Raw genomic sequence first — 57,671 nt, 5'->3', positions numbered from 1 at the left:
CCGGATTTTTGCTTGCCCTAAAGCGAATAAGGATAATAACCAATACAACGAACACAATAATAGATAAAAAAATACGTATATAGCCTAGATTTAATATAGACATATTTTTTACCTCCTCTTCTACCTATACATTCCCACTAAATTAGGATTTCATGCAAACTCCTTGCATCCTCCTTCCCATGATTTTTCCGGACCGTTAATATGAGGAATAAATCACGCAAAGCATGGACTGTACTATAATAGAAAAGCTGAAATTAATAACAAAAAGCATGCCGTCTATGTTAAAATAAGGAATAGTCTGTTACCTTTTAATCGTCTATAAAAGGCAGTTAAAATACATAGGAGGTGGAGCTTATTTTTGAAAAAGAAGAGTGGGGATTTATTGATACAGGGCACCTCGATGCTTCTGTAAATATGGCACTGGATGAATCTTTATTAAATTGGCATAGCAATGGGGAAATCCCTCCTACATTACGTTTTTATGGATGGTCAGCTCCCAGTCTTTCTGTCGGGCACTTTCAAAAAATAGAAAAGACCATTGATTTCTCTGCAATAGAGCGGCACAGCTGCCAATTTGTGCGTCGCTTAACTGGCGGCAGCGCTGTTTTGCATGATGATGAATTAACATATAGCCTAGTTGTTAGCGAAAATCATCCGTCCATTCCTAAATCAGTTCGTGAGGCCTATTATATCTTAACCAAAGGCATTCTAGAAGGTTATAAGAACTTAGGTATTCACGCGGAATATGCATATCCAGATAAGGAGTCCCTAAAAGATAGAACTGCTGTCTGTTTTGAAAAACCGGCATATTATGAAATGATTATTGATGGGAAAAAAATATCCGGCAATGCGCAAACACGGAAAAAAGGTGTATTGCTACAACATGGATCAATCCCGATGAGTATTGATGAAAACATGTTATTTGATTTATTTCTTTTTCCATCTGAAAAAGTCAAAAATCGCAAACGGGCTTCATTTTCCAAAAAGGCGATTGCTATCAATCAGATCACAAATAAAAAGCATACGTATGACATGTTGAAAGAATCCTTCTTTAAAGGGTTTCAAACAGGGCTAGATATTAAACTAAAGCCATTTACATTGTCTGAATCCAAATGGGAAGAAGTTCTTCAATTAGCAAAAGAAAAGTATACAGCTGATATATTAACATAAAATTTTTACTATCTTACTATTAAAGGAGTGTATATATAAAATGTCAAAGCAGGAAGAATACATACGCAAACCGGAATGGCTTAAAATAAAATTAAATACAAACAAATCATATACTGGGTTAAAGAAATTAATGCGCGACAAAAAATTAAACACGGTATGTGAGGAAGCAAGATGCCCAAACATCCATGAATGCTGGAGTGAGCGCAAAACGGCAACTTTCATGATTTTAGGAGATACGTGTACACGTGGCTGCAGATTCTGTGCAGTAAAAACCGGACTTCCGAACGAACTTGATTGGGGAGAACCTGAACGTGTAGCAGACTCTGTAGAAATAATGGGATTGAAGCACGTTGTTGTTACGGCCGTTGCTAGGGATGACTTAAATGATGGTGGAGCAGCTGTTTTCGCAGAAACTGTTCGCGCAATCCGCCGAAAAAATCCTGGATGTACCATTGAAATCTTGCCTTCTGATATGAAAGGCGACTATGAAAGCTTACACACATTAATGGACAGTGAACCAGACATCTTTAATCACAACATTGAAACCGTTAGAAGACTGACAAAACGCGTTCGGGCTCGGGCAATGTATGACAGATCATTAACTCTCCTGCAGCGCGTAAAAGAGATTGCACCAAATACACCAACAAAATCAAGCATCATGGTTGGACTAGGTGAAGAAAAAGAGGAAATTGTTCAAGCAATGGATGATTTATTAGCACATGACGTTGATATCATGACGATTGGCCAATACTTGCAACCTACAAAAAAGCATTTAAATGTAGAGCGTTATTATCATCCTGATGAATTTGCTGAACTGAAAAAGATTGCTTTAGAAAAAGGGTTCCGTCACTGTGAGGCTGGTCCACTAGTAAGATCTTCCTATCACGCTGATGAGCAAGTTAACCAAGCATCTGCTCAACGCAGAATTAAATATATGAAGGGCTACGAAAATCAAGAAAATAAAACAGTAGATTTCACATTTTAAAAATTTCCTAACAAAAAATAGGAGCAGACTTATTATAGGTTTGTTCCTATTTTTGATTTATGCATTAATTACGAGATTCGTTAATCAAACGTATGATCAATAAAACTTCTTCTTTCGTTTAGTTTCCTGAAAGATGGACAAATTATTAACAACAAACTTTTGAGGAGGTTAAAATAACATGAGGAAAAATTCACTACTTATAACAATGCTTATACTCTCTTTAACTTTGATAGCCTGCGGTACACAAGGGGATCCAACTGAAGAAAATGCTAATACGAATCAAAAAAACGAAGGAGCCGTGGATAATGATGATAATGCAGATGATATGAATTATGAGAACAATGGCACTGCCAATAATGAAAATTTGGACGCCACATCCCCTGATGATATGAAACAAAAAATGGATGAATTAGCTTATACACGCTTTGAACTAAGCGTTGAATATGAAGGCGATAAAGAGTACGAAGCAAGTATCGAACAAGAAGCCAATGGAATGGAAGCAGACTTAGAAGACGATGTAAACGGTTTACAATCAAGCGGAGAGGAAGCCTTCAATAAAATCTTCCCTAGATTGAAAAAGCTTATGATTGATCAAAATACAAACAAAAATAATGCTATTAAAGAAGCTCTAAAAGCTTTCGATTTAGACCCTGATTATCAAAAATTTGAACTAGAAATATCCTTTGAAAACGGAAAAAATGTCGAATTTGAAGACAAAGTATAAATACATCTAAAAAAGCATAAAACATGGTGTCGATATTTCCCGGGAAATGACAAAACACGCCGTACCTATTTCATGGTTTATGGCGTGCTTCTTTTCTTCATTATGGAAGCAATGAAAGTAAAGGTGTCTTATTGAAGGGAAACTAGTGATCAGTTAGCTTCCCTAGCAGAGTTATCATGAGTTGTATCAATCTATTACAAGACTTGTTTAGATTTATTATATAAATTATGCGATTATTACAGCTTTGTTTTGGCTTATTGCTCAATACATTCACATCATTTTTATATATGTACATGGATAACTTGCTCATATTTACTAGAATTAGACTATTATACAACCATTAATTAATCCTTCTCATATAGTATTAATGTATCAAATAACAAAAGGGAGGTTTTTTAATGGGATATTATCGTGAAAAGTTTCGTCGTCATCAAGAACCCGTTCATCACCATGAACATGGGCACAGCCATTGTTGCAATAGCCAATGCCAGTGTTCTAAACAAGAAAGCTGTGTATGTGACACCGTTAAAAAGATTATACGCGAACAGGATCGAGTAGCAGAAGAAAATGAAAATTGCTGTTCTACAGGTTGTGAACAATCAATTAAAGATTTGCTTTCACCTAATCGCAATAGAAATAATTTTACAACAGTACCATTCATGCTTTATTGCAAAGGCAATTGTGATGTGTTTAAAGCAAAAGGAGTTACAAAAGACTGGAACTTTATTTGTGTAGAGTCCAGCATTTTCAAAGCTAAAAGGTTTGTCAAAGGCGGATCTGGGTGCTGTGTAGAATTAGAACTACTAGAGTTTCAACAACGAGCACATCATGGACACCACGATCACCATGATCATCATGAACACCATGATTATCACAACCATCCTCACTATGATGATTGTTTTTCTGTGGTACCACCAAATAACAGTGGGAAACTTATAGAAACAGGCATCTGTATAACAGTTGACTTGCATTCCTTTAACGGAATCGCTTGCCTGCCTGCAACAAAACCTCTTGCAAGATAATATCTGTTTAAAACTGACTAGTGCTCCCTTGCCCTAGTCAGTTTATTTTGAGCAAATAAAAGGAAAAAGTTTATTACTGCTTATATAATACATGAAAGAGGTGAGAGCATGAGGGAATTTCAACATATTTCATCATTAGCAAAGATTGAACAATTTATTTCGCAAAATCAGCTTTCTTTTTTATTTATATCACAGACCAATTGCAGTGTATGCAAAGGATTGCTGCCCCAGATGAAACAATTGATGTCTAAGTATCCAAAAATTCAATTAGGTTATATCGATGCGAGTGAAGTAGAAGCCGTTGCGGGTCGCTTTTCCGTATTTACTGCTCCTGTATTACTCCTCTTTGTTGATGGCAAGGAATATATACGTGAGGCTCGCATTGTTCATTTGCAACGCTTAGAAGAAAAGATAGATAAAATATATGAAAACCTAGTAGGCTGAACCCAAAACAACATATTTTCCATAGAAAGGTTAGTAAAATAAACCATCTTCAGCCTTTAATATGCATACGTGTATCATTAACGGCATACGTATAGAGGGTACATATTTGATAAACGAATGTATTAAATAAATAAGAAAAGAGGTAAAAAATGAGAATATTAATAGTTGGTGCCAGTGGCACTATTGGAAAAGAAATTAAAAAGGAATTAGAAAAAGAACATGAAATTATTTGCGCAGGCCGTAATGGTGCAGATGTAACTGTAGATATAACATCGCCCGACAGCATTAAAAAAATGTATGAACAAGTAGGTAAAATTGATGCCGTTGTAAATGCAGCCGGTGGTGCAACTTTCGCTTCCGTTTCTGAATTGACACCAGAACTTAATGAGAAAGGTATCGAGAGTAAATTAAAAGGACAAATCAACCTGGTACTTTTAGGTTTAAATAATGTAAATGATAATGGAAGCTTCACATTAACTACCGGCATCATGATGGATGACCCTATTCCTCAAGGTGCTTCAGCCGCAATGGCGAATGGCGGTGTAAAATCATTTGTAAAAGCATCTTCCATTGAAATGCCAAGAGGAATACGGATAAACAGTGTAAGCCCCAATGCAGTGGAAGAATCTTGGGAGAGGTTGGAGCCTTTTTTTCTCGGATTTGAACCTGTACCTGCCCACCGTGTAGCACTTGCTTTTAAGAAAAGTGTTTGTGGTGCTCAAACTGGACAAAATTATGAAGTGTATTAACAGAGGGACGCCTGTCTCTTTGCTAAAAGCATGGAGGCAGGTGTTTTTTACTTGTGGTTTTCTATAACTTCTTCTTTTTAATACCAACTCCCTTCCTACCTATAACAAATCGTTCTTTCTTCCTTCAAAGAATATGCTAAACTAATAGACAAGCTTAAAATCAGAAAAGGGAGAACGAAAACATGAAATTGGTTTCTTGGAATGTGAATGGACTTCGGGCTTGTGTGCGGAAAGGTTTTATGGATTATTTTCATAAAATAAATGCAGATATATTCTGCGTGCAAGAAATTAAATTACAATCCGGTCAAATCACGTTAGATTTAGAAAACTATCATCAGTACTGGAATTATGCGGTAAGAAAAGGGTATTCCGGAACAGCTGTATTTACAAAGCAAAAGCCATTATCTGTTCATTATGGCCTTGGCGAAAATAATTCACAAGACGAAGGACGTATTATTACACTTGAATTTGAACGTTTTTATCTAGTCAATGTGTATACACCAAATTCACAACGGGATTTGGCAAGGCTGGATGTGCGTATGGCTTGGGAAGATGCATTTTTTAATCACATTAAAGCGTTGGATGAAATCAAACCTGTTATTCTATGTGGTGACTTTAATGTAGCACACCAGGAGATTGACTTAAAAAATTTCAAAACAAACCGCGGTAATTCCGGATTCACCGTGGAAGAACGCAGCAAGATGTCCAACTTACTTGCATCCGGCTTTATTGATAGTCTACGCTATTTCTATCCAGATACGGAAGGGCTATATACCTGGTGGTCCTACATGAAAACAGTAAGAGAAAGAAATATTGGATGGCGTATTGATTATTTTATTGTTTCAGAAAGGTTAGCAGAAAGATTAAAAGACTCACAAATCCACGCAGGAGTCATGGGAAGTGACCATTGCCCGATTGCACTGGAAATAAATATTCCTGCCTCCTGTTAATAATGTAACCATTTGTTCATACTCCGTTCATATTTGATATATAAACTATAAATATAATGCGAATAAAACCTATTGATATAAATAAACAAAAAGGAGGAAACATTTTGAATAAATATAGTAAACTATTACTTCGATTTTCAGCCCTATTTGCATTGGTAGGGGCATTTTTAGGATCACATATGGCTGGAGCGGGCAGTCTTGCTTTTAAATCCGTACATGCACATATACTTGTTGTTGGCTGGTTAACATTATTTGCATGGGCAGTTTTCTATAAACTATTCACCCCCGCTAATACAATTATTGCAACGCTACATGTATGGTCAGCCATTATTGGAGCAATTGGTTTAACCGTTGGAATGTGGTTTTATTATGTAAAACCATTTGGAATGGAAGGTGCTATGCCAACCGTTTTCTTTATCGTTGGTGGAACGATTTTATTATTAAGCTTTGTATTTTTTGCAATTCTAACATTTATGAAAACGCAAGAAGAAAATAATTAAGTGATCAAAGATATTGCTACTCTAAAAAGACCAGTCCCACTATCGACTGGTCTATTCCTACATCTTTTTACTATTGCCTTTTCAACTTCTGAAAATAGTCAATCAATCCTAATGCACAAACCTTCATATCCAAATTAAGAATCACATAAACATCATGTTTATCAGACACATGTAATGTTTTTAAGTAGCTCCTGACTCTTTGAAGCATTCGCTCGGAAAGTTCATCATACCCCTTCCCTTCTTCTATTGTCTGTTCACCTAACTCTACATATTCATCTATCCACTTAGAAGCTTGATTTAATGCAAGGTTTACTTTATCTGTCATCCCAAAATGTCCATAGTAAATTTTATCAACATTCATATTCCTTATTCGTTCTATTGATGTATGCATTGCATCTGGATCAAAATGATTAGGGGAAGTACTCGGTAAAAATAAGTCAATTCCCTCACGTGCTAATTGCTTATAATAAACACCGACCGTATCACCTACAAAAATACCATTGCTTACTGAATCAAAAATACTAAAGTGATGTCTTGAGTGACCGGGTGTATCCATAAATTCTAGTGTACAATTTGTCCCAATTTGGAGCGTATCTCCTTCCCCTTTAATAAGTAAACGATCCTCCGGTATCGGAAGAATCGGCTCAAACAATTCTTCAAAACTGTCGCCATAAACTGCTCTTGCTCCTGCTGCTAATTTCTTTGGATCAACAAGATGTCTTGCGCCCCTTGGATGAACAACGACAGTAGCGTTTGGACAATCCTTCAATAGCACCCCAGCACCTCCAGAATGATCCAAATGAATATGAGTAACAATGATATACTTCACATCATTTAATGAAAACCCCAAGGATGTTAACCCTTTCTTTACATATTTTATCGATGGACTGGGTCCGGTTTCCACCAGAGTCAGTGCTTCTTCATCAATAACATATGTACCCGTACGTGCAGGAATACCCATATCAAATCCGTCGATCAAATGAATTCGATTACCTAAGTAAATTGGCTCTTTCTCTCGCATAACAAATCCTCCCATCAAATGACATACTAATTTTATTAATACAACAGATTATCCTACCAAAACAGATACAAGCCATGGCGCTGCATATAATACCATAAATTGGACACCATAATTAACACCCCAGCGATGTAGAATTCCAGCAACTAAACTGATCAATAAAACACCACCAATGTTAATCCATCCTGCATCCATAAAGGAAAGCATTAAAACGAGCCCAAAAAACAGGCCAAGCATTGCTTCGTGTGGTATATATTTAAACACAAATGCACAAATTTGTTGTGAATACTTTATTGTAATATAGAATGTAAAACCAATCGCAATTATCGAGCCGATAACTGTTGCTATGATAAAATCACTCATCGACAATAAGTGATGCAGGTTATTTTCCAGTGTAAATACTGGCGGGGCATTAAACAATGCACTTCCCGGACCAATTGCTGTTGGAGACAAGGGAACACCTAGTGCAATTAAAGGGACTAATGTACCTGAAATATATGCGGCGTTCGTTAACCCATCCATACTTGAAATAGCTCTGGCTGCTCTTTTTATTGGATCTTTCACCCTGCTTGATAATGTTTCTCCCAAAAATATCGTCATCCCTACTGGACTCATGAAAAAGGTAAGTACGCCCATAACAGAGGCAAAGGAAGTGGTCCCGATTTCTTTTTTATCTAAAATTTTAAATGGGTTAGGAAATCCTTTTTCTACTTTATGCTTATTAACCCTTATTTCTTTTTTATTATGACGCGGTAGCTTTTTTCGAATATCCTTATTTAGTAATTCAAATAGTTTTAAAATAACAGGGCCAATCGTAATTCCCAGAAAGAAGGATGTAAACACTGTTGTATCTTCTGGTACCGCCCCTATCCCCCAGTATAAATGACGTAATCCCTGAATAAGTAAAGCGAAAGGAACAATAGATACTAACGCGAGGATGCGGTTTTTTGTCATAAGTGCTAAAAATACTGCTCCACCAAAAAATATTTGATTGGAATAATCTGTTATTACATCGGCTAAGGGGGCGATTAGGCTTGCTAAAACCAAACTCATTGGCACCGCAATAATCGTACCTATTACAGATCCTGATGCCATTTTTCGAATGCTTAAGTCAGGCACTCCATGTTTTTTCAGCACCATCGCATGCTCCACCATCGGAGCTGACATAACGCCACCAGGTATTCCCGCTATCGCCACAGGAATGGAATCGGTTAGTTTTTTAGCAACAATAGCTGAAATAAAAAACGTTAAAATAACAATTGGTTCAAATCCCGCTAGAACTAACACAAGCGTTACTGGTGCAAGTACTGCAGTTTCATCTGTTCCAGGCGCTATTCCAATAACTGTATATAATACTGCACCAGCGATAGCAGCAGCAATCATTTCCATAATTAAAATTGCATCCATAACTACTTCTCCTCATCCATCATTTGAAATGTACGTTTTGGTTTTATAATCACACTGCTGATAATGAAACCAATTATTGCTCCAATTAATCCAAAAATTAATGGTTTCGGCGGAGTATCCGGAGCAATTAAATAACCCCCTAGTGTTGTAATACTACTGATTATTAAACTTATTAATAAATCTTTAATATTTACTACGTCTTCCCAAATTTCAACGTTTTCTTTCACTTCATTTTTTTCACTCGATGGTCCCGAATCGTTCACCATAAAGGTTTACCTCCTTTTATTCCTCAAGCTGTTTAAACCAGTTCCCGGATCTGAAAACAAATATCAAAATAATTATTGTGAATAACACAGTTAGTAATTCAATAATTAGCACATTTGAAAGAAGTCCTGCTTGGTAAAAGGCTGCAGGAAGGTTGAAGACTGCATGAGCTAAAACAGCATAAACTAAATACTGAATCTTTTTGCTTTTTACTCCATACAAAACTAGGATAGATAAAGCAATATGCAAAGCTATTGCACATAATCTTTCTACCGGGCCTAACATCATCATATATGGTGATGCAGCTATTAATTGTTCTTTTATAGGCATGAGAACTTCTTTTATGCTATCATTTGTTAACAGTTGGTCAAATGTACCGGCATTAATTTGAAAGGCAAAAATAATCATACTTAAATTAGATAATCCTAATATAAATATGGACTCGACTCCGCCATGCCCAATTCCAAAAGCTAGGCCATCTTTCCATTTCCGGTATCTCTTCAAAGCGAATCGCATCATTATATACCTTCCGACTTCTTCAAAAATACCCGCCATGAAAACAGTGTATGGAATAAATACCCATGCATTTTCAATAAAAGAGGCCATTGTAGCGCTATTCAAAATATATCCATTAATGATACCTTCTAAAATTTGAACAAAGAGAATAAATGTTAGAGCACCAAATAAAACTACTTTCATGGATATGTCATACTTCTTTTTAAAAAGAAAGAAAAGAAAAATTGGAATGAGAACTGATAAACACATCGTTATAATCAACACTGTTATTGTTATTTGACTAACCACCCGATCACCTTCTCTTCATTATATATAAGCTAAAATCAATATACCATTTTTTAATCTAAGGTTACATCATACATCCATATTATTTTAAAAACCTTTGATTTCCAAAAATTATCGGTTGGTTTTTACTTTTTCCTCATGTAGGCTAAATAAACAAGTTAAAAACACGCAAAATTTCTATGAATTTTTGAAATCTCTTCACATATTCTTAAAGGGAATAACTTTCATAGATAGATATATATTTATTATTTTTATTCTTGCATATTAATTATTTCTGGAGTATAATGTAACATTAGGAAAATTATTTTTTATAGGGAAGATCAAATTTGAGGTGGATACAATGAAAAAAATTCTTTCTTCGAAAATGGGGTTCTTTAGTGTTGCAGTTGTCCTATTATGGTTGAAATCGTATCTAATATATTTAACAGCTTTTAACTTAGACATCGAAAATGAAGTACAACAATTTTTATTATTTTTCAATCCACTTAGCTCGGCACTCATTTTCCTTGGCATTGCATTATTCGCTAAAGGAAAACGTGCAGGAATATGGATCATTATCATTGATACGCTGATGAGCTTTCTTTTATATGCTAACGTTGTGTTCTACCGTGCTAATAATGACTTTATAACAATACCAATGTTAACTCAGACTAGTAATTTCGGAAGCTTGGGTGGAAGTATTGCTAGTTTAGTAGAATGGTATGATCTTTTATATATTGTTGATATCGTTATTTTAATCGCTGCTTTTGTTTGGACTAGAAAGAGCTGGTCATCCGAACGTATGAAAATCAAAAAACCTTTACTGGTTCTTGCAGCTGGTGTTATTACTTTTGCTGTGAACCTTGGACTAGCAGAAGCTGACCGTCCGCAATTATTGAAGCGTACGTTTGACCGTAATTACATTGTCAAATATCTGGGAACTTACAACTTTACAATATATGATGGCATTCAAAGCTTAAAGTCATCCACGCAACGTGTTTTGGCAGACAGCAGTGATATTACAGAGGTTGAAAATTATACAAAAAATAAATATGCTGAACCAAATCCCGACTTATTTGGGGTTGCTGAAGGTAAAAATATCATTAAAATTCATTTAGAATCGTTTCAATCTTTTCTTATTGATTATAAATTACACGGTGAAGAAGTAACACCATTCTTAAATTCTTTGGTTCATGACCAGGGAAAAAACTTCACTTATTTTGATAACTTTTTCCATCAAACAGAACAAGGAAAAACTGCTGATGCTGAACTTATTATGGATACTTCCTTGTATGGATTACCACAAGGAGCTGCTTTTGTAACAAAAGGTAATAATACCTACCAAGCATTACCAGCTATCTTAAAACAACAGCAAGGGTATCAAAGTCAAGTATTTCATGGAGATAACAAGACATTTTGGAACCGTGATGAAGTATATAAAGAATTCGGTATAGATGAATTTTACGATTCAAGTTATTATGATATGAGTGATGAGCAAGTTATTAACTATGGCTTAAAAGATAAACCTTTCTTTGAGGAATCCATGCCAATGCTCAAATCGCTTGAGGAGCCATTTTATTCACATTTGATGACTCTTACACACCATCACCCATATTTAATTGATGAAGAAGATGCAACAATTGACCCTGCAGAAACTGGTGACGGTTCTGTTGACCGTTATTTTCAAACAGCTCGTTATTTAGACGAATCATTAGAACAATTCTTTGATGACCTAAAAGAAGCAGGACTATATGAAGATTCTATTATTATGATATATGGTGACCATTATGGCATTTCAGAAAATCATAATCGTGCAATGGAAGAGTTACTGGGTGAAGAAATTACGAAATTTAAAAATGCACAATTACAACGCGTTCCGTTTATGATTAAAGTTCCCGGAGTAGAAGGAAAAGGCACTGTTCACGAATATTCCGGACAAATGGATGTTATGCCAACATTACTTCATTTACTTGGAATTGATGCCCAAGACTACATTCAATTTGGAACAGATTTATTCTCCAAGGATCATAAAGAATTTGTACCTTTCCGTAATGGTGACTTTATTACACCAGAATACAGTTTTATAAAAGGTAATTACTATGACAATGATACGGGTGAGGTAATCGAAGAACCAACTGATAAAATGAAAGAACAAGAAAAAGGGGTTCAACGCGAATTGAGCCTTTCAGATAAAGTTCTCTTAGGTGACCTGTTACGATTCTATACACCTACAGAAGATTGGGAACCCGTTGATCCTACGCAATATCATTATGGCAACGATGAACCTGTGGAAAAAGAAGATAAAAACAATGATGAGAATATAGAAGAAAATGAAGATGATAAAGAAACGAAAGATACAGATGAAAATTCTTCGACTAAAAAGAATTAATTAGAAAGAAGTAATCATGGACACACATTGTTTCCGTTGATTACTTCTTTTCTATTTGAGTGCGTGAATATGAAATGATCATCGTTTTGTTTTCCCTATAACTATATAACAAAAGGAGCAATCAGTATATAACAATACTTCATTGCTCCTTTTTTGTATGATTTATCTATCTTCTCATGCCGGACAGTGCTGTTTTTCCGCAAGTCGTTGAATCATCGGCATCGTACCGATATCCATATTTCCACCACTTACAATAATACCACAATGCCTTGACTTAATTTGTTCATTATAAGCGAATAAAGCTGCTAATGCTGCAGCTCCAGCACCTTCCATCAGTGCCTTATTACGTTCTAGCATATATACAATGGCCGATGCTATTTCCTCATCTGTTACTGTTACAATATTATCGACGTATTCCCGTATGATTGGCAGTGTATATTTACCTGGCTGCTTTACTGCAATTCCCTCAGCAATTGTGTTTACCGTTTTTAATTTCTTTAGGCGATCTGAATGATAACTTTCATACATTGCTGATGCCTCACGTGCTTGGACGCCAATGACTTTGATATTGCGATTTACATGTTTAGCGGCAACTGCAATCCCGCTAATTAATCCGCCTCCACCGATTGGAACAATAATCGTATCAATGCGATCTTCTTGTTTTAGCATTTCCATAGCCATTGTTCCTTGTCCTGCCATTACATCATAATCGTCAAATGGATGAATATAAACTGCACCACTTTGCAATTGATGTTTTAAAGAAGCTTCATATGCCTCTTGAAATGAATCTCCTGTTAGAACAACATTTGCTCCATACGCTCTTGTTGCATTCACTTTCGCAAGAGGGGTGCGCTCAGCCATAAATATCGTTGCTTTTGCTCCTAGTTTTGCGGCTGCATGTGCGACACCTTGTGCATGATTTCCAGCTGAAGCTGTTATAACGCCACGCTTTAGCTGTTCACCCGATAGCTGCATAAGCTTAAAGCTTGCACCCCTAAATTTAAATGCGCCTGTTTTTTGTTGGTTTTCCATTTTAAAATAAATGTTCTTTCCAACGATTTTATTTGTTGTTTCTGATGTCATTAGTGGTGTTCGGTGAACGATAGGTGCTAATTTCCCCATCGCAGTATAAACTTTTTCACCAGTTAAGAAATCCCCAATGATTTCACACTCCCATTTTCTTAAACGTTATTTTTTTCGTAGGCATCAATCTTTTCCTGATGCTGTAGTGTTAATGCTATTTCATCCCAACCATTAATAAGTTTTTCTTTATGATAGGAAGGAATATCAAAATATACTTTCTGTTGATCTTCATCAATAATATATTGATTCACTAGATCAACAGTTAAAGTTAGCTTCTTTCTTTCCGCCTGGTCCATCCATTGATCTAACTGGGCCATCTTTAATTGTATCGGAATAATACCATTTTTTAAAGCGTTGTTATAAAATATATCTGCAAAACTTGGAGCTATTATAACTCTAAAGCCATAATCCAACAGAGCCCAAGGGGCATGCTCGCGAGAGGATCCACATCCGAAATTTTCCCCTGCCAGTAAGATCGATGCATTGTTATATATTGAATGATTCAGGGAAAAATCAAACTTTTTATTCCCTTGATCATCGAAGCGCCAATGATAAAATAAAAACTGGCCAAACCCTTTACGTTCGATACGCTTTAGAAACTGTTTTGGTATGATTTGGTCCGTATCTATATTTGCCCGATTAATCGGATAAACAAGACCTTGATGTTTTTGAATTGGTTCCATTTATCCTGACCTCCTAGTTTGGCACGCTTGAAAACTCGCGTACATCAACAAATCTTCCTTCTATTGCTGCAGCAGCTGCCATCTCTGGACTAACCAAATGTGTACGTGCTCCATTTCCTTGCCTTCCTTCAAAATTTCGATTTGAAGTAGAAGCACACCTACCTCTGGCGGGACAACATCATCGTTCATAGCTAGGCACATACTGCATCCAGCATCACGCCATTCAAATCCGGCTTCTTTAAAGATTGTGTCAATCCCTTCTTTTTCTGCTTGCATTTTCACACTAAAGGATCCAGGTACAACGATTGCTCTAACATTTTTATTTACTTCTTTTCCTTTTACAATAAAGGCAGCTTTTTGCAAATCGCTAAGCCTAGAATTTGTACATGAACCAATAAATACATGATCAATTTCTATTGATGTAATAGGCTGTTTTTCATTTAACCCCATATAGGCAAGCGCCCTTTCCACATCTTCCTTCTGATCGACCTTACTTAAATCTGGAGTCATCCCACTTACTGGTACACACATTCCCGGATTCGTTCCCCATGTTACTTGTGGTTCAACCTCTTCCGCCTGAATTGTTACGGTTTTATCATAGACAGCACCTTCATCCGTAGCCAGTGCTCTCCATTCTTCGGCTAATGTTTCAAACTCCTCGCCAATTGGTACATATCGCTTACCAATTAAGTAATCAACCGTCGTCTCATCCGGACTTATTAAACCTGCTCTGGCGCCAGCTTCAATGGACATATTACAAATTGTCATGCGCTCTTCCATCGATAAATTTCGAATCGCTTTGCCAGTATATTCGATAACATAACCTGTGCCAAAGCGTACTCCAAATTTAGCAATGATAGCAAGTATCAAATCCTTCGCTGTTACTCCTGATCCAAGTTCACCATCTACCTGAACATTTAATGTTTTCGGGCGTTCTTGCCACAATGTTTGTGATGCAAGTACATGTTCTACTTCACTTGTGCCGATACCAAATGCTAATGCACCAAATGCGCCATGTGTGGATGTATGGCTATCTCCACAAACGATTGTCTTGCCAGGCTGTGTTAGGCCAAGTTGAGGGCCTATCACATGGACAATGCCTTGATCAGGATGATACATATCTGCCAATGTGATTCCATATTCTTCGCAATTCTTTTGCAGTGTTTCCATTTGTTTTTGAGATATTGGATCTTTTATTACTTCACGATTTTTAGTCGGAACATTATGGTCCATTGTTGCGTATGTTAAATCGGGACGTCTAACCTTGCGATTATTCATGCGTAACCCCTCAAACGCTTGAGGAGAGGTCACTTCATGAACAAGGTGAAGGTCAATATATAGTAAATCTGGCTTTCCTTCTTCATGATGCACGATATGTTTATCCCAAATCTTCTGAATAATTGTTTTTGGTTTGTTCAATTGGTGACACCTCCCTTTATTATGCATACGTACTAAGAATGCTGTTCGATACACTTTTATTTGTTAGATTTTCTATAACCACTTCTGTCATTTCCTTGGTACCGATTTGTTTCCCATTTGGAATATCTAAATCCGGTGTGTAATAACCTTGATCAAGTGCTGCATTAACTGCCAGTTCAATGGCATCCGCCTCTTCTATCATTTGGAAGGAATGCCTTAACATCATAGCAGCGGATAAAATCATAGCTAGCGGATTAGCGATTCCCTTTCCGGCAATATCTGGTGCGGATCCATGTACGGGCTCATATAGACCTACTCCATCAGAACGTAAGCTTGCAGATGGAAGCATTCCTAGTGACCCTGTTAAAACAGACGCCTCATCACTTAAAATATCACCAAACAGGTTCTCCGTTACAATAACATCAAAACTATTAGGATTTGTAACTAGCTTCATAGCTGCCGCATCGACCAGTAAGTGGTCTACAGTAACCTCTGGGAATTCTTTGCTCTTTTCGTTCACAATTTCACGCCACATCCGACTTGATTCTAATACATTAGCTTTATCGACAGATGTTAGATATTTATTTCTTAATTGCGCGCTTTGAAATCCGCGCTCTACAATTCGTTCAATCTCGCTTCGGTGATAATACAGTGTATCAATTGCCGCCAGACCATTCTCACGCCGCTCTCTTGGTTTTCCGAAATACAGTCCACCTGTTAATTCTCGAACAATTAGGATATCACTTCCGTTAATTACTGATTCTTTTAATGGAGAAGCATGCATTAAAGGGGTAAATCCTTTAATAGGACGTAAATTTGCATACAATTCGAGAGCCTTTCGAATCCCCAGCAACCCTTTTTCTGGTCTAAGATGTGGTGGAAGGGAGTCATATTTTTTGTCTCCTACCGCACCTAATAAAATAGCATCTGCACTTTGACATGCTTTCACTGTATCTTCCGGCAATGGTGTTCCGCATTGTTCATATGCATCTCCGCCAATTGCATGCTGATGAAAAGTAAAGCGATGGCCATATTCACTGGCTATCGTATTCAAAATAGCTTTTGCAGCTTCCATAATTTCTTTGCCAATCCCATCTCCTGGAAGTAGAATAATTTGTTTATTCATTTCACTCACCACCTTCATTTTTATTTAACTTGTTGTTTCAGTTTTGTTTGTTCCTGAATAACATACCGGTTTACTGCGTTTAAAAATGCATTAGCTGAGGCCTCTACAACGTCTTGAGCAGTTCCCCTTCCGTTAACAGGCTCGCTATTTACAATAAGTTGAACGTGAGATTCTGCAAGTGCATCCTTACCACGTCCCACAGAGTTAAGTTGGTAATCCACAAGCTGGATTTCCTCTTTAATGAGAGTATCTAACGTTTCATATAATGCCTCAACACTTCCCTGCCCAGTACAAGCCGTTTCTACACGTTCATTATCGGGGGTCGTTAATACTACCGTTGCTGTTGGAATATTAGTTGTGCCATACTGCACTTGGAACATTTCCAATTCATATTTATTCATTGCCGACGTGTCCGTTTGAACATCCATTAAAATCGTAAATAAATCATCATCGGTTACTTCTTTCTTTCTATCTGTTAAACGCTTGAAAGCTTCAAACGCTTCTTGCAGTTTTTCACTAGATAGTTCATAACCAAGTTCAACGACTTTATCTCTGAATGCATGACGGCCAGAGTGTTTCCCTAAAAATAATGTATTCGAATTTACGCCAACCATTTCTGGTGTAATTATTTCATAGGTTTCTGCATTTTTTAATACACCATCCTGGTGAATTCCTGATTCATGTGCAAATGCATTGCGACCTGTTATTGCTTTGTTTGCTTGAACATACATTCCAGTCAATTTAGATACTAGGTCACTTGTGCGTTTTATTTCATTTAATTTTAAAGCAATTGTATAAGGATACTGATCAGAACGAATGTTTAATGCTACAGCTACTTCCTCTAAAGCAACATTACCAGCACGTTCACCGATACCGTTAATCGTCCCTTCAACCTGCGTTGCACCGTTCTCAACTGCTGCAATCGAATTGGCAACTGCCATTCCCAGATCATTATGGCAATGACAAGAAAGACTAACTTTGTCGATATTTGGCACATTTTCTTTCATAAAGCGAAACATGTTCCCATATTCTGTTGGTGTTGTATACCCAACTGTATCAGGCAGGTTGATCACTGTAGCCCCAGCATCAATCACTTTTTCAATTATTTGAGCTAAAAATTTCCAATCTGAACGTGATGCATCTTCTGCAGACCATTGAACTTGCGGGAATTTTTGCTTGGCATAAGAAACCATGTTAACCGCAGTTTCAATTACTTGCTCTGGAGATTTTTTCAATTTATATGTCATATGAATAGGTGATGTCGCAAGAAATAAGTGCAATCTTGGTTCAGCTGCACTTTTTAGTGCTTCCCAAGCGGTGTCTATATCTGATTTAACTGTTCTGGCTAAACCTGTAACAGAAGTTTCTTTAATCGTTTCTGCTATGGTTTTCACTGCGTTAAAATCACCTTGGGAGGAAGCAGGAAACCCTGCCTCCATGCGATCTATTCCCAAGCGCTCAAGCTGTTTAGCAATTTCCATCTTTTCCAATTGATTGAGATTCACCCCTGGAGATTGCTCTCCATCTCTCAGCGTTGTATCAAAAATTTTAATGTGAGACATATGTTTTCACACCTTTTTGTTTTTATTTGTTATTTACAGGCTGTTTGACAAAAGGCATTAACTCACGTAACTCTTTTCCAACCGTTTCAATTGGATGTTGATTTTCTTGAGCATTGATTGCATTATATTTAGGACGATTTGCTTGGTTTTCAAGAATCCATCCTTTAGCAAATTCACCAGATTGGACCTCTGCAAGAACTTCTTTCATACGTGCTTTTGTTTCTTCATTGACTACTCGTGGCCCAGATACAAAGTCACCCCATTGCGCTGTATCAGAGATAGAGTAGCGCATGTTTTCCAATCCGCCTTCATAAATCAAGTCAACAATTAACTTTACTTCATGTAAACATTCAAAATAAGCTACTTCCGGCTGATATCCAGCTTCTGTTAATGTTTCAAATCCTGCCTTAATTAAACTTGAAAGACCGCCACATAATACAGCTTGCTCGCCAAATAAGTCTGTTTCTGTTTCTTCTTGGAAACTCGTTTCAAGTACACCTGCTCTTGCAGCTCCAATACCTTGTGCATAAGCAAGCGCAATTTGTTTTGCATTACCAGTAACGTCTTGCTGTACACCATACAAAGCAGGTACCCCTGCGCCCTCTTCATATGTTCTGCGCACAAGATGACCTGGTCCTTTCGGCGCTACAAGAAATACATCTACATCAGCTGGTGGTACAATTTGGCTAAAGTGAATATTAAAACCGTGAGCAAAGGCAATTGCATTGCCTGGTTGTAAATTCGGCTTGATGCTTTCGTTGTACACAGCCGTTTGTAATTCATCCGGTAAAAGAACCATAACTACATCGGCTTCCCTAACTGCATCAGCTACAGATATAACTGTAAAACCATCTTCTTCTGCTTTTTGTTGAGACTTTCCTGGTCTTAAACCGACCACGACATCATATCCACTTTCGCGTAAATTAAGTGCATGAGCATGCCCCTGAGAACCATAACCTACAATCGCGATCTTCTTTTCTCTTAAAACCTCTGTTTGAATATCTTTTTCATAAAGTACTTTTTGCATTTTATTCTTCCTCCCAATTTTATGTTTTTTATTATATTTATAGCTATTTTTTCTACTCATTACATAGAAAAATAAAACCCGTTTATTATACTTACACTGAAAATGAACTTATTTCCGTTACATGTGGTTGTTGTCCACGCAGAAATGCAGTTGTTCCAGTTCTTGCCAATTCCTTAATACCATAAGTTCCTAACAAGTTAATCAAAGCATCAACTTTATCTGGCTTTCCAGTTACCTGGATAGTTAGACTGTCTTTACTAACATCTATTACGGACGCCCGAAATGGTGCGATTACACCTTGGATTTCAGCGCTTAAATGTGCGTTGCTGGCCACTTTAATTAAGGCTAATTCTCTTGCCACCATCGCTTTATCTGTAATATCAGATACCTTTAGTACATCAATTTGCTTATTCAGCTGTTTTGTTAACTGCTCTAACTTTTGATCATCACTTACTTCCACAACAAATGTCATTTTTGAAATACCCTTCACTTCTGAACCACCAACCGAAATGCTTTCAATATTGAATTGCCGCTTATATAGCATCCCTGTAATACGGTTCAAAACCCCTGCCCTGTCTTGAACAGTAGCCGTTATGATACGTTTCATTTTTTCACCCCTATCATTTCGTGAATTCCTTTTCCAGGAGCAATCATCGGGTAAACACATGTCTCTTGAGCAACTCTGCAATCAATAACAACAGGACCGTTATAAGCAAAAGCATCTTTTAAAGTACTGACTACATCATCCTCACGATCAATCTTAATTCCGCGAACCCCATAACTTTCTGCAAGCTTTATAAAGTCTGGGTTAGTTGAAAATACGGACTCGGAATAACGTTTATCATAAAAACTCTCCTGCCATTGCCTTACCATTCCAAGTGCATTGTTATTAACAATGACTACCTTAACAGGCAAATTCCTTTCGTAAATAATAGAGAGCTCATGTGCAGTCATCTGGAACCCGCCATCGCCTACGACAGAAACTACCAAATCATCCGGTGCACCAAGTTGTGCTCCGATTGCCGCCGGAAACCCAAAGCCCATTGTCCCAAGGCCACCAGAAGTAACCCAGCGATTTGGTTTATCAAAATTGTAAAATTGAGCTGCCCACATTTGATGCTGCCCAACATCTGTGGTGACAATCGCTTCACCATTAGATATCTGATATACCTGTTCTAATAGCCATTGTGGAGATAGGAGATCACTTGGACTTTCGTACCATAAAGGATATTCTTTTTTATTTTGTTGAAGTTTTTCCTTCCAGGCCTGGTGTTCAGGCATATCAATCTCACTGTTTAATAATTCCTTTAAAGCTTCTTTGGCATCTGCAACAACTGGAATATCTGTAGAAATATTTTTTCCAATTTCTGCAGGGTCAATATCGATATGAGCTACCCGTGCATTTGGTGCAAAGTGCTCTAAATTTCCTGTTAAACGGTCGTCAAATCTTGCACCAATATTAATTAATAAGTCGCTCTCATAAATCCCCATATTGGCCGCATAAGTACCATGCATTCCAGCCATTCCCAAAAAGAGTGGATTCGTCCCAGGGAAACTCCCTAATCCAAGCAATGTGTTTGTAATAGGAAGTTCATACTTCTCAACAAATTCCTTCAACTCTGCTGAAGCTTCCGAAAACAATACACCTGCTCCTGCAAGAATTAATGGTTTTTTTGCCCTTCCTAATGCTTCAGCTAGTTTTACAATCTGCAGTGGATTAGGTTTTGTTGTAGGTTGATATCCTGGTAAATGGAACTCTGTTTCAAATTTTTCTGCAGAGAGTTCTTGCGATATATTTTTTGGTATATCAACGACAACCGGCCCAGGCCGTCCCGTGGTTGCAATATGGAAGGCTTCTTTTACAATCCTCGGCAAATCAGATAACTTTTTTACTTGGTAGTTATATTTTGTAATAGGGGTAGTAATTCCCATGATGTCAGATTCCTGGAAGGCATCTGTTCCGATCACCTGATTTGCTACTTGACCAGTGAATACAACCAAGGGTAAAGAGTCCATCATTGCATCCGTAATACCAGTAATTAAGTTTGTCGCTCCAGGACCAGACGTTGCTAATACTACTCCTGCTTTACCAGTAACACGTGCATAACCTTCTGCTGCATGAACTGACCCTTGCTCATGTCTGGAAAGTATATGCTTAAATGGAGCGTCGCTTCGGTACATCGCATCATAAATTGGTAATACTGCACCACCCGGATATCCGAATAACGTGTCTACACCGGCTTCAACTAGTGTTTCAATTAATAAATCAGCACCTGTTATTGTTTTATTTGCACTTTCTGCCGCGTGATTCTCTACTTTCACTTTTATTTACCTCCCTAAGTAATAAAGTCATGGTTAATATATTTTCAAATTTTCTAATATCTACTGTTACCTAAACCTATTCGCCATTCCATCCATCATACATCTATAGCATTTTTAAATTGGAATGATTTACAAATTCAAGAAAAAAGACCCTTCTCTCCCTAAAATTCTGATTCTATTTCAGATTTTTTGGGGAGAAAAGAGTCTGCTTTTCACGGTACCACCCAGGTTCATAGTATTCTCGCAAATACTACCTCATTAAGCTAATAAAAATTTAGCCTTTTTTTGATAACAGGTACATAATGATATACCTGGCTAAGCCTAATAGAAAACCGTTCAACCTAGCACTCGGGGATGATGTCGGAACAATATGTATTTCTAGGCTTTCAGCAACCCTAGATCTCTGTGAATACATTACCCATGTTCTTTTATTCCCGTCATCGAGTTCAACTTTTTTATTTTATCTATACTAACCAGCGTCTAATTCATTTCCTTGCTTCGGATAACATTGTATGCCAGCCGTTGTAACTAAATCCCGAAATGTATGAAGTAAGTGTTTTGTTATTTCTCCTGGTTTACCATTTTGAATTGGCCTACCATCGACCTCTATCACTGGAATAACTTCTGCTGCTGTTCCAGTTAAGAATACTTCATCGGCAATATATACATCATGCGTTGTAAATGGGCGTTCTTCTATTTGATAATTTAAGTTTCTAGCTACATCTATAATGACATTACGTGTAATTCCTTCTAAAGCCCCCAAATATACAGGCGGGGTTATAATTACACCATTTTTAACGATAAAAATATTATCTGCTGACCCTTCTGTTACATAACCTTGGTCATTAAGCATTAAAGCTTCATCTGCTCCAGATTGTGTAGATTCTAATTTTACTAATATATTATTTAAATAATTTAATGATTTAATTTGTGGACTTAGTACATCTGGCCGATTTCTTCTGGTTGCTACTGAAACCAGTTTTAGTCCATTCTCATATAAGTCTTGCGAGTAAATAGAGAGTGCTTCCGCAATGACAATGACACTGGGATTCGAACAGTTCCTAGGATCTAACCCTAAGTCTCCTTCGCCTCTGGATATAACAACTCTAATATAGGCACTGGATAGTTCATTTTTGCGAACTGTATTTACAATAATTTGAGTGAGTTCCTCCTTGCTATAAGGAATTGTTAATCTGATCGAATGTGCAGAAGCATATAGTCTGTCTAAATGCTCTTTTAATTGAAAGACATTGCCACTATAAACGCGAATACCTTCAAAAACGCCATCGCCATATAAAAATCCATGATCGTATACAGATATAACAGCTTCATTTTTATTTACAAATTGGCCATTTACATATATCCATTGACTGTTCATACGTAAGCACTCCTTTCTTCTCTATTTTTAATTTTTTGACATTTTTATATAAAAATTTTTAACTTCCCTTATTTTTTAAAATTATATGCCTCATGGGAAGTTTCTGAAAATGATATTGAAATAAATAATACAACTTTTTAAGTGAATGGTCAACATCTATTTGAAGTTTTTCATATGACTGCGAGAAGCGTGCTTTCAATGGTTGCGCTTACATCATTTACATGACAAGAAAGTTACTTTTTTAAACCAAATTGTTACATTTTTGTTACATTCTAAAAAAGCGATTAATCTTTCCACTTTTTAGGTTAATCGCTTTTTTATGGTCTATATAAATTTAATCTAATAACCGATTATTGTTATCCACAGACATTAGCTTCGCCTGTCTAGAAGCAGTTTTATGAACCGTCCCCTCACCATGGCAAACACTGCACATATATTGCCACCCTTCATCATCTGCTAACATGCCTGTACCTTCGCATGCTTTACATACACTCTCTCTGTCAACCATTTTATAACCTCCTGTAAAACCTTTAAATTTAGGCTTGTTTTATATGTATTATATTGTCCATTTATTGCAAATACTACTCATGAATCATGGCAGAAATGAGGTGAAAACTTGGGAAGAGACGAACATAATCAGTCAAAGGGGAAAAATCGCTTAGCACAAGCTCCAAAAAACCAACTATCTGATGGCAGAGATATTGAATTTAATGAGGAGTTTGCGGACTTTGATGATAAACAGGCACAAGCAAGAAGCCGAGCTGCAGATAAGCGTGCGAAAAAAAAGTAAGCAAATCGAGTAGGTGACTAATCATTATTTGATTAGTCACCTCTCATACACCGTACGTCAGACTGTTTAACAAACATATAAATACAACACTATAAAAAACACTTTTCATGATTTCAACCTTAAAAAAGCCTGAAACCTAAAAATTAAAAAGATTTCGATATTATTAAGCTGCTAAAAGCTCCACAATATCCGAAACCTTTCTGATTTTCGTTAACCTTTTGAAATCATAAGCAACACCAATTAGAGCTGCCTCTGCTTTTACAGAATCCAGCCCTCTTCCCAGGTAATAAGTATAACCAAAGTACCGCTTAATTGTCCCGAAAGGGTGTTCCACAATTTGCGACCGTTTTTTATAGATTTCATTATTTGCTATGGTATCCTTTTTTAATTTTTCTAGAACTTCCTCTTGTTCCCAGCGTTGTATGTTCCTTTCGCTTTTGGCTTTTGTGCATAAACCATAGACGGGACAGGATAAACATATCTCTCCTCCGATATATCTTTTATACTTTAATCCATTTTTAGAGGACTTTTCCATGTAAGGAAGCTCCCTCCCTTGAGGACAAAGGTAAGTGTCAGTTTCTTTTTGGTAACAAAAGTTATCTTTTGAATAAGCCGAATTTCCAGATACACTTTTAACTTTTTGTGGTTTTAAATATAAAGTATTCCCATCATCTAGACAATCTTTTATTTCTTTTGCATTATAATATCCTGTGTCTGCTACGATTGCTCTGTTTTTGTTTTTTGATAGAATTTCATTTACTTGGGAAGTCATAGGGGATAGTTGACTTTGGTCATTTACATCATTCACTACATCTAAAGTGACAATTATCTTGTGCTTACTATCTACGGGCAGATTGCATGTTGTAAGCGACATCTACCTTCCCATTATTTTTCATAGCTCTAGATTCAGGATCTGTAATTGTTAATTGCTTCTTTCCCTCTTCATTCATTTTCTTTTTCAATTCTGCTAGATGCTTTCTTTTCTTTTGATATTTGTCAATTTTTATTTCCATTAATGAAACTGTTTCGTTTGTTAGTTCATCCTCTTGTGCCATTTCTTCTAATCGTTGGATATAATGTTCTATTTTTTCATCAAAATAATTAATTTTCTTCGCTAATCCATTTGGAGTAATATAGTTACCCTTACTATTCTGAGCTTGTATCTTTGTTCCATCAATGGCAATAAGTTGGCCATCAATCAGTCCCCATCCTTTGAGTAGGCAAGTAAATGTACGCATTATCTTTTTAAAACCTTTACGGTTTTCCTTCAAAAATAATGAGATAGTCCCATGATCATGGCGTATTCCATTCACTAACCACATTAATTCAATATTTCTCTTACATTCTGTTTCTAAGGAACGTGAAGATCGAATCTTGTTAAAATACCCATAAATAAATAACTTCAATAAATCTTTTCTTTCATACGGAGGATTGTTCCTGTAGGAAATTCCTTCCTTCTTGTCGGGAACCCTTGTAAGAGCTCCCCGGGTAAGAGCTATAACCTCCCCCCCATGTAACTGCTGTATTTACTGTATGGAACTCGGGCAGTATTGGACTTTGTTTTGTAAAGCAAACTCGTCCATTCCAAGTCAGCCTTATATACAGTTCCTGTTCGTCAGTTCGGGGTTTTGCCTTCGGCTAACAGTTCCTACTGCCAAGCCTGTAGTGGACTTTCACCACCAGGCTATAGCCCATGCCGGGCACACTTTTAAGAAGCGATTCATTACAGTGAATCGCTTCGCTGTTTTTACACCTTTTATATTGCATCTATTCGGTAGTATTATGTACAATAATTTGTAATTGTGGGGAAATGAGGAAAAAACATGTCAAAGAAAAATGTTGAAGACTATCTTACAGAAGGAATATACGGTTTAAATCGCCCGAAAGAAGCTGAGCGTCACTATTTTTTAGGTACTCTAAGAGAACGGATCGTCCTAGCATTAACCATAGGACAGGTTATGACTGACTCGGGAATCAACAAGCTAGAAGATGCTATGAAGAATCATCGTGATAGTAAATTATTAATCAATGGCCATATATCTTATCGTTTTTTAAAGGCTGAAAAAAATTTGGCGAATAAATATAACATTCCATATACGGTCATTTCGAATGAAGAATATGAAACCGACATTGGGGCCGTCTTAACCTATGACTATGCTATCGATTATGGAAATATTTTTATAGAGGAAGAAGACATTATGGAAGATAAAAAACAAGAAAGATCCACCTCTATTTTTTCTGTAATTAAAGATTGGTTCACCTCTCCTAAATAACAAAAAAGCAGCCGAGCTACTCAATGAAATGATTAGCTTGGCTGTTTATGTTTTTTTGAATTATAATTTTTGTCCGTAATATTTATCTAGTGAGAATCCTCTGCCCATAATCTCTGACGCATCCAGGAAAATAACAAAGGAACCCGGATCTTCTTGTTGTAATAATTTCTTTAAATAGACTGCTTCATTTCGTTCTGCTACACATAAAATCATTGTCTTATTGTCATTTGTATAACCGCCTAATGAACGGACTTTGGTAAGGCCGCGATCAATTCCCGTTCTTATAAGTGATTCCATCCGCTTTTCTTCTTCTGTTATAATCATGATCAGCTTTGCTGATGAAGTTCTTAACTGAACAATATCGATTACTTTGCTTGATATATAAATACTTATTAATGCAAATAACGTCAGTTCTAAATTAAACACAATCAGCGAAGTGATGACGACAAGACTATCTACGATTAATTGAGAATAACCGCTTGATAAGCCCGTAAATTTTTTTACAATTTGGGCGATTGCTGCTGTCCCGCCGGTCGAACCATTTCCCTTATAAACAATACCTAGGCCCACACCAAGCAAAATCCCCCCGTACAACGCTCCTAGCAACGGGTTCGTAATGGCAAATGGTAGATCTGTAGTAAGCCATATAACAAAAGGAACCCAAAACGTTCCAACTAATGTTTTTCCGCTAAAATCCTTTCCTAGCGTTAACCAGCCAATTAGAAAAATAGGTATATTAATAAGAAATTGTGTGAGCGCAGGGCTAAGTTGATATACTTCAAACAAAATGGTACTGACCCCAGAAAGTCCTCCCGCTGCAAGCTTGGAGGGGAGTAAGAACATGTTATAGCCGAATCCTACAAGCGACGCTCCAATAATGACCTGTATATATTGAATAATAGAACTGTTTTCTTTTAGTTTAAATTCCATCACTTTTTAAATCCTTCCTATAAAAAATAGTGGCTTTTCATTCAGTTAAGACTATCCAATCATTATATTGTAAATACATTTCACAGGCATGTCAATTTGACGTTGTCTATGTCGTGAAAATGGAATTTCCTCATAAAAAATCCTTTGTAAGGAATAATAATAGTGGAGGTGTTAAATATGTCACAACCTTATCTATGCCCGAATTGTAAAACAAATCATTCTCGTTTTAATGTCATCGAACAGGTCGCCAAACCCGTAAAATTAAATGCTGCTACTGGAAAGATTATCAACGATTATTCAAATGAAAGTGTAGAAGTCTATCACATTCTCTACGAAGGTCCGCAATTTAGAATTCAATGTGCTTCTTGTGGGCTTATTGAGTCAGAGGAAACGTTTATTAAATATGCGCAATTCAATAATAAAAATACTTAGACTGAAGCATTTTCTGATAAACTAGCTGCGTCGTAAAAAAAATAGGCAACCTTATACACTGCTTTATTATTTAAAAATCCCTTCACTCAATGAAAAGGAAGGGACTTTTATTTCTTTATAGATAGTCTTTACGCAATTCCTCAGCAGTTTTTGGAGAAATATATCCAGGTGCCACATCATAAACGGTTTTAGCACCCTTTTGTCCTTCTTGGTTTAGACGATATGCAGCGCGAGCATACGCAGTGACTACACTTGCAGTAAACTCCGGGTTACTATCCAAATTCAAGCTATATTCTACAATTTGATTGTTTCCTTCACCAGTTTTTCCACTACGTATGACAAAACCACCATGAGGCATAGCAGCATGATCTCTTTTCAATTCTTCTTCCGTAATAAAGTGAACGGTTGTTTCATAATCCACAAAGTAATTAGGCATAGTCTTAATATCTTTCTCTATCCTTTCTGTATCAGCGCCTTCCTCCGCTACAATATAACATGTACGGACATGTCGGTCATTTTTAGATACATCTGGATTCTCGCCATTTCTTACCTGTTTCATCACTTCTTCCGATGGAATCGTATATTGGACTCCGTTTTTAACACCATCTACTCTTCGCACAGCATCTGAATGCCCCTGACTCAAGCCTTTTCCCCAAAATGTATACGTATTTCCTTCAGGTAGTAGCGCCTCAGACATCACACGATTAATCGAAAACATACCAGGGTCCCAGCCAACGGAAATGATGCTCGTTTTTCCGCTTGCTTGAGCAACTTTATCAACCGATGCAAAGTATTCAGGAATCTTTGCATGGGTATCAAAGCTATCAACCGTGTTAAACATTTCAGCAAATGCCGGAACCTGCTCAGGAAGATCTGTTGCAGAACCACCGCATAGAATCATGACATCTATTTTTTCCGTGTAATTTTTTGCTTCATCAATATGTAGTACTTTTACATCTGGATTAATTACATTGACACTTTCCGGTTTTCTTCTAGAAAAAACAGCGACAAGCTCCATGTCTGATTGTTGAGCAATAGAAGCCTCTGCGCCCCTTCCTAAGTTTCCGTAACCTACAATTCCAACTCTAATTTTATTTCCCATATTTTCCCCTCCGTTTATGAAAAGTTATTACTCTCTACTCTCCGATGTTCTTTTATACTATCGTTTCTTCTTTTTTTCTGCAATAAAGAAGGTTGGATGCAAGCGCTATATTTTTAGAATTCCATTCGTTTAGCTCAAAGGATTAATAATATCCCTTTCTTTTTCTGTACTTAGCTAAGAACAAAAGAAGAAATGGAAGTGGAAAAAGCACAATCGTATACGCATAAAGGGTCAAAAAAAACTCTAAATGCCTTCTCGTGTCCACCATAATGTAAGCGAATATGCCTATTAAAATACTTATAACAGTAAAAACAACCACATTCTTTCCTTTTTTATTCGGCTTTTTTAACACCGTTAGCTGTTCATAAGCAATGAGAAGAAATAAACTGCCACGAATAAACGAACCAAACGTCATTAGTATTAAGGCGTATACATCCAATCGATCAATAAACTTCAAGGTGACGACCCGGACAATTTCTAATGCTGGGTAAACAAAGTTATCTGTCTGTTCTAAACCAAAGGTCATAATTGCTCCAGTCGATGTCGATAACATCATAAATACATTCGCAATGACACTAACTAGCCACAAGGTAAATGTATACTTTTTGCAAGGATGTTCTAGCGGTATTGTTAATAGAAACAATAATTCGATCCATACAGTAGAAAATAGTAAAGCTCCAAGCAATACAGGTTTCCACCCATGTTCTAAAAGCGGCATTAATTCATATATATCTCTTTCACGAAAATTTGTAAAAGTAATCGAGTGTCCTGTTAACATCACTATAAAAAACAATATACCGGCTGTTAAAGCAATCCCTTTTGCTCCTTTTGCGGCCCCATACATCGATAAAAGCAAAAAAACAGCGACTAAAATCCATGAAGGTGTGGCTATAAGAAATGATGCATTTACCATATCGATTAATGCAGCTATTGATAAAGATGCTAAGAAAGTAAAATACAAGAAGAATAAAATAGCTATTCCATTACCTGCAAAATTACCAAATAAGCTTTTTTGCGCTTTATAAATTGGCTCATCCGGATATATCAGTCTCAAACGATACAAAATGAAAGAAAATAAAAAGCCGATCGGGATGGCAATAATTGCAGAAATCCAAACATCTCTTCCAGCAAGATTAATTGCGAGAGGAAGCAACACAACATGACCCATAATCGGGAGGGTTAAAACAATAAGAAAAAACATTTGCCATTTATTGACCACTCTACTCCCTCCCTTTAAAAATCATATGGATTTCGATTTTTCTTCTTTTTGTAACTTTCACATGGACTATCGATTAAACCTTGTTCCGTTATTTCTACGTCAACATTTACATTTATTTCTGCTTCAGAAAAAATATCCTCCCATTTGTCTTTCACTTTATTAAACGCTTTTGGCTGTTTGCGATAAGTGTTCATCCCGATTAAAGTGACATCTGCTTTAAAGTCTTTCTGAAGTTTATTAAGTGCTTTGTGAATTGCCTTTTCAATTTTTCCAGCAACTTTTTTTTCAAAATCAGAGATCTGTATAGGCATTGTTGTCCCTTCAATAATTTGTTCTGTTATCTCTCCAACTGCATCCATATGAATATCAACTTTTAATTGATTCCCTTGCAGTTTCGTTTTCACATCGGTATCCCCTCTTAATAATTCAAAGGATCCTTTCACGTCATCAAAAGTAACCCGGACACTTGCGCCTTGTGTTTTGTTATTAAGCAACATTAATCCAGCTGATTCTAACACATCTAATTTACCTACTTTTCTTCCATTTTTTATAATGGCCGTACCATTAATTTGTGTTAATTGACTACCCGCTTCTTCTTCCTTTCGTTTTATGATAGGAAGGTAACCATTATTCATTGTACTCATCAACATTTTAAAAAGCTCCCTTGCTCTGACGGTAGGGTAGCTAGATACAAATTCACCTGATTCAAGACCTGAAACTAATTCTCTTGAAATGTTATTACTGAAGATAGGGTCTGTAGTAAATATATCTTTTGGATCTTCATCTGTGATAAATAAATAACTATTTAAACGAAGCATTTGCTCTCTTCTCAGCACATCTAAAAAATTTAGCATGTCTTCTTCTGAAGCTAAGTCTTCATGAATGATCCATACAATGGCATGCGTGAAAAATAATCTTCTTTTGGATATTCTGATTACTTCTCTTGCAGCATCAAAAAATGTTTTACTTTTTGTTGTTAAAATAATACTTTTTTCTTTCACTGTTTCCTCGTTTGGGGTTACATCTGAAGGTGCGATGGCTTCAACTGCAATTTCATATTCATCTCCAGCTTTCTTTATTCCTACTCCTACCACCATCATTGATTCGTCCAGTTCAACACTATCCTTACAACCCGCTAAAAATAGCATCAGAACAATAACTACTGCACTAATTATTCTTATCATGCTTTTCATTTCCTTTATTTGGGGAAGGTGGTACCCTTTTGTATCTGATTGGACGGACATTCGGTATACTTTTCGGTCTGTATTTTAATAATCTGTATGGCAGTCGGATGAATGCGTCTTTCCAATCTCTGAAATACAATGGCATAATAGGTGCCATATAATAGACGCCCATTGACTTAAGGTTTGCCATATGCATGATCGTAAATAATACACTGACCATCAGCCCATAAAATCCAAAAGTAGCACTAGGAATGATATAGATAATTCGAAGCAAGGAAACTACTTCGGCAACTGGTGTCACAATAAAGGCAGTAATAGCTGCTGTTGAAACAACAATAATCGTTTGTGCACTGATTAAGCCTGCAGCAACAGATACCTCTCCCAAAATCAATGCTCCAACAATACTCACCGCCTGCCCGATCGCTCGCGGCATCCGTACTCCTGCTTCCCTTACAATTTCAAATAAGACAATCAAAAGTAACGTTTCTTGTACTAATGGTAAAGGTACACCTTCCCTTGATTTTTCCAGCGCCAGAAGAAATCCAGATGGTATGGCCTCTTTATGGAAATTCACAATACAAATGTACAGAGCTGGCAACATGGTACTTATTACAAAAGCAAACAAACGTAACAGCCTTACAACGGAAGAGCTAAACGGCCTGGAACTATAATCTTCTACGTCTTGCATTTTTTCTAAAAATAAACTTGGGTAAAATAAGGTAATAGGCGTTCCATCTACGATGAGAACAACTCTCCCCTCCATTAGCATAGCTGCGGCTACATCTGGTCTTTCCGTATTGCCTGTTACAGGAAAAATCGTGTATGTTTGGTCTTCTAAATATTGCTCTATTTGTCCAGAACTCGCAATATCATCCACCTCAATTTTTCTAATTCTCTTATTGACACGCTCTAACACTTGCGGATCTACAATCCCCTCTACATACGCTAAAACAACTTCCGTTTGGCTGTATTCTCCAAACGTATATAACTGAAATCGTAATTGAGGGGAGGCGATTCTTTGTCTTAATAGCGATATATTTGTATGAACACTCTCGATAAAACTTTCCCTTGATCCACTTACAACTGCTTCTGTTGGAGGCTCTTCAATGCTTCTGGTCTCTTTTCCCTCTGTACTAGCAATGATACCCGTTGTATAACCCTCTATTAAAATGAAGGTATTTCCTCTTAACGTTTTTAAAATGGCATTATATAGATTAGCTTCATATTTGACTTCGTTAATATATATTTTTTCTTTTACACCTTCAATGATATTGTCAGCGACCTTAGATTGTTTACGCAGGGGTTCAAGTATATTTTGGTGAATGGACGCTTCATCAGCTAATCCTCCAATGCTTAAAATCAAAATGTGAATTTTCTCGCTTTTCCTATTATGTAAAGTAACTTCTCCCCAAGAAGTGTCAGGACTATCCCCCAGTATTTTCCTAATATGTGCTTTGTTTTTTTCGAGGTCCCGATCAATCGATATATGTTTTGTTTTCCTTACTTTATTAGCTGATTTTTTTCGTGTCACCAAATAAACCCTCCTTTTTCACGGGAATATGCCCTCCTATTATGAGAAATTGCGTACCGATTTATACCTTCTACAAATAAATTCATCCGCTCCTTTACTTATGATAAGCGTTTTCTTATAATGAAGGTACGCATCGAACCATTTAGGGGGAATAATATGAACACAGTGAAGGAAGGTACTTTATTATGGGAACCGACTCACAACAGGATGCAGCAATCAAATATATACGCCTATATGAAATGGTTAAAACAACATAAGGAACTTGATTTTCAGGATTATCATTCGCTTTGGAAGTGGTCTGTCGATGAACTGGAAGACTTTTGGGCATCCATTTGGGACTATTTTGATATTCAATCCAATAAACCTTACCAAAATGTATTAACAACACATAAAATGCCTGGAGCAAAATGGTTTCCGGAGGCGACTATCAATTATACAGAACATATTTTCAGAAATCGTAATCAAAAAAAGCCAGCGATTATTCATGCTTCCGAAAACAGGAAGACTGCTGAAATAACTTGGGAACAGCTTTATCAGGATACGATAAACCTCCAGCATACACTGAAAAAGTTGGGAGTAAAAAAAGGAGATCGCATTGTTGCTTACGTAGCAAATATCTATGAAACAATTGTAGCTTTTCTAGCTACAGCTAGTTTAGGTGCTATATGGTCCAGTGCTTCTCCGGATTTTGGAACACAAAGTGTTATTGACCGGTTTAAACAAATTGAACCTAAAGTGATGGTTACCGTTGATGGCTACCGGTATAACGGAAAAGACTTTGATCGTAGTCAAATTGCTGAAGAAATCCAGTCGGAACTTCCAACACTAGAAGCAACGATTGCTATTTCTTATTTAGATAACAACCCAGATTTCAGCAGACTGAAAAACGTTATTCATTGGGAAGAAGCAATGCAACCTAGCCCAACAGCAAACCTTACTTATGAATATGTTCCATTTAATGACCCACTATGGGTATTATTTTCTTCCGGTACAACGGGAAAACCAAAACCGATCGTACAAAGCCAGGGTGGTATTTTACTGGAACATTTAAAAGCGTTAACTTTCCATGCGGATCTCAGTGAAGACGACCGTTTCTTTTGGTTTACCACAACCGGCTGGATGATGTGGAACTTTCTTGTTGGCGGATTGCTAACTGGAAGTACCATTATTTTATATGACGGAAGCCCAGGATATCCGAATAAAAAGATGCTTTGGAAATTTGCAGAGCAGACAAAAATGACTATCTTCGGCACAAGTGCCAGTTTCATCACTGGCTGTATGAAGGATGAAATTACACCTAAAGAAGACTTTAATTTACAACACTTGAAAAATATCAGCTCGACTGGCTCTCCCTTGCCACCAGAAGGTTTCCAGTGGTGCTATGAAAATGTGAAAAAGGATTTGTGGATAGCTTCTGCCAGTGGAGGAACTGATATTTGCACAGCATTTATATTAGGCGCACCGATCCTCCCCGTTTATGCAGGGGAATTGCAATGCAGGGGACTTGGGGCAAAAATTGAAAGCTTCGATGACAGTGGTAAACCCCTGATTGACGAAGTAGGAGAACTTGTTTTAACCGAACCGTTTCCATCCATGCCGATTTATTTTTGGAATGACCAAGATGGTGTTCGATTGCATGAAAGCTATTTTGATGTATATCCAGGCATTTGGAGACACGGAGACTATTTAAAAATAACCGACCGGCATACTTGTGTGATTTACGGCCGATCTGACGCAACGATAAACCGCGGTGGTATTCGTATTGGTACAAGTGAAATTTACCGGGCTGTAGATCAAATTAGTCAAGTAGCTGATAGTTTAATAGTGGATATTCCAAAAAATGATGGAGACTCATTCGTACCATTATTTGTTGTGATGAAAGAAGGATATCCATTAACCGACGAAATCAAACAAGCAATCAAAAAGCAAATTAGAACACAATGCTCTCCAAGGCATACACCAACCGAAATCTATGAAGTTAGCGATTTACCTAGAACATTAAACGGCAAGAAATTGGAAATTCCAGTGAAAAAAATATTAATGGGAAAAGACGTTGAAGAGGTTGTTAACAAAGGGTCATTGGCGAATGCAAAGTCTTTGGAAAGTTTTGTTTCATTTGCAAAAAAGTCTACTCAAATTTGAACTGCCCTCTGTCGAGTAGACAGCGGAAATAATAACAGGGTCTAAGCGGCTTTAGCTCTATATTCCATAGGGCTAAGGCCGCTAAAGCGTCCTGCACAATATCCATACGTACTTTCCAAATTGTTTTTCTATCTTTGTTCATAGAGGTCGTCCTTCCCTTTGCCGTATCTATTAATTTTCTATGACCATTATACCGCTTTACACGTTTTTGCCCACGCAAAAACACCTCCGAATTAGTATATTTTGATTATACCATTTCAAAGGTGTTTTTTATTGTTTCTTTTATATAGGTTGGTCTAGTGAAACAGACTTTTATTTTTTGGCCTGTCTACCTTCAGGAGAGCATATCATAATCGAGTAGAATTTTTTATTAAGTTCTAAAAGTTTTTTTTCTGCGTACCGAGACTAACTACTACATATGCCAACAATGCTAACACTGTTGGCAACACTACAGAATGAAATCCAAATGGCTCTGGATAAAATGTATCCGAAAGAATATACAATCCTACTCCAACGATCATAGAAGCAAGTGCACCATATTTATTTCCTTTATTCCAATAAAGCCCTAAAATAATCGGCCAAATGAAGGCCGCTTCCAGTCCGCCAAATGCAAATAAATTCAGCCATATTATTAAATCAGGCGGGTTCAGTGCCATAACAAAAACAATCATTCCTAAAACTGCTGTAACACCTATGCTTAATTGCTTGATCCGTACATGTGAGGCTTTTGGCTGTATATAGTTTAAATATAAGTCCTTTACAATCGATGAACTTACTATTAGCAATAAAGAATCTACAGTAGACATAATTGCTGCCATTGGGGCTGCTAAAACAATTCCTGCCAGCCATGACGGTAAAACTTCTAATGCAATAAGAGGCATCACCTTATCACCTATTTCGATATCCGGCAAGATGGGTCTTGCCAGCACACCGATTAAGTGCATATTCAACATAATAAAGCCGACGACAAATGTCCCAATGATCAGGGCACGGTGCATGGATTTAGCATTTTTATAAGACATGGCTCGTACAGCAATTTGCGGCAGTGCTACAACTCCAACCCCTACAAGAATCCAAAATGAAGATACATAAGCAGGCGTCAAATCCCTTTCTGCTCCATAAGGACTTAATAGATTTGGGTTCTCCGTATAAAGGTCTGCCATAATATTAGAAAGCCCGCCTCCGGCAATAATTGTTGCAATCAGTAATATGAGTGTACCAAGGAACATAATACTGCCTTGTATAGCGTCAGTGAAAGCAACAGCTCGAAATCCGCCAATGATTACATAAAACAAAACAGAGACGGCAAAAATAAATAATGCAGTCGTATATTGCATCCCTGTTAAAGACTCAATTAATCTAGCGCCACCAATCCATTGTGCCGCCATTGCTGAAAATAAGAAAATAATAATACTGATTGCTGAAAACAATACAACCCACTTCGATTGATATCTTTTTTTTAGGAAGTCGATCATAGTTACTGCCTTATACCTACGAGTGATAATGGCAAATTTCTTCCCTAATACCATTAACACAAAATAGCCTGTCGCAACTTGTGACATTGCTAATAATACCCAGCCTAATCCTTTGTCGTAAGCGGCACCCGGTCCCCCAATAAAACTGCTGGCGCTGCCATATGTTGCCGTCATTGTCATTGCTAAAATAAAACCACCCAAACTTCTGTCGCCTAAAAAATATTCCTGTAAAAATGAATGAGATGATTTAACATACCTGCTGGACCACATGCCAACACCAAATATGATGATCAAGAATCCAAGTAAAGGAACCAATGCTTGCCAGTTCATTTTACTTCTCCTTCGTCATCAAATGGAATATCAACAAAGTATTTCTTTACAATTACTGTTACTAACACAGTCATGATTATAAAGCCGAGTATACAACTATAAAAAAACCATGCGGGAAATCCAAATACATACTTATAATTAGCTGGGTCTTTACTACCTAAACCATATGCAAAAGCAAACCACCAGATAAAGTTAAAAACAACTAATCCGACCCCTATTAATGCTTCTCTATTCGCTACTTTAAAACGATAATCATCCTGTTTCAAATCATTTTGCTTCACGCGTATAACTCCTCCTTCACCTACTTCCACTTAATTGCAAAGATTTAAAAAAGAGGGACTATTACTATAATACAACTCTAGTATAACAGATTATAAATATGTCATACTATTTTTTTATATAATTTTTTAAGATTACGAAACGAGTGAAAAGATAATCTGCTTTCATAGCGATATCAAATAATATATACTAATAGAGTAGGTAAAGCTAACTATTCAAGGAGGATTTAGTGTGTTATATATTATAGGGTTTATTGCTTTATTCTTCCTTGTTTACTATCTCATATATAAAAGGCTAATTTTTGTTCAAACGGTTTCCGGTGCAATTGTGATGGCGGTTGGTGTCTTCAGTTTAAATGTTGGACCAAATTTCAGTGAAAATGCTTTATGGTATAAATTACTGGCATTAGTAACAATCATCATCTGGGCTTTCTTTATGACATCTTTTGCAGCTTCTATTTTGACAAGCAAATTTAAAAAAATCCATTATGAACACCCTATTGGACGCTTTCGTATTGGAACATGGGTAGCCAGTACATCAGTAACTGTCATCATTATTAGCAACTATTTTCCTATCTTTAATCGGATCGTAATCCCGTTAATCATTATAAATACATGTTTATGGCTGATCTATTTTATTGTATCTATAAAAACAATAATACAAATATGGACAGGAAAATCAAATGAAAATGTTAACGGAATCTTATTATTAACTACAGTGAGCACACAATCATTAGCACTTATGTATAATAATGTGTGGGACGATTTCAGCTCTTATTTTTATATTAATATGACATTAATTATTTTAGGGTTTATTTTTTACCTATTGAGTGCCTTATTAATGCTTAAGCGCTACGTAAAATTTACATGGAGTCTGATGGATGACTGGATGGCACCCAACTGTATTTTACACGGGGCACTCTCTATCATTGGCTCTGCTGCATTGATCTCACAAACTTTCAGTTACAGAAATCTTCTTGCTTTATGGAGTGTTGTATTCTTTATCTTTATCATTCATGAGATATTGGAAATAAGTCGGGGTGTGTTTCGAATACAGCGGTATGGTTTTATAAAAGGAATTGCTTTTTATCACCCTTCACAATGGTCACGTATCTTTACTTTTTGTATGTTTTATACATTTACTTTGAAATTTAATACAAATTTTAATATCAAACCGGCTTGGATTGCTTCCACTCAAGAGGCAATTTTAATTTATGGAAAATGGATCATTGCAGCTATTTTAATTATTGAAATCGCTCTGCTTGTTCATTCCTTGGTCACTTCACAGAAACAATTTAAGACATCTTTTCGTTAAGCAACAAACGAAGGAACCCGCTTATAAGTTGGGTTCCTTCGTTTGTTGTAATGTAGTTAACATCTTATTATTACGTAATAATTCGATAAAAACTTCCAAAGCCTTTGTTTGAAATGGTGATTTCGTCACAATGGAAAATTGACGGGAAAGCGGTAAACCATTGACTTTTATGATTTCCAGATCACCATGACATAATTCTTTTTGAATTGCCCATTGTGATAGCAGGCTAATTCCTAAACCAGCCTCAACAGACTCTTTAATCGGTTGTGTGCTACTATAATGCATAAAATTATCGGGGGTAATATGAAAGAGCTGAAACATTTTTTCCGTTGCTTCCCTCGTGCCTGAACCATGTTCACGTACAATCCATGTCTCATTTTCTAAATCACTGATTTTTACTCGTTCTTTCCCTCGAATCCATTTATGGTCAGGGGAGGCTACAATTACCATGTGATCCTCCGCAAATGGCTCTGCTATTAACTTCGATTCATTAAAATGCCCTTCAACAATCCCGATATCCAGTTGATGACTTGCTACTAAATCAGCAATTTTAAATGTATTTCCGATCGTTACAGTAGGCACAATATCTGGATAGATATCCTGTAAATTAGCAATGATCCTCGGAAGTACATATTCACCAAATGTATAGCTCGCTCCAATCGACAGCGGGCCACTTGCTTTATGTTCCAAATCATCGACTAAATTTTGCATTTTTGTATAAAGCCCTAGAATTTCCTTTGCATGATGGTAAACAATTTCACCCGCCTTATTTAAACGTACATATTTATTCGTTCGCTCAAGCAGTCTTGTTCCAATCGTATCTTCAAGAGCACGGATATATTGGCTGACGGCTGGTTGTGTCATATGATGCTCATTAGCTGCTCGGGAGAAGTTTTGTTGTTCCGCCACTGTTACAAATACTTGTAAATGTTGATCCATTGTCCTACACCTCCTTATCCTGTTCTTTTGCTATTATACCATTTTACTTATCATTAATATCACGATAAATTATTTTCCTTATAAACAATATTCAACTATGCTGAAGTAAGGAGGTGTTTAAATGGGATCACAATTACAGCAGGAAAAACCACAACGAATTCCAAATGAATCGCTTTTATGGATTACAGGAATTGCATTTACCTTTTTTATTGCACTACTAGGTTATTTATTAGCATTGATACCCGGATTTGATCATATTGGCCAATTAGCATGTGCCATCATAATTGCAGTTCTTTATCGTCAAATCTTTGGATATCCAGAAGTCCTTCGCCAAGGTATTACATTCTCTTCGAAAAAATTACTACGATTAGCGATCATTTTATATGGTCTTAGGCTGAATATGGCTACCGTCTTTAATGAGGGGTTGGGGTTGCTGGCTCGTGATGCTTTGGTCATTGTCTTTGCCATTTCGGTAACAGTCTGGCTTGCTAAAGTGCTAAAAGCAGACAAATCCATTTCCCTATTACTTGGTGTTGGAACCGGGGTTTGCGGAGCAGCAGCAATAGCAGCTGTCGCACCTATTGTAAAAGCAAAAGATGAAGACACCGCGATAGGAGTCGGCATTATTGCTTTAATGGGAACTGTATTTGCGATAGGATATACGTTATTAAGACCTATTTTACCGCTACTCCCTGACGAATATGGTATTTGGTCAGGTATTAGTTTACATGAACTTGCCCACGTCGCAATTGCAGCCGCACCTGCAGGGGAAGATGCACTGGCAATAGGCCTGCTTGCAAAATTAGGACGTGTGTTTTTACTTGTGCCGCTTTGTTTCATCTTTATTTATTTCATGAAAAGAAAAAGCTCTAATCAAGAACAAAATAAGGTAGCATTCCCATGGTTTTTACTTGGTTTTATTTTACTTAGTATTTTAGGAAGCTACGTATTTGGTCATTCCATTCCTGTTTCAGAAAATGTATTAGAAGGTGTATATACAGCATCAACCTGGTTACTAACTGCTGCGATGGTTGGACTCGGACTGAATGTCAGCTTACAGGACTTGCGAAGAAGGGCATTAAAGCCTCTGGCAGCTATGACGATCACATCAGTTTGTCTTTCGTTATTAGCTTATCTAATCATTTAAAATTATCGAAGTTTCATTTAAAATGTCTCTGTTGTAATCTAACAGAAGGCATTTTTTTATTATACAGCTTCTACACACTTTATAAGCAATCTACTTTTTTATTACAAAAGAGTTGTATATGATAGAAGTTATTATTATATTTTTTAAAAAATTCAGGTGATATAATGACTAAAAGTCTACAGAAGCAAAGGTTATTTGTATTAACGATTGGGCTTGGCACATTGCTTAATCCATTAAATTCATCTATGATTTCAGTAGCATTAACTAGACTTCAAAATGAATTCGCATTAACATTTGCTGATGCGTCATGGTTAATATCCATTTTTTACCTTGCAAGTTCAGCCGGGCAGCCTGTTATGGGAAAACTAAGTGATATGTTTGGTCCTAAAAGGCTGTTTTTAACCGGTCTTTTTTTGGTAGCTGTATCTTGTATTTTAGCTCCATTTTCGCCTAATCTTCCCTTTTTATTAGGTTGCCGTGCACTGCAGGCGATTGGCAGTTCTACATTATTTCCTAGTGGAATGAGTATGGTGCGAACCAATATTACAGATGGCCAAGCCAAGGCATTAGCCACGTTGTCGATTTTTTCAACAACGTCCGCAGCTTTTGGACCATCTGTGGGCGGTTTTTTAATTGCTTCCTGGGATTGGCCGTCTATTTTCATCATCAACTTTCCTTTTATTATCTTATCGTTCATTTTAGCGATTTTCGTCTTGCCAAATACCGGAAAGGCGAAGCTTGAAATAGGACGTATTGACTTTATTGGTATCTCTCTGTTTATGGTATCCATCGTTGGACTAATTTTATTTTTACTCTCACTGGAAAATAACATTAACTTTGTAGCCATGTTTATCTTTCTTGCTGGTATGTTCGCTTTTTACTTTTTTGAAAAACGGCAGCAAGAACCTTTTATTGATCTGGCGTCATTAAAAAGCAATTCCAATGTATCCTTTATTTATCTGCAATTTATAAGTATTAATCTTGTTTATTACTGTTATTTCTTTGGATTTCCAACATTTTTACAGAAAGTGCTGCACTACGACGCACAGCATACAGGGCTAATCATGCTTGCTCTGGCAGGATTTGGCGTGTTTATTGCACCATTTGCAGGGCGTCTTATTGATCGGTATGGTTCGAAATTGCCACTCCTTATGGGGGCAGCAACCCTTCTAATAGGAACAGCATTACTGCTCACTTTTAATGAATCTTCACCACTGTTCTGGCTGCTTATCATCATGGCAATCCTTGGTACGAGTAACGGATTTAATAATATCTCAATGCAAACAGCGCTTTTTGAGCATGTTAAGCCAGAAGAGACTGGTTCAGCATCTGGATTATTCCAAACAAGCCGTTATCTTGGTTCTATTTTATCGTCAAGTTTATTAGGTCTTGCATTTAACAATAATATCAGTTTTGAACATTTTCATCGTGTAGCGCTCATCTGTCTCATTTTTTGTGGTTTCGTATTATTCTTAGCAATGAGACTTCCAGGCAACATACGTTTAAAAAGCAGATAAAAAGGAGCAGACATATCATTTCGGTGACTGTATTTCTTGGTTTAGCATGTAATTTAGGATTAAAAATAGCAGGGTCATTTGCCCTGCTATTTTCTATATCTATATTTTATTAGGGAATTATAAAGGATGAGTGACCGATTCCAATCAAATTACAAAGAATAAGGGTTTCATTGATTACTTACAATACCTAAAACAACTGTGCAGTCTGGGGGTATACAATTAAAGTCTCCGTCATTCGTAGTAAATAGCATGTGAAAACCCCTATCATTTTCACGTTGTATCATTTTCATTTACTAATCTGTTGCAACATTGAAATTATCTTGTCTTTGTAAACCTGGTACTTGGTCTTGCGTTGTTCTTCCACGTTGAATAAAGAAAGATAAAATAAGTGCAATCAATGCAAAGATTGTTGATACCATAAATGCATCATTGATCCCTTGAACTTGGGCTAAATTGGCAGCTTCCAGCATATCCAGACTATTAGCCGGATTAAAACCATGAGAAGCGATAATGCCTTCTATGCTATGCTTAGCCTGATTCGTCATGACTGTAACTAAGAATGCCGTACCAATCGCACCAGCAACTGCCCTTACTGTATTAACCATCGCTGTTCCATGTGGGTAAAGACGTTGTGGAAGCTGATTTAGTCCAGCTGTCATAATTGGCATCATAATCATGGACATCCCGAACATACGGATTGTATAAATAATGATTAAATAAAGAAATCCTGTTGTGTCTGTCAACTGGGTAAATAGATAAGTTGTCACCACTGTTATCGATAAACCGACAATTGCTAGCGGCCTTGCCCCGACCCTATCAAAAATCTTACCAGTGATTGGAGACATGATGCCCATCACAATAGCCCCCGGCATAAGCATAAGACCTGAATTCAATGGACTGATATTGAGAATTTGCTGCAGGTAGATTGGTATTAGCAGCATTGGTGCAAACATAGCTACTGTCAGCATGATATTAATAACCGTTGTTAAGGAAAAAATTCCGCTTTTAAAGACTCTAAAATCAAGCATTGGACTTTCAGATTTTAATTCACGCAATACGAATAAAAACAAACTTACAAAGCCAACAAAAAGCCCTGTCAATACAAAAGCACTGGTCCATCCATTTGTACCTGCTGTACTAAAACCGTATAATATACCACCAAACCCAAATGTAGACAAAATAACTGCTATCATATCGATTTTAGGAAAGGTTTGCTTTGTAACATTTTTAAGAAAAATAACTGCCAGGATAATATTTACGAGTGCGATCGGAAAAATAACGTAGAATAGTACTCTCCAAGAATAATTTTGTACGACAAATCCCGAAAGTGTCGGGCCAACTGCGGGTGCAAAGATAATGGCAACACCAATTAGCCCCATTGCTCCGCCACGCTTTTCAACTGGAAATAATGCGAGCACAACCGTTGTTAAAAGTGGCATGATAATTCCTGCGCCAATTGCCTGAATAATTCTTCCAGTCATAAGTATTTCAAATCCTGGAGCTATCCCGCAAATCAACGTTCCAACAGTAAAAAGGCTAATAGCAGTTATAAATAACTGCCTTGTGGAGAACTTTTCCATTAAAAATGCTGTAATCGGAATAAGCACTCCGTTTACTAACATAAATCCAGTCGTTATCCATTGTGCAGTACTTTCTGTTATATCTAAATCTGCCATAATCGAAGGCAGCGCGACATTCATTAATGTTTGGTTTAAAAGGGAGACAAACGCTCCCATAATAATGACAAATAAAATCGGGCCTTTTTTGATATTCACTGTATCCGTCATGACTTTTCAACTCCTTCCTCCTAAAACAATGTCCACTATTATTCTGTCTCGCTTTCAAGATTTGCTACTATTTTGTTTGTGATCGTACTCAACTGATCCAGCTCTTCTAGTGTTAAACCATGAAATAGTGATTCAATAAACGACTTTCTGGCCGCATACATCATCTTTAAGGCATCTTTTCCCTTTTCAGAAATGGTTAAATAAACAACCCTTCGATCTTTTCTATCTCTTTCTCTAAAGATAAAATCCTCCTGAACGAGTTTATCCGTAATACCAGTCAAGCCGCCAGTTGTAACGGATAGGGCATTGGCTAAATGAGAAGAACGCTGCTTTCCATCCTTATTTAATTTATATAAAACCAGAGACTCCGTTCGTGATAGCTCCAATTTACTATGTTTCCGCCATTCATTTGGAATTTTTTTTACAATCTGTCTAAGTACCTTCTCTAATTCAAAAAAATCTTTGTCCACCGTAGAATCCCCTTTGTCCATTCCTTATTAAAACTAGTTAACCTAAAAGTATCTTAGTACTAAACTAATTTTTACGAACAAAGAAGGATTATACGCCTAGATTCATCATCTGTCAAGTACAATCCCCACAAAATATTTGCACGTTATCCTTCTATTTGTTGCGTTTCGATCCGTACTTAATAGAGGCCTGTCCGCCTATTTGCAACGCCTCTTGGAGAGCTTTGATTTCCTTTTCAATATGTGGAAAACCATTAATATTCGGAACAACTTTAGAAACTAGCAATTGTTTGTGCTCCACAGATTTTGCCATTGTTTCAAAAACAAGCAACAATTGTGCAAGATTCGCATCTGAAAGCATCGGACGTCCTGGGTGCTTTGCCGAAGCATCCAGTAAATATCCTAAATGTTCGATAGAAAACATGACTGGCCATAAAAATTCTAATACTTTCCTATTATTTGGAATTTCCCCTAATGCAGTTGTATAAACAACTTTTAAATTAGTCAGGTTTGTATGCATTTTTCTGCTTTCTTTACTTTCACTAAGGTCAATATCTCCTTTTTGCACAGAAAAAAGCAACACAATAAACTGCATCTGACTTCGGATTGATTTAGCAATTAAATGCGGAAGTCGACTCGAAGCAGACCTTCTCCCAATCAAAAAGATTCCCACTAACCCAATGATACAGCCAATAAAAATATCTGTTATTCTAGTCGCAGCAAAAAAACTCAAATCATATATTTGTGTTGTATTTTCCGCCATAAAGATCGCATTCGGTGTAATGAAAAACACTGCAAGTGCATAGTTCCGTACAATAAAAAGCTCTGTAAGCGTAGTTAAACAAAATATTATTATAACGATCACGAGCCCTTCTGGATGCGATGATAAAAGTAACATAGCTATTAAAATACCGATAATGGTTCCAAACGATCTCTGGATAGCACGATGAAAAGTACTCATGATTGTTGAACCGAGCATCACAGCTGCACATGATAGGGTCACCCAGTATGAACGGTCAAAACCAAATGCATGGGCGATTAATGCAGCAATCATTAGGATAAAACCATATCGTAATGCGGACACAAAAACGATGGAGTTTTTATGGATATTACCACCAAAGATAGTTTTGAAAGAAGGTTTTGAAATTCGTATCGATTCTTCACTTAGCTCATCTATTAAAATCGATCCAGCCTTACGTACCTTTTCAATAAGTTCCGTATTCTCTACTTGTATATCGTTAACACCGATCGTATCCAATGATATATTATTATCTTTATTATCAATTGCTTTTACAATGGTCCTGAGAAACTCTCCCAGTTCTGCAGACAGCTTTGTATTGTTCGTTGCATCATTTTCAAGTATCTCTAAAAAGATAGCATTTGCCTGTTCATATAATAGATAGAGACGCTTATAAAGCTGTGGTTTCCCCCAGGGTGCATACCCTGCTTTTAATACTTCTTCTGCAGCTTTTATTTTCAACACTGTTTGATGCCTTGCTTCGCTGAATCTTTCTGTCCCGGTGGCATCTAATAGTGCAGCAAGTTCCTTATAAATATTTCTAACAGCGTTTATTTCAGGTCTACGCGGATTAAAAAACCAACCAACCATCGCAATGAACCATGATAAAACCCCTCCAAGAAATACGAATCCAGTCCGAACAGGTGCAAGAGCAGGGTCAACTGGCATAGCGGACGTCATAGTAAATGCTAAAACAAAAAATATTGCCGCTGGTCCTGGTATTTTCAGTGCCCCAAAAATAAATGTAGCAACCATACCAATAATGCCAACTGTGAAGGCTTGAGCTATTGGAAAAGGAGCAAGAAGTGTTCCTAAGCCAACAGAAAAGCTTATTCCTAATAAAACAAAAAAGAGTTTTTTCGCCCGCTGCACATAAGGCTCATTAAACATATATAGAAAAGTGAAACTCCCAATTACAGCTAACAGCCCGTATTGCAATTGACCAAATAACAATCCAATGAATGCCGGGAGTGCTGCGGCTACCCCAGCACTAATAGCCTTTATCCAAGGAAGTGGATTCTTTTTGATTTCAAAAGCCTGCTTCAAATTTGTATATATTAGACTTGTCATGTAAAGAAACATCCTCCTTCCTTTCTCAATCGTTTTACCCGTTTTTGGCAAATATATATTCAAACAAAAAGATAAGACCGTCCCAAAAGAAATGGGACAGCCTTCTGTCAACCTGTATCTATTTTACAACTTCATGGAAAAGGTTACAACGAATCACTATTATTCTGATACCTTTGCTTACTCTTTTACCATGGTCTGGTATCATTTTTGACCAATAAAACTGTTTTTTTATTCTTCTGCATGCAGCTGCTCCATTTCAGTTGGCTCTGCTCTATAAACAAAAAGGGAGACAATAAATGCAAAAATAGCAAAACAAAATGCAATAAAATAAACTAATTCAACACCAGCAACCATTGCATTATTAATTACTTCCGGGTCAGCTGGGTTCGCTGCTTTTTCTAAAATACTGTTTTGCTTGGCATTCATAATACTGATAAACACAGAAACTCCAATCGCTCCCGCTACAGGCTGCAGGGTCGTCATCACAGCTGTTCCATGTGGATATAAATGCTTGGGCAATTGATTTAATCCATTTGTTTGCGCTGGCATCATAATCGCTGAAACCGAAATCATTAACAATATATAACTAATAATGATCACTACAACCGGGGTGTTTGTATTTAATCTCGTTAAAACAAACATGGTGCCGCATAATAGTACTGTTGCCGGGATCATCAAAAAACGCGGTCCTACTTTGTCAAACAATTTTCCCATCACTGGTGATAATAGTCCATTTAACAAACTACCTGGTAAAAGAACCAATCCTGCAGTCGCTGCAGCTAAAGCCAAGGGACCCTGCATAAAAATCGGCAAAATAATCTCCGAGGCAAACATTGCCATAATGATGATAATAAACATAACCACACCAAGTAAGTACATAGGGAATTTAAACACACGGATATCTATAATCGGTTCATTTAGCTTTAATTGCCTGAATGAAAACAGCGTTAACGAAATAATCGCTATAAGGATTGAAATATAAACAACCGGAGCAAGAAATCCCTCTTCCTGATTTCCGGCAGTACTAAAACCAAATACAACCCCTCCAAATCCGATCGTAGAAAATAAGATGGAGGGTATATCTATTTTTGGCTTGGTTACTTCTGAAACATTTACTAAATATTTATAGGCAAATCCAATTGAAAATAAAGCAAAAGGAATCACCGTTATAAAGAGGTAACGCCACCCAAGATGTTCCACAATAATCCCTGATAATGTTGGACCGATCGCGGGGGCAAACATGATAACCAATCCTACAATCCCCATAACTGCTCCCCTGCGTCGCGGCGGAAATAGTAAAAGAAACGTATTAAAGATAATTGGAATTAACAGACCTGTTCCAGCTGCTTGCAGGAAGCGTCCTATTAGTAATACAGAAAACACTGGAGCTAGGCCACAAATAATCGTACCAATGGTAAAAACAGTCATTGTTCCTATAAACATTTGTCTTGTCGTAAACCATTGAATCAGTAAAGCGGACATCGGGATAACGATTCCCATAACAAGCATAAATCCTGTTGCCATCCACTGTACTGTCGAAACCGATACATCGAATTCTTTCATTAGCGTTGTAAGCGCAATATTCAGCAACGTTTCATTTAAAATTGCGAAAAATGCACCAATAATTAAAGAAAGCATAATAGGCATTACTTTTCCATTGGGGTCATCCGCTAAAAATTCATATTCCTTATTATTTGTTTCATCATTCATCTAAGAAAATCTCCTTTTCCGTACGTATACAAATTAAAAACACAAGTTTCAGTTTGTGCAGAAGTAATCGGGAAGTTTGAACGATATTAGAAACAAATAAATTATTTCCCATTTTATTGGTCATTTGCAAGAGCATGAGAAAGCTGTTGCATTTCTTTAGCAGCTCCATAAACAAAGCAATCCCTTCAAGTTCTTCCTTTAAAACAAAAAAAGAGAGTAAGACTTGATCCTCTCCCCATTTTTAATATTAGGTTTCCTAAATTAAGCAGACCAATCCCGAATACTCCACACAAGCAGAGTCTTACATACTATTCATTTAGCCAAGCACAGTAATTAATCGGAATTGGATATGCTTCATTTAAAAAACCTCCGTTCAGAAATTGTAGAGTAACCTTACCATATATCTTCTATCATAGCAAGTTCTTATTGCGCCTATTTTTCATTTCGTTTTTCATTATCATTCCCACTCTATGCGAATCCCCATATATTAAAAAGAAAGAAGTGATAAAGGAGGAAAAATAATGCATAATGATTTTGGAAACAATCGACAATTTAATCCGCCGGGGTATTTGCTTGGACAAATTTTCGGAGGAGGACAGCATAGCGTAAATTCTACCGGCTATTATCCGCCATTTACCGGATCTCCTGATGGCGAATATCCGGGATTTCAAGGTGGGGGTGGGCCTCCAACAACACCTCCACCTAATTTCACACCAACAAAACAGCAGATTCAGCCCTTTGCTATTGATCCTGGTGCAATACAAGGCTGCCTTTTCCGCTTCACCTATATTTGGCTTTCAAGAGAAGCTTTTTGGTTTTTTCCCATCTTTGTTGGCAGAAACTCTATTTCTGGATTCAGATGGAGTCATAATAGATGGACTTACTTCGGAATTGATCTAAACAGCATCCAATCATTTCAATGTTTTTAAATGAAATAAAGTGGTCCCATTGTCAAGACACTTATGTTATAAAAATAAGATACGGGCGCTAGTTTTGTTTCTTACCATCCATGTAAACCAGCCCCACCTTTCCTTATAAAGCGTATGTTAACGTATCAAAGGCTTTTACTTCTGCATTCAACCCTAACGCTCCTATCCCTTTGGTTCTTTTTGAAAAGAGATCATAAATGGTCTCTTTTTCTTTAATCGAAAAAATAGTTTACCCCTGATCAGTGTTAAATAGACCATTACCCTTTTACTTTAAAATAGAATGACCTTAGATTTCTCATGAGATTCTAATCCTTCTCACAGTATGTTTTCAGATCAAACATTTACGATAAACATAGCAGAGGGAGATGAAATAGATGACGATTGAAATTTTTAGGAGGAAAGAGCAAAAATACTTAATTACCAAGGATCAGTATGAAGAGCTGGTCAGACGAATGTCTCCTTATATGCGTGCAGACATAAATGGAGAGGAAGGTAAATATACGGTAACAAGTCTATACTTTGAGAGTCCGGAAAACACGATTTATTTTGAAACAAAAAACAAATTAGCGTTTCGTCAAAAGCTTCGTCTGCGTGTATATGATGACATAGATAAAGATGGAACTGCTTTTTTTGAAATCAAACAAAAGCATAAAAAGGTGGTGAACAAAAGACGGATGATTCTTCCGCTTTCGGAAGCTTATCGCTATTTAGATACACCTGAAGAACCATTGAATCACTTTGAAGCTTCTAACACACAAGTGCTGCGGGAGATTGATAATTTTCGCCGTTTGTATAACTTACATCCTGAGATGATCGTTAGTTATGACAGACACGCGCTTCATGGCGTATATGATCCGGAACTTAGAGTGACATTCGATTTAAATTTACGCTGCCGCGAGGATGATCTTCTTCTGGAGTATGGTCCGCAGGGGGAACACTTTATTGATCCTAATCTAGTGGTTCTTGAAGTGAAGGTAAATGATAGTGTTCCTTTGTGGCTGACTCGTATACTGCAAGATTTACATTGCGAGCAAAAAAGTGCATCCAAGTACTGCACGAGTACAGAATTGTTAAAAAGTGAAGAGATACCGAATGAAATTGTGATGGAAAACGTATTTGTAGGGGGAGGAAGATAACATTGGATTTTATTAACGAACTTATTTCAACAAATGATACAGGAAGTGAGACATCTATATACATGGTTATATTAGCCATGCTTATTGCTACAGGATTAAGTTTAATTATTACGAAGATATATCAAGTCACGTTTACAGGTGAGCGATATTCACAGGCTTTTGTGCATACAATTATTATGATGAGTGTCATTGTTTCGGTTGTTATGAATGTGATCAGCGGAAATTCAGGTGTTGCCTTTGGGTTATTTGCTATCTTTTCGCTTATTCGTTTTAGGAGTGCCGTTACAGATGCAAAAGATATTGCCTATATTTTTTTCGGCCTCTGTGTAGGTATGACGAGCGGGTTATACCATTTTGATTTAGCCATTATATTAACTATTTTTGCTAGCCTTATCTTTTACTTACTTTATAAGTTTCAATATGGAAAAGGAAAGGACACACAAATATTAAAGGTAACGATACCAGAAAATTTAAATCATGAACATTTGCTAGATGATGTTTTTGATATGTATACAGAGAGCTATCAACTTCGACAAGTCGAAACGACGAATCTTGGTACAATGATTTTATATACCTATGCGATCCGAAGTAAAAACACTACAAAAGATAAAGAACTACTTGACCATGTCCGGGAGAAAAATGCTAATTTAAAAGTGTCCTTAACCTATTTAGAAAACTTAAATGAATGATATCAAATAAAGCCAATGTAACATACGTTGGCTTTATTTGATTCTAAGGGGGGGTGTAAACTACTCATTTTTAATCTTATCTACAATCGTTTCCACTTCATCTCGAGAAATTTTTTCCCTGCCGCTCTTTAAAGCTTTTATCGTCTTTTTTGCTAGTGCTAGCGGAATTTTACAGAACAGTGTTATCGTTCGAGTACTTATGTCTTTCATATATTCATCCGCTAATTCTATGTTTCTCTCAGCATACATAAACATGTCGTTGGCATTCCATCCGTCAGGAAAAAATTTAACTCCCCTTTCCTCATCTTCTTGTTGATTCCGGAGCATATTAACTGCTTGCAACCCTCTTCCATACCCGATAGCAAGCTCTCGATCGGTCTGTGTACCGTCATACCATTCCCATATATCTGAAAGCATAACACCTACCAAACCTGCTACATAGTATGTATAATCATCCAAATCTTCCTTTGTTTTTACATGCCAATTTTCCCCTGCCCATTTAGCCATACCTGTTGCCATTACGCTTGTTGATTCTTTTACTTTCTCAACTATTTCAGGAGGACATACGCTAATCCAGTCACCTAATCGTAAGGTTACTTCAGGCATTACAGATTTATATGGATGCATTAATTGTTCGTAAGCTGCCGCATCGAATTCACTTTTTAAAAGGGCACTGGTGGAGCGTAATAAATGTTGTTTTGTTTCTATATCCAATGCTTCATGGTCTTCTATTTCATCAATGGCACGCATACACAAATAGGCGGACCCTACTGTTTTCTTTAGTGTTGATCCAAGCAACGTAATTGGAATATAGAAAGTTCTGCTTGTAAGTTTTAATATATGCATAGCTTCTTTTTGTAACTTTTTATTGCTCAACTTATTTTCCTCCTTGTAAGCAATGAGGCTAACTTAAGTATATCAAATTTAAGTATGATTGGCATGTTTTGTTATATCACCCTAATAGAAGATACATTAAAAACCACAGCTTCTTACTGTGGCTTTGACTAGTCTTTCCCCTATTTTACATTTTTTAGCGCTTCATTTATACTTTCCTGCGATATTTTTGAGTGAGAAGTATGCCAAATTACGTTTTTATTTGAAATAAGAAAGATTTGGGGTGACTCATGCTTCACTTCTGTTTCTTCCGCTATTTGATTGGATAGATCTCTGCTTTCACTTACTACTAAATAACTGCAATCAACATCTTCTTGTGTAGTTTTCCAAAAAGCGTTAAGTTCATTAAAAGCATTTGCACTGACGGGACAAGTTGCACTGTGTTTAAAAAGAATAGCTGGTTTTTGCTCAGACCTCTCCCATACTTCATTCATATCTTCATTGGAATGAATCTTTTTTAACTCTGCCATTAAAATCCCTCCTTAAAAATTTAGTTACTTTCATTATAATAAAAAAACAGAAAAAGATATAACTTTTGGTCCATTACTTTTTATTCAAACGTTTGATTAACTTTTTGATTGTTCTTAATGAGATAAAAAAAGGAAGAAAACAACTTATCTGCTTTTAACAAGCAAATTAACTGCTTCTTTTATTAATTCATCCGTTTCTTTATCCTTATTTTCATCTGCTTCTAAAACACATTCAACAAGGTTTGAACTGACAATGACACCCACCGTTCTATCTACCGCTGTACGTACAGCAGACAATTGTGTCGTGACTGATTTGCAGTCCTTTCCCTCTTCCATCATTTTTAAAATACCCCTAAGTTGACCTTCCATACGCTTTACTCTATTTTTTATTTTATCATCATATTCCATAAGTAATCTCTCCTGTCTATTCTATTTACAACCAATCTATCGTATAACTCTTCATTTTATACAGAGTAGTCACTTATAGAATATATGATATACCCTCAAGCGTATATTGTCAATTGCTTTACAATCCCGTTAAACCTTTTATCAATCTGTTTCTTCATCTACTGGAAGCAAAAACCAAAATGTGTTACTGTTTGACCCCATTTTAACTCCAATTTCTCCTTGGTGGTGCTTCTCAACTATTTTCTTCGTAATGGCAAGTCCAAGACCAGATCCACCTGTTTCGCGACTGCGTGAGGAATCTAATCGATAAAAACGTTTAAATATATTTTCTTTTTCTTGATCTGGTATAGGTTTACTTGGTCCAGTGATAGAGATAAGATAATTTTCATCTCTTTTTTCACCTTTTATGAAAATTGGGCCTTCCCCCTCATAGTAAAGAATTGCATTATCAAGTAAATTACTAATAACTTGTTGTATCCCTTCAATATGAATAAACGTATTACAAGGAACAGCATCTACCTGTACGGTAATGTTTTTTTGACTAAGCGTCCACTTGAACATCGCTACGCATTGTTTAAGTAAACCTCCTATTTCTATTTCTTCTTTATTAGTTAAAGATTGAGCAGATAGATTATCCCACTCCTTTAATTGTTCAAGCTGTTCAATCATTTGTGATAGACGCTTGGATTCTTGATAAAGTGATGCGTATAATTCTTTATCTCCTGTAATGTCCCCGTCCTTCAGTCCAAGAAGATAACCATTTAAATTTGATATCGGCGTTCTGATTTCATGAGACAAATCAGAAACTAATTTTTTCCTATGCCGTTCATTTTCATGCAATTGATCAAGCAATTCATTGTACTGTATGACTAATTGTCCTATTTCGTCTTGTTTATAAACTTCTATTGGTTTTGGAAAATGCCCTAGTTTCATCTGTTTGGTCGAATGAATTAACTGTCTTATTGGTTTTATCAATCGCTTTATTAAAAAATAATGAAATAAACTTCCCGCAATAGCAGCGATAATCATAAATATCCACAAATAATTTAGAAGCGTGCTATTATACTGCTCTTGTCTTTGTGCATTGAAGTCTCCCACACCTGCAGCCAGAAAACAGGCTGTATTATATATAGCCCACCCACTAATTGCAGTAGCTATGAAAACAACGATTGTATTTAAAAAGGTTAAACGCCACAAAAATCCAGAGGGTATAATTGATTTTATTTTCTTACTTAGTGACAAATTTATACCCCATTCCTCGAACAGTTTGGATGCGCTTTGGATTTTTCGCATGTTCTTCTACCTTTTCGCGTATTTTTTTGATGTGCGCATCGATTGTTCTTTCCATTACATCGTGTTCTGTATTTGGATAAATTTGATTGACGAGCTGCTCTCGTGATAAAACAATGTTTGGATTTTGCATGAAGTAATACAAAATATTAAATTCATATTTTGTTAGATTTACTGGTTTATCGAAAAGCAGGACTTCTCCTTTTCGCGGTTTAATACATAATCCTTCATGCACGATCTTTTGACAAAACTGGCCAGTTCGGCGCAAAACGGCCTCAACATGAGCGATGAGCTCATTTGGGTCAAAAGGTTTTGTCATATAATCATCCGCTCCTAATTTCAGTCCAGAAATTTTATCATCGATCTGGGATTTGGCAGAAAGCATAATAATTGATACGTCATTTCCTTCCCGTTCACGCACCCATGTACAAAATTCTTCACCGCCTATTTTAGGCAGCATTAAATCCAATATAATTAAGCATGGATGGTGCTCAAGGAACACTTCTTGTGCCTCTTCACCATCACATGCTTCTACAACATGATAATCGTTTTTCTTCAAATAAATACTTACAAGGTCGCGAATCATTTTATCGTCTTCTACAACCATGACAGTTTGTTTCATCACGTTCACCCCAGTACTAGTTTACGCGTAATCATGGCTTATTTCAGCTTTTCTACCTCTTGAACCATCATTTCATAGTTCAAGGCACCAAAAGCCTTATTCTGGATACGGCCATTAGAATCAATCATAAAAGTAGTCGGTATTGGCTGTATTTGATATTGATTTCCTACGGTTGATTGCTTATCTAAAGGAACAGTAAATGTCAGGTCAAGTTTATCCATGAACGCTTGGATCTTATCTGGGTCTGACTCTGTTTGTGTTAAGTTAACAGCCAAAATCTTTACATCTTTATTTTCATGAAGCTTTTGCAAATCTGGCATTTCTGCACGGCACGGCGGACACCATGTTGCCCAGAAATTCAGAAACACTTTCTCACCTTTGAAATCGGATAATTTTACTTTTTCTCCGTCTAAAGTAGTAAGTTCAAAATTTGGAGCAAGTTGCCCCTTATCAAGTCCTACTTCATCGGACTCCTTGACCTCTTCATCTTCTTTCGGAGGGGAGGTGATGGCATTATCCGAAACACTATGCTCTTGACTGTTTTGTTCTTCTGATACCTGTTTATCCGATGTAAAGGCAAAATCATAGACAGCGTAGCCGACCATTCCTACCACAATCAAGATAATTATTAATTTTTTCATGCTTATATCCATTCCTTTCGTTTTATTCAAGCTCGCAAAACGTAATGAATTTATTTTATCTCAACGTTTATATAGTATTATTCTACATTTATATACTACTATATTAAACTTAAAGGTAAGCAGCTAATGATTATGATTAGCCTAGCTTTTCTAGCCATGTGTCTTGTACTAACTTAAGTAAAAATTCTGTGATACGCGGCATTAGTCCCAAAAACAGGACAACTCCCATTATTACCATAATAACGCCGCCGATTTTCATGATGATTCCACTATGGCGAACAATCCATTTAGTAGAGCCAAGGAAAAAGGTCAAAACAATAAATGGCAATGCGAAGCCAACAACATACATTGCTGTATAAAATATACCTTGGCCAGGGTTACTTGCTGCTAAAAACAGGATAGATGCAAAAATAGGACCAATACATGGTGTCCATCCAGCAGCAAATCCCAAACCAACAAAAAATGTTCCTAAATAGCCGACTGGTTTTTTAGAAGCATGGAAACGTTTCTCCACCATCAGCGCCTTTATATTAATCCAGCCACCAACAAACAAACCCATAAATATAATAAAGATTCCCGCAAGACGTTGTATTAAAAGTCCCGAATCACCGACTAATAAATCCTGAATATACTTTCCTAAAAAGGAAGCTCCTACACCTAAGCTAATAAATACAAGTGAAACCCCTAAAAGAAAAAAGACAGAATGACTTAATAATTTACTGCGAATCTTTATATTTTTATCTCCCTGCAACTCTTTTACACTGATCCCAGTAATGTACGATAGATATGCTGGAAAAATCGGCAACACACAAGGTGATAAAAAGGATAACGCACCTGCGCCTATCGCAAGAAGCATTCCTACCACCAACATCGTATCTGCTTCTATTCCACCCAATTACGACACCCTCTTTCTTAGATTTATAACGATAGCTATTAAACATATTGCTAACAACAGGCTTAAAAACCATGGTGCTATTATGTAGCCAAAAATTGTTACATACGGTTGTATGAATGCTAATAATAATATTCCTATCAACCAGATCACTAACACAATCAATGTCAATGTGTTAGTAGCTATCCGATCACGAATGAGCAGGACAAACAGGAGTAGAACAGAGAGTAAAATCATATATCCAATTGAAAACGTATCATTCACCCACACCAGCTGAATAAACTCATAGACAAACGATGCAACCAAAATCGTTATCATAAAGGAATCCATGTATGAAAAAATGTTCCTGTTTTTACGTTTCGACTTATAAACAAACGTCACAGCGCAGGCGAAAAATGCAAAGTAAAATGCATAAGAATTACTTGGATAAGCTAAAATCGCCAATGGATCTTGAACAAATACAGACAAATTTAATACAATTTTTCCGATCCATAAAAATATAAAAAAATTAATAAGCTGACTAGCCATTTCCTCCATATGGTGCTTTTTTTGTGCCTTGGGTAAGTTGCTTATCTGATAGAAAAAAGCAAACCCTAAGATGAAGGTTATGACTATGACTGCGATAGATGATAATTTACTCGCTACTGCCATCATTGATTTCCTCCAGTCCATTGCATTCCATTCGTATCATACAATACGAATATGAAAATTTGATGAAAATCGAAAAAATTTTTTTATTAATTTAAATGGCTGTGTTTTTACAGTGAAATTACAGTATGTATTATTACACTTAAGTATATAGGAGAATAGAAACAAATACTAAAAACACCCTAAAAAATGAGATGCAATGTGAACAAAAATGTAATTATCAGCAGTTGCAAACATCAATTCTGACGAAAAAAGCTTTACTAACCAGTTAATTAATAACAATTGATAAACCTTCTTTTTTAAAGAAAGAATATTATCCTGTACTCCCATTTTAATTAATATCCCTCAAAAAGAATATCATTCTTTATTCGCAACAAACTAAAGTGGATCTGTATTCATTTTTTAAGAATAATTTCAAAAATGCTAAAACTTATTCTTTTAGAATTTTTATTGTATAACGATTCTTACTATTTTATAATTAGTAACGTTGCAATCATTTAGGAGGGTTTTGATGGAAGCTTCGGTGAAAGACTTACCTCAAGGAAAAAAGCATCCAAAGGGGCTGTACTTGCTCTTCTTTACTGAGCTCTGGGAGAGGTACAGTTATTATGGAATGCGTGCTGTCCTTGTTTTATATTTAACAGCAGAACTAATTAGTGGCGGCCTTGGGTTAAGCACACAACACGCAGTAATGATTTATGGCATATACACAGGTGCAATCTACTTCACGCCTATTTTCGGCGGGTATTTAACAGATAAATTTATGGGGTTAAGAACAGCTATAACCATCGGTGGATTTACAATGGCTGTTGGAGACTTTGTTATATTTCTCGTGCATTCCCAGGTTGGTTTGTATTTAGGGTTGGCACTGTTAATCATTGGTAATGGTTTTTTTAAACCTAATATATCTACATTTGTAGGAGAACTTTATCCAAGAAATGATAAACGAAAAGATTCCGCTTTTACAATCTTTTATATGGGGATCAATATTGGAGCACTGTTCGCCCCTTTAATCGCAGGATTTCTTGCTGAAGATCTATTTCATACAGTAGGCGCAGATGGAGTAGAACACTTTGGTTTTAAATGGGCTTTCCTAGCTTCTTCCATCGGGATGATTATTGGACAAGTTCTATTTAATAGTTTAAGTAATAGATATTTAGGTAATGTAGGATTACAACCAACCCAATTGAATGTAAAAGAAGTTCCGGAGAAAAAGAACCAAAAACAGCCACTTACAAAAAAAGAGAAAAAAAGAACATTGGCAATTATGATCCTTGCATGCTTTGTTGTTTTTTTCTGGGCCGGATTTGAACAAGCAGGAAGTTCATTTACTGTTATACACTAAAAACTTTGTGGAATTCGGGAAGTTAGTTTAGGATTGACCTCGTTCACC

General features: G+C 36.6%; 55 protein-coding genes and 2 pseudogenes (1 of these 57 running past the window's edge). 20 read left to right on the top strand and 37 right to left on the bottom strand.

Features of this window, described 5'->3' with window-relative positions; genetic code table 11:
- Positions 1-103, bottom strand: the 5' portion of a protein-coding gene (locus tag GZ63_RS0109930) for an SHOCT domain-containing protein (RefSeq protein ID WP_029269117.1). The gene continues 92 nt to the left of window position 1, outside the view; only the first 103 of its 195 coding nucleotides appear in the window; it begins with the start codon at positions 101-103; the stop codon falls past the left edge of the window.
- Between the two features lie 251 nt (positions 104-354).
- Between GZ63_RS0109930 and GZ63_RS0109925 the strand changes: the two genes are divergently transcribed.
- The 8 genes from GZ63_RS0109925 to GZ63_RS0109890 all read left to right on the top strand — a co-directional run bounded on the left by GZ63_RS0109925 (position 355) and on the right by GZ63_RS0109890 (position 6,544).
- A complete protein-coding gene (locus GZ63_RS0109925; protein ID WP_029269115.1) occupies positions 355-1,170 on the top strand; it encodes a lipoate--protein ligase family protein in 816 nt (271 codons plus the stop codon).
- A 40-nt stretch (positions 1,171-1,210) separates the two neighbouring features.
- Positions 1,211-2,155 (top strand): lipoyl synthase, encoded by a 945-nt coding sequence (lipA, locus tag GZ63_RS0109920; protein ID WP_029269113.1) that lies wholly within the window; start codon positions 1,211-1,213, stop codon positions 2,153-2,155.
- A gap of 178 nt (positions 2,156-2,333) precedes the next feature.
- Positions 2,334-2,879 carry a YusW family protein gene (locus GZ63_RS17145; RefSeq protein ID WP_051681454.1) on the top strand — a complete coding sequence of 182 codons (546 nt, stop codon included), beginning with the start codon at positions 2,334-2,336 and terminating at the stop codon, positions 2,877-2,879.
- A 398-nt stretch (positions 2,880-3,277) separates the two neighbouring features.
- Positions 3,278-3,901, top strand: a complete 624-nt coding sequence (locus tag GZ63_RS0109910) for a CotY/CotZ family spore coat protein (RefSeq protein WP_051681453.1) — start codon at positions 3,278-3,280, stop codon at positions 3,899-3,901.
- Positions 3,902-4,009: 108 nt separating this feature from the next.
- Positions 4,010-4,345 (top strand): thioredoxin family protein, encoded by a 336-nt coding sequence (locus GZ63_RS0109905; protein WP_029269106.1) that lies wholly within the window; start codon positions 4,010-4,012, stop codon positions 4,343-4,345.
- A gap of 149 nt (positions 4,346-4,494) precedes the next feature.
- The gene (locus GZ63_RS0109900) at positions 4,495-5,094 is read left to right on the top strand and encodes a short chain dehydrogenase (RefSeq protein ID WP_029269104.1); all 600 of its coding nucleotides are present in this window, start codon (positions 4,495-4,497) and stop codon (positions 5,092-5,094) included.
- A 182-nt stretch (positions 5,095-5,276) separates the two neighbouring features.
- Positions 5,277-6,044 carry an exodeoxyribonuclease III gene (locus GZ63_RS0109895; protein WP_029269102.1) on the top strand — a complete coding sequence of 256 codons (768 nt, stop codon included), beginning with the start codon at positions 5,277-5,279 and terminating at the stop codon, positions 6,042-6,044.
- A 104-nt stretch (positions 6,045-6,148) separates the two neighbouring features.
- Positions 6,149-6,544: a hypothetical protein gene (locus tag GZ63_RS0109890; protein ID WP_029269100.1), complete on the top strand. Its 396-nt coding sequence runs from the start codon at positions 6,149-6,151 to the stop codon at positions 6,542-6,544.
- A 70-nt stretch (positions 6,545-6,614) separates the two neighbouring features.
- Here GZ63_RS0109890 and GZ63_RS0109885 read toward each other — a convergent pair whose 3' ends face one another.
- From GZ63_RS0109885 to GZ63_RS0109870, 4 genes are read right to left on the bottom strand one after another with little or no spacing between them, the layout of a single operon-like run.
- A complete protein-coding gene (locus GZ63_RS0109885; protein ID WP_029269098.1) occupies positions 6,615-7,565 on the bottom strand; it encodes an MBL fold metallo-hydrolase in 951 nt (316 codons plus the stop codon).
- 48 nt (positions 7,566-7,613) lie between these two features.
- Positions 7,614-8,969: a tripartite tricarboxylate transporter permease gene (locus tag GZ63_RS0109880; protein WP_029269096.1), complete on the bottom strand. Its 1,356-nt coding sequence runs from the start codon at positions 8,967-8,969 to the stop codon at positions 7,614-7,616.
- A gap of 2 nt (positions 8,970-8,971) precedes the next feature.
- Positions 8,972-9,235 (bottom strand): hypothetical protein, encoded by a 264-nt coding sequence (locus tag GZ63_RS0109875; protein ID WP_029269094.1) that lies wholly within the window; start codon positions 9,233-9,235, stop codon positions 8,972-8,974.
- Between the two features lie 16 nt (positions 9,236-9,251).
- The gene (locus tag GZ63_RS0109870; protein ID WP_029269092.1) at positions 9,252-10,037 is read right to left on the bottom strand and encodes a YhfC family intramembrane metalloprotease; all 786 of its coding nucleotides are present in this window, start codon (positions 10,035-10,037) and stop codon (positions 9,252-9,254) included.
- A gap of 337 nt (positions 10,038-10,374) precedes the next feature.
- Here GZ63_RS0109870 and GZ63_RS0109865 point away from each other — a divergent pair, with 337 nt between their 5' ends.
- On the top strand, positions 10,375-12,402 hold the full coding sequence (locus GZ63_RS0109865; protein ID WP_029269089.1) for an LTA synthase family protein: 2,028 nt from the start codon (positions 10,375-10,377) through the stop codon (positions 12,400-12,402).
- Positions 12,403-12,576: 174 nt separating this feature from the next.
- On the opposite strand, the gene ilvA is transcribed toward GZ63_RS0109865, so the two are convergent.
- The 10 genes and pseudogenes from ilvA to GZ63_RS18135 form a co-directional block, all read right to left on the bottom strand.
- On the bottom strand, positions 12,577-13,524 hold the full coding sequence (gene ilvA / locus GZ63_RS0109860) for a threonine ammonia-lyase (protein ID WP_029269087.1): 948 nt from the start codon (positions 13,522-13,524) through the stop codon (positions 12,577-12,579).
- 59 nt (positions 13,525-13,583) lie between these two features.
- Positions 13,584-14,168 carry a 3-isopropylmalate dehydratase small subunit gene (gene leuD / locus GZ63_RS0109855; RefSeq protein WP_029269085.1) on the bottom strand — a complete coding sequence of 195 codons (585 nt, stop codon included), beginning with the start codon at positions 14,166-14,168 and terminating at the stop codon, positions 13,584-13,586.
- 13 nt (positions 14,169-14,181) lie between these two features.
- Positions 14,182-15,587: pseudogene (gene leuC / locus GZ63_RS16635) on the bottom strand (3-isopropylmalate dehydratase large subunit).
- Positions 15,588-15,606: 19 nt separating this feature from the next.
- On the bottom strand, positions 15,607-16,713 hold the full coding sequence (gene leuB, locus GZ63_RS0109845) for a 3-isopropylmalate dehydrogenase (protein ID WP_029269083.1): 1,107 nt from the start codon (positions 16,711-16,713) through the stop codon (positions 15,607-15,609).
- Positions 16,714-16,733: 20 nt separating this feature from the next.
- Positions 16,734-18,275: a 2-isopropylmalate synthase gene (locus GZ63_RS0109840; RefSeq protein WP_029269081.1), complete on the bottom strand. Its 1,542-nt coding sequence runs from the start codon at positions 18,273-18,275 to the stop codon at positions 16,734-16,736.
- 22 nt (positions 18,276-18,297) lie between these two features.
- Positions 18,298-19,302 (bottom strand): ketol-acid reductoisomerase, encoded by a 1,005-nt coding sequence (gene ilvC / locus GZ63_RS0109835; protein ID WP_029269080.1) that lies wholly within the window; start codon positions 19,300-19,302, stop codon positions 18,298-18,300.
- Positions 19,303-19,393: 91 nt separating this feature from the next.
- Positions 19,394-19,909 carry an acetolactate synthase small subunit gene (gene ilvN, locus GZ63_RS0109830; protein WP_029269078.1) on the bottom strand — a complete coding sequence of 172 codons (516 nt, stop codon included), beginning with the start codon at positions 19,907-19,909 and terminating at the stop codon, positions 19,394-19,396.
- Positions 19,906-21,624: a biosynthetic-type acetolactate synthase large subunit gene (gene ilvB, locus GZ63_RS0109825; protein WP_029269075.1), complete on the bottom strand. Its 1,719-nt coding sequence runs from the start codon at positions 21,622-21,624 to the stop codon at positions 19,906-19,908. The genes ilvN and ilvB overlap by 4 nt, the downstream gene beginning before the upstream one ends.
- A gap of 469 nt (positions 21,625-22,093) precedes the next feature.
- On the bottom strand, positions 22,094-23,002 hold the full coding sequence (ilvE, locus tag GZ63_RS0109820) for a branched-chain-amino-acid transaminase (RefSeq protein WP_029269074.1): 909 nt from the start codon (positions 23,000-23,002) through the stop codon (positions 22,094-22,096).
- 334 nt (positions 23,003-23,336) lie between these two features.
- The gene (locus GZ63_RS18135; RefSeq protein ID WP_198020932.1) at positions 23,337-23,510 is read right to left on the bottom strand and encodes a hypothetical protein; all 174 of its coding nucleotides are present in this window, start codon (positions 23,508-23,510) and stop codon (positions 23,337-23,339) included.
- 108 nt (positions 23,511-23,618) lie between these two features.
- On the opposite strand from GZ63_RS18135, the gene GZ63_RS17430 reads away from it, so the two are divergent.
- Complete coding sequence (locus GZ63_RS17430) at positions 23,619-23,792, top strand: YfhD family protein (protein ID WP_084179179.1); 174 nt, start codon at positions 23,619-23,621, stop codon at positions 23,790-23,792.
- 163 nt (positions 23,793-23,955) lie between these two features.
- On the opposite strand, the gene GZ63_RS17140 is transcribed toward GZ63_RS17430, so the two are convergent.
- Complete coding sequence (locus GZ63_RS17140; protein ID WP_051681451.1) at positions 23,956-24,666, bottom strand: transposase; 711 nt, start codon at positions 24,664-24,666, stop codon at positions 23,956-23,958.
- Entirely contained in the window at positions 24,632-25,240 is a 609-nt protein-coding gene (locus GZ63_RS17885) for a transposase (RefSeq protein WP_226374375.1), read from the bottom strand. Before GZ63_RS17885 ends, GZ63_RS17140 begins: the two co-directional genes overlap by 35 nt.
- Positions 25,241-25,615: 375 nt before the next feature.
- Here GZ63_RS17885 and GZ63_RS0109800 point away from each other — a divergent pair, with 375 nt between their 5' ends.
- The gene (locus tag GZ63_RS0109800) at positions 25,616-26,065 is read left to right on the top strand and encodes a YueI family protein (RefSeq protein WP_029269071.1); all 450 of its coding nucleotides are present in this window, start codon (positions 25,616-25,618) and stop codon (positions 26,063-26,065) included.
- Between the two features lie 60 nt (positions 26,066-26,125).
- Here GZ63_RS0109800 and GZ63_RS0109795 read toward each other — a convergent pair whose 3' ends face one another.
- A complete protein-coding gene (locus tag GZ63_RS0109795; protein WP_029269069.1) occupies positions 26,126-26,995 on the bottom strand; it encodes a YitT family protein in 870 nt (289 codons plus the stop codon).
- A 177-nt stretch (positions 26,996-27,172) separates the two neighbouring features.
- On the opposite strand from GZ63_RS0109795, the gene GZ63_RS0109790 reads away from it, so the two are divergent.
- Entirely contained in the window at positions 27,173-27,427 is a 255-nt protein-coding gene (locus GZ63_RS0109790) for a hypothetical protein (protein WP_029269067.1), read from the top strand.
- A 115-nt stretch (positions 27,428-27,542) separates the two neighbouring features.
- Here the strand turns inward: GZ63_RS0109790 and GZ63_RS0109785 are convergent, their stop codons facing one another.
- The 4 genes from GZ63_RS0109785 to GZ63_RS0109770 all read right to left on the bottom strand — a co-directional run bounded on the left by GZ63_RS0109785 (position 27,543) and on the right by GZ63_RS0109770 (position 32,463).
- Positions 27,543-28,529 carry a diaminopimelate dehydrogenase gene (locus GZ63_RS0109785; RefSeq protein WP_029269065.1) on the bottom strand — a complete coding sequence of 329 codons (987 nt, stop codon included), beginning with the start codon at positions 28,527-28,529 and terminating at the stop codon, positions 27,543-27,545.
- A gap of 142 nt (positions 28,530-28,671) precedes the next feature.
- A complete protein-coding gene (locus tag GZ63_RS0109780) occupies positions 28,672-29,748 on the bottom strand; it encodes a GerAB/ArcD/ProY family transporter (protein WP_029269063.1) in 1,077 nt (358 codons plus the stop codon).
- A gap of 14 nt (positions 29,749-29,762) precedes the next feature.
- Positions 29,763-30,932 carry a Ger(x)C family spore germination protein gene (locus tag GZ63_RS0109775; protein ID WP_029269061.1) on the bottom strand — a complete coding sequence of 390 codons (1,170 nt, stop codon included), beginning with the start codon at positions 30,930-30,932 and terminating at the stop codon, positions 29,763-29,765.
- Positions 30,916-32,463, bottom strand: a complete 1,548-nt coding sequence (locus GZ63_RS0109770) for a spore germination protein (protein ID WP_051681450.1) — start codon at positions 32,461-32,463, stop codon at positions 30,916-30,918. The genes GZ63_RS0109775 and GZ63_RS0109770 overlap by 17 nt, the downstream gene beginning before the upstream one ends.
- Before the next feature lie 156 nt (positions 32,464-32,619).
- Here GZ63_RS0109770 and GZ63_RS0109765 point away from each other — a divergent pair, with 156 nt between their 5' ends.
- Entirely contained in the window at positions 32,620-34,605 is a 1,986-nt protein-coding gene (locus GZ63_RS0109765) for an acetoacetate--CoA ligase (RefSeq protein WP_029269057.1), read from the top strand.
- Positions 34,606-34,982: 377 nt separating this feature from the next.
- Here GZ63_RS0109765 and panF read toward each other — a convergent pair whose 3' ends face one another.
- Both panF and GZ63_RS0109750 read right to left on the bottom strand, forming a co-directional pair.
- On the bottom strand, positions 34,983-36,410 hold the full coding sequence (gene panF / locus GZ63_RS0109755; RefSeq protein WP_029269054.1) for a sodium/pantothenate symporter: 1,428 nt from the start codon (positions 36,408-36,410) through the stop codon (positions 34,983-34,985).
- Positions 36,407-36,691: a YhdT family protein gene (locus GZ63_RS0109750; protein WP_226374373.1), complete on the bottom strand. Its 285-nt coding sequence runs from the start codon at positions 36,689-36,691 to the stop codon at positions 36,407-36,409. The genes panF and GZ63_RS0109750 overlap by 4 nt, the downstream gene beginning before the upstream one ends.
- A 229-nt stretch (positions 36,692-36,920) precedes the next feature.
- Between GZ63_RS0109750 and GZ63_RS0109745 the strand changes: the two genes are divergently transcribed.
- Entirely contained in the window at positions 36,921-38,003 is a 1,083-nt protein-coding gene (locus GZ63_RS0109745) for a TDT family transporter (RefSeq protein WP_029269049.1), read from the top strand.
- Positions 38,004-38,024: 21 nt separating this feature from the next.
- Here GZ63_RS0109745 and GZ63_RS0109740 read toward each other — a convergent pair whose 3' ends face one another.
- A complete protein-coding gene (locus tag GZ63_RS0109740) occupies positions 38,025-38,942 on the bottom strand; it encodes a LysR family transcriptional regulator (RefSeq protein WP_029269047.1) in 918 nt (305 codons plus the stop codon).
- A gap of 121 nt (positions 38,943-39,063) precedes the next feature.
- Here GZ63_RS0109740 and GZ63_RS0109735 point away from each other — a divergent pair, with 121 nt between their 5' ends.
- The gene (locus tag GZ63_RS0109735) at positions 39,064-40,089 is read left to right on the top strand and encodes a YeiH family protein (protein ID WP_029269045.1); all 1,026 of its coding nucleotides are present in this window, start codon (positions 39,064-39,066) and stop codon (positions 40,087-40,089) included.
- A 164-nt stretch (positions 40,090-40,253) separates the two neighbouring features.
- A complete protein-coding gene (locus GZ63_RS0109730; RefSeq protein WP_029269043.1) occupies positions 40,254-41,606 on the top strand; it encodes an MFS transporter in 1,353 nt (450 codons plus the stop codon).
- A 293-nt stretch (positions 41,607-41,899) separates the two neighbouring features.
- Here the strand turns inward: GZ63_RS0109730 and GZ63_RS0109725 are convergent, their stop codons facing one another.
- The 4 genes from GZ63_RS0109725 to GZ63_RS0109710 all read right to left on the bottom strand — a co-directional run bounded on the left by GZ63_RS0109725 (position 41,900) and on the right by GZ63_RS0109710 (position 47,659).
- Positions 41,900-43,393 carry a DHA2 family efflux MFS transporter permease subunit gene (locus GZ63_RS0109725; protein ID WP_051681449.1) on the bottom strand — a complete coding sequence of 498 codons (1,494 nt, stop codon included), beginning with the start codon at positions 43,391-43,393 and terminating at the stop codon, positions 41,900-41,902.
- Between the two features lie 38 nt (positions 43,394-43,431).
- Entirely contained in the window at positions 43,432-43,863 is a 432-nt protein-coding gene (locus GZ63_RS0109720; RefSeq protein WP_029269039.1) for a MarR family winged helix-turn-helix transcriptional regulator, read from the bottom strand.
- Positions 43,864-44,014: 151 nt separating this feature from the next.
- Complete coding sequence (locus tag GZ63_RS0109715) at positions 44,015-45,949, bottom strand: FUSC family protein (protein ID WP_226374371.1); 1,935 nt, start codon at positions 45,947-45,949, stop codon at positions 44,015-44,017.
- Between the two features lie 228 nt (positions 45,950-46,177).
- Entirely contained in the window at positions 46,178-47,659 is a 1,482-nt protein-coding gene (locus tag GZ63_RS0109710) for an MDR family MFS transporter (RefSeq protein WP_029269035.1), read from the bottom strand.
- 521 nt (positions 47,660-48,180) lie between these two features.
- On the opposite strand from GZ63_RS0109710, the gene GZ63_RS0109700 reads away from it, so the two are divergent.
- The 3 genes from GZ63_RS0109700 to GZ63_RS0109690 all read left to right on the top strand — a co-directional run bounded on the left by GZ63_RS0109700 (position 48,181) and on the right by GZ63_RS0109690 (position 50,413).
- Positions 48,181-48,588, top strand: coding sequence for a hypothetical protein (locus tag GZ63_RS0109700; RefSeq protein ID WP_156947715.1), 408 nt, complete (start codon positions 48,181-48,183; stop codon positions 48,586-48,588).
- Between the two features lie 374 nt (positions 48,589-48,962).
- Complete coding sequence (locus GZ63_RS0109695) at positions 48,963-49,724, top strand: polyphosphate polymerase domain-containing protein (protein ID WP_029269030.1); 762 nt, start codon at positions 48,963-48,965, stop codon at positions 49,722-49,724.
- Between the two features lie 2 nt (positions 49,725-49,726).
- Entirely contained in the window at positions 49,727-50,413 is a 687-nt protein-coding gene (locus tag GZ63_RS0109690; RefSeq protein WP_051681447.1) for a DUF4956 domain-containing protein, read from the top strand.
- A 60-nt stretch (positions 50,414-50,473) separates the two neighbouring features.
- On the opposite strand, the gene GZ63_RS0109685 is transcribed toward GZ63_RS0109690, so the two are convergent.
- The 8 genes from GZ63_RS0109685 to GZ63_RS18130 all read right to left on the bottom strand — a co-directional run bounded on the left by GZ63_RS0109685 (position 50,474) and on the right by GZ63_RS18130 (position 56,284).
- A complete protein-coding gene (locus GZ63_RS0109685; RefSeq protein WP_029269020.1) occupies positions 50,474-51,289 on the bottom strand; it encodes a squalene/phytoene synthase family protein in 816 nt (271 codons plus the stop codon).
- Between the two features lie 140 nt (positions 51,290-51,429).
- Complete coding sequence (gene ytxJ / locus GZ63_RS0109680) at positions 51,430-51,777, bottom strand: bacillithiol system redox-active protein YtxJ (RefSeq protein WP_029269018.1); 348 nt, start codon at positions 51,775-51,777, stop codon at positions 51,430-51,432.
- A 144-nt stretch (positions 51,778-51,921) separates the two neighbouring features.
- A complete protein-coding gene (locus GZ63_RS0109675) occupies positions 51,922-52,185 on the bottom strand; it encodes a metal-sensitive transcriptional regulator (protein WP_029269016.1) in 264 nt (87 codons plus the stop codon).
- A gap of 141 nt (positions 52,186-52,326) precedes the next feature.
- Positions 52,327-53,427, bottom strand: coding sequence for a sensor histidine kinase (locus tag GZ63_RS0109670; protein ID WP_029269014.1), 1,101 nt, complete (start codon positions 53,425-53,427; stop codon positions 52,327-52,329).
- A complete protein-coding gene (locus GZ63_RS0109665) occupies positions 53,414-54,097 on the bottom strand; it encodes a response regulator transcription factor (protein WP_029269013.1) in 684 nt (227 codons plus the stop codon). Before GZ63_RS0109665 ends, GZ63_RS0109670 begins: the two co-directional genes overlap by 14 nt.
- A gap of 38 nt (positions 54,098-54,135) precedes the next feature.
- A complete protein-coding gene (locus GZ63_RS0109660) occupies positions 54,136-54,738 on the bottom strand; it encodes a TlpA family protein disulfide reductase (protein WP_029269011.1) in 603 nt (200 codons plus the stop codon).
- Between the two features lie 136 nt (positions 54,739-54,874).
- Positions 54,875-55,633, bottom strand: a complete 759-nt coding sequence (locus GZ63_RS0109655; RefSeq protein ID WP_038221145.1) for a cytochrome c biogenesis CcdA family protein — start codon at positions 55,631-55,633, stop codon at positions 54,875-54,877.
- Complete coding sequence (locus GZ63_RS18130; RefSeq protein WP_198020930.1) at positions 55,634-56,284, bottom strand: hypothetical protein; 651 nt, start codon at positions 56,282-56,284, stop codon at positions 55,634-55,636.
- Positions 56,285-56,789: 505 nt separating this feature from the next.
- Here GZ63_RS18130 and GZ63_RS16620 point away from each other — a divergent pair.
- Positions 56,790-57,636: pseudogene (locus GZ63_RS16620) on the top strand (peptide MFS transporter); the annotation flags it as partial.
- Between the last annotated feature and the right edge of the window lie 35 nt (positions 57,637-57,671).

Origin of the sequence: Virgibacillus alimentarius (genome assembly GCF_000709085.1) — a bacterium.
GTDB lineage: Bacteria > Bacillota > Bacilli > Bacillales > Amphibacillaceae > Virgibacillus_B > Virgibacillus_B alimentarius.
The sequence above is the reverse complement of the archived record's forward strand: the minus strand, read 5'-3'. Positions and strand labels throughout refer to the sequence as shown.

Excerpts from the sequence above, each read along its gene's own strand:
- GZ63_RS0109795 (WP_029269069.1), bottom strand. The coding sequence starts at position 26,995 with ATGGAATTTAAACTAAAAGAAAACAGTTCTATTATTCAATATATACAG.
- GZ63_RS0109895 (WP_029269102.1), top strand. The coding sequence starts at position 5,277 with ATGAAATTGGTTTCTTGGAATGTGAATGGACTTCGGGCTTGTGTGCGG.
- GZ63_RS0109840 (WP_029269081.1), bottom strand. The coding sequence starts at position 18,275 with ATGTCTCACATTAAAATTTTTGATACAACGCTGAGAGATGGAGAGCAA.
- GZ63_RS0109910 (WP_051681453.1), top strand. The coding sequence starts at position 3,278 with ATGGGATATTATCGTGAAAAGTTTCGTCGTCATCAAGAACCCGTTCAT.
- ilvE (WP_029269074.1), bottom strand. The coding sequence starts at position 23,002 with ATGAACAGTCAATGGATATATGTAAATGGCCAATTTGTAAATAAAAAT.
- GZ63_RS0109665 (WP_029269013.1), bottom strand. The coding sequence starts at position 54,097 with ATGAAACAAACTGTCATGGTTGTAGAAGACGATAAAATGATTCGCGAC.
- leuB (WP_029269083.1), bottom strand. The coding sequence starts at position 16,713 with ATGAATAAACAAATTATTCTACTTCCAGGAGATGGGATTGGCAAAGAA.
- GZ63_RS18135 (WP_198020932.1), bottom strand. The coding sequence starts at position 23,510 with ATGGTTGACAGAGAGAGTGTATGTAAAGCATGCGAAGGTACAGGCATG.
- GZ63_RS0109775 (WP_029269061.1), bottom strand. The coding sequence starts at position 30,932 with ATGATAAGAATAATTAGTGCAGTAGTTATTGTTCTGATGCTATTTTTA.
- GZ63_RS0109660 (WP_029269011.1), bottom strand. The coding sequence starts at position 54,738 with ATGAAAAAATTAATAATTATCTTGATTGTGGTAGGAATGGTCGGCTAC.
- GZ63_RS0109730 (WP_029269043.1), top strand. The coding sequence starts at position 40,254 with ATGACTAAAAGTCTACAGAAGCAAAGGTTATTTGTATTAACGATTGGG.
- GZ63_RS0109695 (WP_029269030.1), top strand. The coding sequence starts at position 48,963 with ATGACGATTGAAATTTTTAGGAGGAAAGAGCAAAAATACTTAATTACC.
- ilvN (WP_029269078.1), bottom strand. The coding sequence starts at position 19,909 with ATGAAACGTATCATAACGGCTACTGTTCAAGACAGGGCAGGGGTTTTG.
- ilvA (WP_029269087.1), bottom strand. The coding sequence starts at position 13,524 with ATGGGGAAATTAGCACCTATCGTTCACCGAACACCACTAATGACATCA.
- GZ63_RS0109875 (WP_029269094.1), bottom strand. The coding sequence starts at position 9,235 with ATGGTGAACGATTCGGGACCATCGAGTGAAAAAAATGAAGTGAAAGAA.
- GZ63_RS17145 (WP_051681454.1), top strand. The coding sequence starts at position 2,334 with ATGAGGAAAAATTCACTACTTATAACAATGCTTATACTCTCTTTAACT.
- GZ63_RS0109765 (WP_029269057.1), top strand. The coding sequence starts at position 32,620 with ATGAACACAGTGAAGGAAGGTACTTTATTATGGGAACCGACTCACAAC.
- lipA (WP_029269113.1), top strand. The coding sequence starts at position 1,211 with ATGTCAAAGCAGGAAGAATACATACGCAAACCGGAATGGCTTAAAATA.
- GZ63_RS0109735 (WP_029269045.1), top strand. The coding sequence starts at position 39,064 with ATGGGATCACAATTACAGCAGGAAAAACCACAACGAATTCCAAATGAA.
- GZ63_RS0109880 (WP_029269096.1), bottom strand. The coding sequence starts at position 8,969 with ATGGATGCAATTTTAATTATGGAAATGATTGCTGCTGCTATCGCTGGT.
- GZ63_RS0109700 (WP_156947715.1), top strand. The coding sequence starts at position 48,181 with ATGCATAATGATTTTGGAAACAATCGACAATTTAATCCGCCGGGGTAT.
- ilvC (WP_029269080.1), bottom strand. The coding sequence starts at position 19,302 with ATGCAAAAAGTACTTTATGAAAAAGATATTCAAACAGAGGTTTTAAGA.
- GZ63_RS0109675 (WP_029269016.1), bottom strand. The coding sequence starts at position 52,185 with ATGGAATATGATGATAAAATAAAAAATAGAGTAAAGCGTATGGAAGGT.
- GZ63_RS0109865 (WP_029269089.1), top strand. The coding sequence starts at position 10,375 with ATGAAAAAAATTCTTTCTTCGAAAATGGGGTTCTTTAGTGTTGCAGTT.
- leuD (WP_029269085.1), bottom strand. The coding sequence starts at position 14,168 with ATGGAACCAATTCAAAAACATCAAGGTCTTGTTTATCCGATTAATCGG.
- GZ63_RS0109725 (WP_051681449.1), bottom strand. The coding sequence starts at position 43,393 with ATGACGGATACAGTGAATATCAAAAAAGGCCCGATTTTATTTGTCATT.
- ytxJ (WP_029269018.1), bottom strand. The coding sequence starts at position 51,777 with ATGGCAGAGTTAAAAAAGATTCATTCCAATGAAGATATGAATGAAGTA.
- GZ63_RS0109710 (WP_029269035.1), bottom strand. The coding sequence starts at position 47,659 with ATGAATGATGAAACAAATAATAAGGAATATGAATTTTTAGCGGATGAC.
- GZ63_RS0109715 (WP_226374371.1), bottom strand. The coding sequence starts at position 45,949 with ATGACAAGTCTAATATATACAAATTTGAAGCAGGCTTTTGAAATCAAA.
- GZ63_RS18130 (WP_198020930.1), bottom strand. The coding sequence starts at position 56,284 with ATGATGGCAGTAGCGAGTAAATTATCATCTATCGCAGTCATAGTCATA.
- GZ63_RS0109905 (WP_029269106.1), top strand. The coding sequence starts at position 4,010 with ATGAGGGAATTTCAACATATTTCATCATTAGCAAAGATTGAACAATTT.
- GZ63_RS0109790 (WP_029269067.1), top strand. The coding sequence starts at position 27,173 with ATGTCACAACCTTATCTATGCCCGAATTGTAAAACAAATCATTCTCGT.
- GZ63_RS0109740 (WP_029269047.1), bottom strand. The coding sequence starts at position 38,942 with ATGGATCAACATTTACAAGTATTTGTAACAGTGGCGGAACAACAAAAC.
- panF (WP_029269054.1), bottom strand. The coding sequence starts at position 36,410 with ATGAACTGGCAAGCATTGGTTCCTTTACTTGGATTCTTGATCATCATA.
- GZ63_RS0109885 (WP_029269098.1), bottom strand. The coding sequence starts at position 7,565 with ATGCGAGAGAAAGAGCCAATTTACTTAGGTAATCGAATTCATTTGATC.
- GZ63_RS0109785 (WP_029269065.1), bottom strand. The coding sequence starts at position 28,529 with ATGGGAAATAAAATTAGAGTTGGAATTGTAGGTTACGGAAACTTAGGA.
- GZ63_RS0109900 (WP_029269104.1), top strand. The coding sequence starts at position 4,495 with ATGAGAATATTAATAGTTGGTGCCAGTGGCACTATTGGAAAAGAAATT.
- GZ63_RS0109800 (WP_029269071.1), top strand. The coding sequence starts at position 25,616 with ATGTCAAAGAAAAATGTTGAAGACTATCTTACAGAAGGAATATACGGT.
- GZ63_RS17140 (WP_051681451.1), bottom strand. The coding sequence starts at position 24,666 with ATGTCGCTTACAACATGCAATCTGCCCGTAGATAGTAAGCACAAGATA.